Source organism: Flagellimonas baculiformis (assembly GCF_033441575.1).
Classification (GTDB): domain Bacteria; phylum Bacteroidota; class Bacteroidia; order Flavobacteriales; family Flavobacteriaceae; genus Flagellimonas; species Flagellimonas baculiformis.
Genome location: NZ_JAUZVW010000006.1, coordinates 1 through 57410, shown reverse-complemented (window position 1 = coordinate 57410; position 57410 = coordinate 1). Strand labels below are relative to the sequence as shown.

The following is a 57410-nucleotide window of genomic DNA, read 5'->3' as shown; positions in this document are numbered from 1 at the left end:
GAAGAACGAGACCATCGATTTCGTGGCGCAGAGCAATTCCTTTGTGCCCCACTTCCATGTGCCCCTGCAAAGCGGGAGCGATACTATTTTGCGGTTGATGCGAAGGAGGTATCTTTCCAATCTCTATGAGGATAGGGTGAAGCGCATCAAAAAAGCCATGCCACATGCCTGTATCGGGGTGGATGTGATCGTGGGCTTCCCTGGGGAGACCGACGAGCATTTCCTTGAAACCTATCATTTCCTGAACGAACTGGATATTTCCTACCTGCACGTTTTCACGTATTCCGAAAGGGACAACACCTTGGCGGCCGATATGGAACAGGTGGTTCCCAAAAACGTGAGGAACAAACGCAGTAAAATGCTCCGTGGCCTATCTGCCAAAAAGCGAAGGGCCTTCTACGAGAGCCAACTGGGCACTACCAGGACCGTATTGTTCGAAGGGGAGAACAAGATGGGCTATATCCATGGGTTTACCGAAAACTATGTGAAGGTAAAGGCCCCTTGGAACCCTGAACTGGTGAACACTTTGCACCAGGTGGAGCTTACCGAGATCGATGAGGATGGCCTGGTGCGCTTCGAATTTATTCCGGATACCATTTTGGCATAAAAAAAGCCTTCCGGAAGGGAGGGCTTTGGTTTTTTGGGATGGTTGTTGCGCATCAGATGCGGATTCCTACGGGCAACATTTCCTTATACTGTCTGTTCTTCCTCAAGAAACCTGCAATGTGCGGACTGGTCGGTACCACGCGAAGGTTTTTTTCCTGGATTTGGTGAAGAACGGCTTTGATGAAGTCCTCTTTGAACCCCTCTTGGTCAATTTCCTCAGGAATCACCAGCTTGGTCAAAAATACCTTGCGCTCCTGGGAAGAGTATTCAATTTTGGCTAAATGCCCATTGACCGTAGTTTCAAACTGGCGCAAGAAACTATTGTCGTTAATTTCCATTTCTGTCATATAGTACTGTTTTTAATGACTCTGTAAGATTTAAATCATCCAAAAGGATAAATTTGATCAATCCCCTAAAAAAAATAGTTCAATAAATTGGGGTCAGCTGCAAAAGGGATACAAAATTAGTCAAAAAATTGTTAATTTCCTAGTGGTTGACGATCTTTGGTGGAATATGCCCAATACAAAAACCCATGTGTACCTGATGCCTGGAATGGCGGCCGCACCATCTATATTTGAGGGCATCCATCTTTCTCCCAAAACTTTTGAGGTCCATTTGTTGGATTGGTCCATCCCGGAAAAAGGAATGTCCCTGGAAGCCTACGCGCAGCAAATGTGTACACGCATAAACCATGAAAACCCTGTATTATTGGGGGTCTCCTTCGGAGGGATGCTGGTGCAGGAGATGGCCAAGTTCATCGACCCAAAAAAGGTGATTGTGGTCTCCTCGGTAAAAAGCAGGACGGAGCTTCCCAAACGGATGCTCTTTGCCAAATATACCAGGGTGCACAAACTGCTCCCGACGGGATTGGTGACCAATGTGGAGCTTTTGGCCAAATATGCCTTTGGCGAAACGGTGGCCAAGCGTTTGCACCTCTACGAAAGATACCTTTCCATCCGGGACAAGCAGTATATCGATTGGTCCATTGACCAGATCGTGAATTGGGACCAGACTGTTCCGCCCCCCAATTTGGTCCATATCCATGGGGAGAAGGACAGCGTTTTTCCGTTGGCCAACATCAAGGAATGCGTAGTGGTCAAGAACGGTACCCACACCATGATCATACACCGGGCGAGGTGGTTCAATGAAAATCTCCCCACAATAATTTTAGGATAAGCACGTCTATATAGTATCTTTACGGTACCCTAAAAAAAATTTGGCTATGAAACACTTGAAGAACATATTGGCATTTATTGGATTGATCGCGGTGACCGGCACCTTTATTTTTGCGGTACAGTCGACCCCGGAACCTGTTGAGGAAAAAGCTCCCGAAACAGTGGTGGAAAACGACAAGAATGTGGCCCAGGGCTACAGGATTAGTGCCATAGAGATTCCCGAAGACCTCAATTTTGCGGGTGAAGCCGTTCCTTTGGACGACCCCGAGATCATGGAGCGTGTAGATCGTGAATTTTTGGTGAACACTTACTGGCAGTCCAACGCTTTGTTGTTGATGAAACGTGCCAACAAGTATTTTCCCATCATAGAGCCCATTTTGAAAAAGAACGGTATCCCGGACGATTTCAAATATTTGGCCGTGGCCGAGAGTGGTCTTCAGAATGTGGTGTCACCTGCGGGGGCGACCGGTTTTTGGCAGATCATGAAGGATACGGGAAGGGAATATGGCCTTGAGGTGAACGATAATGTGGACGAGCGCTACCATGTGGAGAAATCCACCCAAGTCGCTTGTGATTACCTTAAAAAGTGGAAGGAGCGATTTGGTAGTTGGACCCTGACAGCGGCGGCCTACAATGCAGGTCCTGCAGGCATCCAACGGTTTATGGGCATCCAGAAAGCAGGGGATTACTACGATTTGTTGTTGGGCGAGGAGACAGGCCGCTACGTGTTCCGAATCATGGCCATCAAAGAGATTATTTCCAACCCAGGTAAATATGGCTTTTTGGTGGAGGAAGAGGATCTATATACCAAAGTGCCCACCTTTACTGTGGAAGTGGACACGGCCGTGACCAGTTGGGCGGATTTTGCACAGCTCTACGAGATCAACTATAAGGTACTGAAAAGGCACAACCCTTGGTTGCGTGAGCCCCATTTGAACAACAGCTCCCGAAAAAAATATGTGATCGAAATCCCGAACAAGGGGTATTATCGCACATCGAGTGCGGGGAGGTAGATTCTTAGATGGGTTACTTTTTTCAGTACTTGAACAGAAAGTAAGGCGAAGGAAAATACTGTTCCACTTTCGGCAGGTGCACTGGTGAGATGTACCCCCAGTCCATGACACCATTGTCAATGGCTTCTTGGGTAAGAATTTGAAGATGCACGTGACAAAACCAGCCACCACTATCGCTTTCTTTGCCTATATGTGCAAACTTTTCGCCAGCCTTGACCAAATCACCAAGATGCACTAAGTGAGGAGTTTTTAAATGCCCATACAAAGAATAAAAGATTACGCTGTTAATATCATGTTTCAGAATGATGTAACCTCCATAATTACCAAGGGTGGTTTCTTTTCCAGTTTTGTAGACCTCGGCATCTAAAGGGGAAAACATGGGAGTGTTGTACGGTACAACAATATCCAAGCCGAGATGGTAATACCTTTGCTCTTCAATAATATTGGGGTAGGACCGTAGCAGACTTTTTCGCTCTTCCAAATACCTGCCAATGCCCCAGCCTAGGGAGGCATCCTTTAATTCATCAAAAATCATTTGGTTAAACTGATGGAAGTCCATCAGCGGGTACTCCAGTGTTTTTGGGTTGTTGGATGAAAAATCGAAGATGTGGGGCCTTCCTTTTAGTAAATCGCCAAATAGGGGTTGGATATGGATACTATTTAGTATGAGGGGGTAGTACATAGGGTTGGTATGTAAAATATCAATCTAACTAATGTAAGGATACATTGATTCACGGTTTATCGATTTGATGATTTTTCGCAAAATTTATAAAAACGAGACTATAACAACAGCTAATCATAGAAAATAGGTTGCAAAATCTTAATGAAATACAGGTTATTTTACCAGCTCAATTAAATTAGGGTAAAAACTATCTGTTTTTCCTTTAGATGTTTTAAGGGCAAAAATTATTGGGAATGAAATATTGAGAAGATAAAGACCGATAAAAATATATAGTAAAATAGGAAATGAACCAATCTGCATGATTTTAAGAATAGTGAATGCTGTAATGGTTAAAAAGGCCATTACAGACCAAACAATTTGAAAGTTTAGTAGGTTGGCTCCAATTTTTTTTAGGCCGATTACCTTGTCTTTTTTATTTATCCATAAGACAAGAGGAATGATTATATTCCCTATGGGAATAACTAAAAAAGACAATACAGATAGATGAAAGAAAATTAAATAATTGTTGTCGGTTTCTTTACCATAATCTAAAAGGTCCTCAGCACTTATATCAAGTGCTCCACTAATTAAATTCAATGTCCTTCCTCGCGGTTCACTCTCATTGTTTTCAATCCGTTGAATAGTTCTTAAATTGACTTTTGCATACTCGGCCAATTCCTCTTGGGATAAACCTTTTTTCTTCCTTATTTGTCGAATTTTATTTCCGATTTCATTCATAATTAATTTTGATTGAAATTTTCACAAAACTACTTATGACTATAAGGTGTTGATAACGGTTTCATTGCGGCATTTTTATGGCAATTTTGTCAATTTACTGATTTTCTGTAATATACAAATGAGCTAAAAATCATTTTTAATGATTTTTCCCATTTATTCTTTTGATGACTTTATGTCATAAAAATAAATGAAAAGCTATTAAATCTTCTTCATCTGCTGCTGCATCATCTTGATCTGCTCGGTCAGCATGTTGTTTTTGTCCAGTTTTTTGGCCTCTTGCAACAATTGAGTGGCCTCGCGCTTCCTGCGCTTCTGCATAGCGATCCCGGCAAGGCTCAATTTGGCCATGGCCACATCATAATCCATGGTAAGTCCCAGTTTTAGGGCCTTTTTGAAATATTTTTCCGCCTGGGTCAGGTTCTTTTGGGAGTAAATGATCCCATGGAGGTAGTTGAAGTAGCCCTGCTGCTTTTTGATGAGCGCTCCCTCAGGGTTCTTGATTTTGTCCAACCATTTTTGGGTGCCCTCCAAGTCCTGTTTGCGCATGCGCAGAAAGGCCAAGAGGATAAACTCGTTCCTGAAATACAGGAAAATGAACACCAGGGAGAACAGGATAAGGGCAATGCCATTGCCGATGTTGCCCTCCACGAACTGGTACACGGCATAAGCAATGATAAGACCTGCGATAACGAGTTTAATATTTTTGTTGAACATAGAGTTGGAGATTTTACCGAATGTTTTAGAGGTGGCAAAAGTACTAAAAACTAATTTAATTATTTTCTTTTGGGACTTGCCAAAGTAAAAAGTCTTCGTATATTTGCGCCCAGAATTTTTCGGGAAAACATTTCCCACGAACAAAATCCATAAAAAGTTCCGAAATGAAAAGAACGTATCAGCCGTCAAAAAGGAAGAGAAGAAACAAGCATGGTTTTAGGGAGCGCATGGCGACTGCCAATGGTAGAAAAGTTCTTGCGAGAAGAAGAGCCAAAGGAAGAAAGAGATTAACCGTTTCCTCTGAGCCAAGACATAAAAAATAATGATAGCATTTCAGATTTAAATTAAAGGTGTTACTTTTCTAGGTAACACCTTTTTTTTGACCTGAAAGCAAAAAACAAGCAATAACCCTACAAAAATGCCGAAAAGAAAAGATTTAAAATCCATTTTGATTATTGGTTCTGGCCCTATCATCATCGGTCAGGCCTGTGAGTTTGATTATTCTGGTTCCCAGGCACTTAGGTCGCTTCGTGAAGATGGCATCGAGACCATTCTGATCAATAGCAACCCCGCTACGATCATGACCGATCCCACCATGGCGGACCATGTCTATTTAAAGCCTTTGACCACCAAATCAATCGTTGAGATTTTAAAGAAACATCCCAATGTGGACGCTGTTCTGCCCACTATGGGCGGACAGACCGCACTGAACCTTTGCATCGAGGCCGACCAAAAAGGCATCTGGCAGGATTTTGGAGTAGAGATCATCGGGGTGGACATCGACGCCATCAACATTACCGAAGACCGCGAAAAGTTTAGGGAGCTCATGCTTAAAATTGGTATTGGGATGCCTCCGCAGGCTTCGGCCACTTCGTTCCTAAAAGGAAAGGAAATTGCCCAAGAGTTCGGTTTTCCTTTGGTGATCCGGGCTTCGTTCACCCTTGGTGGTGCCGGGGCAGGTATTGTGTACGATCCTGAGGATTTTGACGATATGTTGAGCCATGGTCTCGAAGTATCGCCCATCCACGAGGTGATGATCGACAAGGCCCTTATGGGTTGGAAAGAATACGAATTGGAGCTGCTTCGCGACAAGAATGACAACGTGGTCATCATATGTACCATTGAGAATATGGACCCGATGGGTATCCACACCGGGGATTCCATCACCGTGGCCCCAGCCATGACCCTTTCGGACAGGACGTTCCAACGGATGCGGGACATGGCCATCCACATGATGCGCAGTATCGGGGATTTTGCAGGAGGCTGTAACGTACAGTTTGCCGTTAGCCCCGATGAGAAAGAAGACATTATCGCCATCGAGATCAATCCAAGGGTGTCAAGGTCATCTGCTTTGGCGTCCAAAGCGACAGGTTACCCTATTGCAAAGATTGCCGCCAAACTGGCCATTGGTTATACCTTGGACGAATTGGATAACCAGATCACCAAGTCCACTTCGGCCCTGTTCGAGCCCACTTTGGATTATGTGATCGTGAAAATACCCCGTTGGAACTTTGATAAGTTTGAAGGATCGGACAGGACATTGGGACTGCAGATGAAATCCGTAGGGGAGGTCATGGGAATTGGCCGTTCGTTCCAGGAAGCATTGCACAAGGCCACACAATCTTTGGAAATCAAGCGGAATGGATTGGGTGCCGATGGCAAGGGGTACAAAGATTATGAGACCATCATCGAAAAACTACGTGTGCCCAGCTGGGACCGGGTTTTTGTGATCTATGATGCCATTCAGTTGGGAATTCCGTTGAAGAGGATTCAAGAGATCACCAAGATAGACATGTGGTTCCTGAAGCAATACGAGGAGCTCCATTTCTTGGAGATGGAAATTTCAAAATATACCATAGAAAGTCTGCCCAAGGCCCTATTGTTGGAAGCCAAGCAGAAAGGTTTTGCCGACCGGCAGATAGCCCATATGCTGGACTGTTGGGAAAGTGAGGTCCATAGCAAACGTATGGATATGGGCATCAACCGTGTCTATAAGTTGGTGGATACCTGCGCGGCGGAGTTCAAGGCCGTGACCCCGTATTATTACTCTACTTTTGAGGAGGAAATCGAAACGGCCGATGGTCATCGTTATGTCGCCAACGACAGCGTGGTGACGGACAAGAAAAAAGTGGTGGTGCTCGGTTCGGGACCCAACCGAATTGGACAGGGAATCGAGTTTGACTACTGCTGTGTCCATGGTGTTCTGGCAGCTGCCGAGTGCGGATATGAGACCATCATGATCAACTGTAACCCCGAAACAGTCTCCACGGATTTCGATACGGCGGACAAACTCTATTTTGAGCCTGTGTTCTGGGAGCACATCTACGACATCATCCTGCATGAAAAACCCGAAGGGGTGATTGTGCAGTTGGGTGGGCAGACCGCCTTGAAATTGGCCGAAAAACTGGACAAATACGGGATCAATATTATAGGAACCAGTTTCCAATCCCTGGATTTGGCAGAGGACAGGGGAAGTTTCTCCACCTTGCTGAAGGACAATGATATTCCCTACCCAAGGTTTGGAGTGGCCGAGACTGCCGATGAGGCCCTGGAACTGGCCGATCAACTCAACTTCCCATTATTGGTAAGACCATCCTACGTATTGGGCGGGCAAGGAATGAAGATTGTCATCAACAAAGAAGAACTGGAGGCCCATGTGGTGGACTTGTTGCGAAAGATACCCAACAACAAACTGCTTTTGGACCACTATTTGGATGGGGCGATAGAAGCAGAGGCCGATGCCATTTGTGATGGGGAAGATGTGTATATCATTGGGATCATGGAGCATATAGAACCTTGTGGGATTCACTCGGGCGATTCCAATGCCACTTTGCCACCGTTCAACCTTGGGGAATTTGTGATGCAACAGATCAAGGACCATACAAAGAAGATAGCGTTGGCCTTGAACACGGTCGGGTTGATCAATATCCAGTTTGCAATCAAGGACGATATTGTGTACATCATCGAGGCGAACCCTAGGGCGTCGCGTACCGTTCCCTTCATAGCAAAAGCCTATGGTGAACCTTATGTGAACTATGCCACCAAGGTGATGTTGGGCGAGAAAAAGGTGAAGGACTTCGTGTTCAACCCAAAATTGGAAGGATATGCCATCAAGCAACCGGTGTTCTCCTTCAATAAGTTCCCGAACGTGAACAAGAACCTAGGACCGGAGATGAAAAGTACCGGAGAGAGTATCCTATTCATCGAAAGTTTGAAGGATGATGAATTCTATAACCTCTACTCGCGAAGAAAGATGTATCTGAGCAAATAAAATGCGAGAGGGATAACTAAAAAAGCCGCTGAATTTCAGCGGCTTTTTTAGTTATTAATCCATTAACCTAAAGGATTCCGCCATCAAACTATAGGTTTTCGCATGTTCCTCTTTCTTGCTTTTGAGGGTCCAAGCCATAATCATATACACATTTTCCGGCCCTTCAACGAACGTCAGGAAATAGGAGATTTCCTCATCGACCCCATCCACATGGGCGTCCATTTCCACTTGCTCGGCATCAAGGCCGTTTATTTTCATCGACCTGGGCGAAGATTGGGTGTTGACCCGCATTCGTTCATTAAAAAGCTGCAACTGGATGTACCTGTAATTTTCTATCAGTGAAAGATTCTCGTCATAGCTGTCCAGTTCCTTGAAAAGATCCACAAACTCGTCCTTGGGCTCATCAATGACAATGGCGTAGGCCTCTTGGAACAGGTTTTGGTATTGAAGCGATGCCTCGTCGTTCAGGCCGGTGGTGCTCTTCATGAACCGAGGGATATCCATTTGGTAGCGCTCGTTTACTACAACCGTATTGAAATCTTCGGGTTGGGGCTCCGAGTTGGATTTTTTGGTCTTGAAATCGATGCAGGACGTGAACGATAGACCTACGAAGAACAACAGCGGAAGGACAAATTTTCTCATAAATAGGGTTTAGTGGTGCATTTGCATAGGAACGAATATAAGGTTTAATTGTTTTTGAAAGACAAAAGGCCCCGCTCGGGGCCTTTGCAACTTTGATTTGTAAACTTGATCAATTCTGCAAGGGTTTGTGTGTGCTGATCGCAATACGGTTCCAGGCATTGATGGCTATAATGGCCATGACAATCTGTGAGAAATAGTGTTCATCAAAGAGCTGTATGGCTTGCTCATAGGTTTTTTGGCTCAACCCCTTTTGGTGTACCAAGGTGATTTCTTCCGTCATTTTTAGAATGACCTGCTCCTCTTCGGAATAAAGCTCAGTGTCCCACCAGGCATCCAGCAGGAACAAACGTTCTGGGTTTTCACCCATTTTTAGGGCATCCTTGGTGTGCATGTTGATACAAAATGCACAACCGTTGAGTTGGGAGGCCCTGATCTTGATCAGCTCATAGTGGATTTTGTCCAGTTGGCCCTGTTGGATGTATTTTTCCAGTCCGAACATGGCCTTGAAAGCCAAAGGTTCCGCCGCATCGATTTGAATTCTTTTTTCCATCTTTAGATATGTTTTGAATTATTGATGCGAAGGTAGGCCAGGGGCCGTCCCTACAACTTAAACAGGTTTAAGAACGCCTTTTTGCGCGGATTTCGCTCACATATTCCGGGGTAAGCCCCAAAAAGGAAGCAATGAGGTATTGAGGCACCCGTTGGGCAAAATTGGGGAAGGACTCAGTGAAGTGAAAATAGATATCCTCTTTGGAAAAATCGAACAGGTATTTCATTTTGATAAGAGAAGCCCCGTATGCGGTCTGGTAGATCATACGGAAATAGCGTTCGAGTTGGGGGTATTTCTCCAATAACCGTTCCTGTTGGTCCAGACTGATGGAGAGCACTTCGCTTTTCTCCACGGCCTGGATGAAAAAGTCCGTGTTTTTCTTGTTCTGAAAAGCCAAAAGGTCCGTCAGCCACCAGTTTTCCAAGGCAAACTGTACTGTACGCTCCACGCCTTTTTCATTGACGAAGTACATGTGCATGCAACCTTTCAGGACCACATGGGCATGGGTGCATGGCCCGCCTGCATGCATCAAGATCTCCTTTTTGGCCAGCTGTTGTTCCTCAAAAAAAGAGAGTATGTCGCCGAACTCTTCTTCCGAAAGGGTCACATATTGCCCCAAGTGCCCGAAAAATGATTCAAGAGATGCTCTTTTCATGAAAATGGTCTTAAAAGCGTACAAGTTACGGAGGAAAATGGAAAATGGACTTGGATGTGGCATGTATCATCACTTTTGTTAAAACCATGACCATAATTTTACACTTAATGAAGGTATTGTTTGCATATACATATTTTCTAGCAAAAATGATTTGTGTTATACTGATTTTAACCATAATTAACACAGACTATTTGTTGGAGAAACTTCGGTGACCTAGTTTTGTTGTCCAAATGAAAAAGGCGTTCAGCACATATTTTATCCCTCTTTGTATCCTTTTGTTGGGAGGGTTCATCAATAGCTATGCGGATTCGCAGTACGATTCCGATGCGGAGAATGCCTGCTTCATTCAGTACGAACAAGACCAATGTCCAGCATCTTCCATAGGATTGCAACATTTGGAATTGGAGAAAAAGTATTATGCCGAGACCGAGGTAGGTGAAAAAGAGGAAAAAGACGAAGAAACTTCTTCATTTCATTCAGAGGTAAGACATGGCAGCTATTTGGCTGCCTTTTTTTATGCCCCGCTCGGGGAACAGTATTCCACTGAACTTGAGACAAATCCTAGGCATCTGGCCTTCGATTCCGGTGTTGTCGACCTTAAGCGGCACATCAGGTTCCAGGTTTTTAGAATTTAGTATTTCCACCTAAGGAAGGCAGTTTCGTATTCCATAGCTTTCCATCCCAGCCCTTTTTGGGCCATTTTCATTGACCGGGCAATCCCTTCACGACGATAGGAATTTCCCAAAGTACATCACACAAATCAATTTCTAAACCAGTAAAGACCATGAGGAAAGTTATCATCTTCCTTGGCATGCTTGTGTTGCTTTGCCATACAAGTTGCGAATCCAAAAAACACGAAAAAAAGGACGAGACCAAATACCTCGTCTCCAGCCCCATCTTAAAGGACACCTCCATCACCAAAGATTATGTCTGCCAAATCCATTCCATTAGGCATATTGAACTAAGGGCCTTGGAAAAGGGATATCTACAGCACATTTATGTGGATGAGGGCCAGTTTGTAAAAAAGGGCCAACAAATGTTCCACATCATGCCCAATGTCTATCAGGCCGACCTTCAAAAGGCCAAGGCAGAGGCCGAAGTTGCCGAGATCGAATACAAAAACACCCAACTGTTGGCAGATGGCAACGTGGTATCAGCAAATGAACTGGCCATGGCCAAGGCCGAATTTGACCGGGCCAAGGCCGAAGTGGCCCTCGCTCAGACCCATTTGGGCTTTACGGACATCCGTGCCCCATTTGACGGCATCATGCACCACTTGGAAGCCAGGGAAGGGAGCCTTTTGGATGAAGGGGAACTGTTGACCACCTTGTCCGACAACAGCAAAATGTGGGTCTATTTCAATGTGCCCGAGGCCGAATACCTGGATTACATCACCAGTGCCAAAAAAGACAAAAAGCAAGAGGTGGAACTTTTGATGGCGAACAACAAAAAGTTCAACCAGCCCGGGGTTGTGGAAACCATTGAGGGGGAATTCAACAACGAGACAGGGAACATTGCCTTCCGGGCCACTTTTGGCAACCCCGACGGCATTCTTCGCCATGGGGAAACTGGAAGCATCTTGATGACCGTTCCCTTGAAAAATGTCCTGCTCATCCCCCAAAAGGCCACTTTTGAGGTGTTGGACAAAAAATACGTGTTCGTTATCGACAAGGATGACAAAGTGCGCCAGCGCGAAGTAACGATTGGGGCTGAACTTCAACACCTGTTTGTAGTGGAAAAGGGATTGTCCAAGGATGACAAAGTCTTGTTGGAAGGCATCCGTATGGTAAAAAACGGCGAGAAGATCCACTATGTGTTCGAGAAACCGGAGAAGATCTTGACGAGCCTGGACCTGTACGCAGAGTAACAACCTAAAAATCTTCAGACAAGATGTTCAAAAAATTTATCCATAGGCCAGTATTGGCCATTGTGATCTCTGTGATCATTGTGTTCACGGGACTACTTGCCATCAAGCAGTTGCCCATCTCACAGTTTCCCCAGATCGCCCCAACCACTGTAAACATATTCATTGCCTATCCTGGTGCCAGTGCCGACGTATTGGTGAAATCAACCTTGATTCCTTTGGAAACGGCGATCAACGGGGTGCAGGGCATGCGTTATATCGCTTCCGATGCCACCAGTGCCGGGGAAGGAACCGTTCGTATCATTTTTGAACCGGGCACGGACCCTAACGAAGCGGTGGTGCGGGTCAAAACGCGGGTGGACCAGGTGATGCCCTTGTTGCCGGATCTGGTGCAGCGGGAAGGGGTGATCATTACCCCGGTAATTCCCAGTATGCTGATGTACGTAAACCTCTATAGCAAGGAGGACAATGCAGATGAGCTGTTCCTGTACAACTATGCCTATACCAAAATGATTCCTGAAATCCAAAGGATCAATGGTATAGCCACTGCCCAAATTTTGGGAAGCAGAAAGTTTGCTATGCGAATTTGGTTGAAACCGGATCGTATGCGGGCCTATAGTGTGTCTGCAGAGGAAATCTTGGAGGCGATGGAGGAACAGAGTATCATTGCCCGTCCCGGTAGATTGGGACAGAGTTCAGGTAAAAATGCCCAATCCTTGGAGTATGTGTTGGTCTACCAAGACCGATATAGTGAACCCGAGCAGTACAAGGATATTATTATTAAAGCCAATGAGGAAGGGGAAATCCTAAAATTGGGCGATTTGGCCGATGTGGAGCTCGGTAGCGAGTTTTTCGATATTTACTCCAATTTGGATGGAAGACCTTCTGCTTCCATTGTGTTAAAACAAACGTTTGGCAGCAATGGTAGTGAGGTGATCAAGGAGGTAAAAACAAAATTGAAAGAATTGGAAGCCGATCTACCTCCCGGCATGGACTATCAGATCAGTTATGACGTGTCCAATTTCTTGGACGCTTCGATAGATCAAGTGATCCATACACTACGCGATGCGTTCATTTTGGTGGCCATTGTGGTGTTCCTCTTCTTGGGGGATTGGCGCTCGACCCTCATCCCGATCATTGCGGTGCCCGTTTCCTTGATCGGTGCCTTCTTTGTGATGCAAATGTTCGGACTGTCCATCAACTTGATTACACTCTTTGCCTTGGTATTGGCCATTGGTATTGTGGTGGACAACGCCATTGTGGTCGTGGAAGCGGTACACGTGAAGATGCATGAAGAAAACCTCACGCCATACAAAGCGTCCTATGAAGTTTTGGGGGAAATTGGTGGAGCCATCATCGCCATTACTTTAGTAATGACCTCTGTATTTATCCCAATTTCGTTTATGACGGGACCTGTCGGGGTCTTCTACCGACAGTTCTCCATCACCATGGCAGGTTCCATTGTGATTTCGGCCATTGTGGCATTGACATTGACTCCGGTACTCTGTGCGATGATGTTGAAGAATACCCATGGTCAACCCAGAAAAAAATCCCCAGTGAACCGTTTCATCGATTGGTTCAATGGCAAGTTTGAAAAACTTACGGGAAGGTATGTAGGTGTTTTGAACAAGATCGTAAACCGCAGGGTGGTCACTTTTGGAATTCTGTTGGCGTTCTGCGCGGGAATCTTCTTTACAAATCAAGTGTTGCCTGCCGGATTTATCCCCAATGAGGACCAAGGGATGATCTACGCGATTATCCAGACCCCTCCCGGTGCTACCTTGGAGCGTACCAATGCCGTGGCACGAAAACTTCAGGAAATCTGCGAAGAAACCGAAGGTGTGGAATCCGTTTCATCCTTGGCCGGATATGAGATTATGACCGAGGGTAGGGGTTCCAACGCCGGTACCTGTCTCATCAACCTAAAACCGTGGTCCGAAAGGGAACATACCGTCCACGAGATCATGGAAGAATTAGAGGAAGAAACCAAAGACCTGGGAGCGGTCATAGAATACTTTGAGCCCCCCGCCGTTCCTGGGTTCGGTTCTTCCGGTGGTTTCGCCATGCGTTTGTTGGACAAGACCAATGGTACCGACTACCACGAGTTCGAAAGGGTGAACAATGACTTTATGGACGCCCTAAGGCAACGTAAGGAGTTGACGGGTCTGTTTACCTTCTATGCGGCCAATTATCCACAGTATGAGCTGAAAATCAATAATAAGGCAGCGATGCAGAAAGGTGTTTCCATAGGAAAAGCCATGGAAAACCTGAACATTCTCATCGGTAGTACCTATGAGCAAGGGTTCATCCGTTTTGGTCGATTCTTCAAGGTGTATACCCAGGCAGCGCCAGAATATCGCGCACTTCCATCCGATTTGGAGAAACTCTTTGTGAAGAACGAAGAGGGCGAAATGGTGCCTTATTCCGCTTTTATGGCCATGGAAAAACGTTTGGGTCCCAATGAGATCACCCGTTACAACCTCTACAACTCAGCCGCAATCAACGGTCTGCCCGCCAAGGGATATACGACGGGCGATGCCATCGATGCCATTAAGGAAGTAGCGGCGCAGACCCTGCCCCGTGGCTACGATATCGCCTGGGAGGGATTGTCGTTCGATGAGGCACAACGTGGTAATGAGTCGCTCTATATTTTCATCGTGGTATTGATTTTCGTGTATTTGGTACTGGCAGCGCAATACGAGAGCTTCTTGCTGCCCATGGCCGTAATCCTTTCCTTGCCCGTTGGTGTATTCGGTTCCTTCTTCCTGTTGAAGTTGATGGGATTGGCCAATGACGTGTATGCACAGATCGGGGTCATCATGCTGGTGGGACTTCTGGGTAAAAACGCGGTATTGATCGTGGAGTTTGCCGTTCAGAAACACCGACAGGGCGCCACGATCCTGGAAGCGGCCATTGAAGGTTCCAAGCAACGATTCCGCCCTATTTTGATGACATCCTTTGCCTTTATTGCCGGTTTGATACCATTGGTGGTGGCTTCGGGCGCTGGAGCCATCGGTAACCGTACCATTGGCGGTTCTGCCTTGGGAGGGATGCTCATCGGGACCATTTTCGGGGTGCTAGTGATTCCTGGATTGTATTTCATTTTCGCCAAGATGTCCGAAGGCAAGAGCCTTATCAAGGATGAGCATGACGAGCCCATTTCAGAAGAATTCTTCAAAGAGAATGAAAACGAAAGTAAGCTACGTACACGCTTGCGCGAGGTGAACAAACTGTTGAAAAGAATGACCACACGAAATGGAAACAAAAAGAAAAATGACAAAGATGAAGAACAGTAGATCTTTTTTAATCGCAATGATTTCGCTTGTGGCCTTTTATGCCTGTGTGCCCACCCGCGAGATCCGGGACGAGAATACAGCTGTTCCCGAGCAGTATCAAAACCAGTCCACGGACACAGTGAACTCGGGATTGGTGCAGTGGAAGGACTTTTTTAAAGACCCCAACCTGATTGCCTTGATCGATACGGCCTTGGTGAAGAACCAAGAGCTGAACATCATGCTGCAACAAGTGGATATGTCCAAAAACGTAATCCGGGCGAAGACCGGGGAATATTTGCCCTTTGTCAACTTTCAGGCCGGTGCCGAAGTGGAAAAAGTAGGGGAGTATACCCGCAATGGTGCCGTGGAGAAGAACCTTGAGGTGAAGGAAGGGGAAGAATTTCCCGAACCCCTGACCAATTATGGTCTGGGTGCCTTTGCCACTTGGGAACTTGATGTGTGGAAAAAACTTCGCAATGAAAAAAAGGCAGCCGTGTACGAATACCTTTCCAGTATGGAAGGTAAGAATTTTATGGTCACCAATTTGGTTGCGGAGATTGCGGATTCCTATTATGAGCTGATGGCGTTGGACAACCAATTGGCCATCATTGACCAAAACTTGGAAATCCAGCAGAATGCCCTCAACATGGTGAAACTTCAGAAACAGGCGGCACGTGCCACCGAATTGGCGGTGCAGCGTTTTCAGGCGGAAGTGTTGAAGAACCAAAGTCACAAGTACGAGATCCAGCAGGAAATCGTGGAGACCGAGAACAAACTTAATTTTTTGATTGGTAGGTCACCACAACACATCAATCGTACTTCGGATAATTTTATCGATACCCCGATCGATCATCTGTACGCGGGAGTTCCTTCGCAATTGTTGCAGAACCGTCCCGATGTGCGCCAAGCTGAGTTGGAATTGGCAGCCGCCAAATTGGACACCAAAGCGGCCAAGGCCAGTTTTTATCCACAGTTTACCATCAAAGCGGGGGTGGGGTTGGAAGCATTCGACACCAAATACCTGACCACCACGCCAGAATCCGTTCTGTATTCGGTGATGGGTGATATGGTGGCGCCCTTGATCAACCGAAATGCGATCAAGGCGCAGTATCTGAATGCGACGGACAGACAGTTGCAGGCGGTGTACGAGTATGAAAAAGCCATTTTGAACGCCTATATCGAAGTGGCCAATCAGTTGTCCAACATCGACAATTTGAAAAAGAGTTATGAACTGAAAGACGGTCAAGTACAGGCCCTGACCCAATCCATCGACCTTTCCACGCGTTTGTTCCAGTCCGCACGAGTGGAATATATCGAGGTGCTTTTGGCACAACGGGAGGCTTTGGAATCGAAGATGGAGCTTGTAGAGACCAAAAAAGACCAGCTGCTGGCCCAAGTAAAGATGTACCGGTCTTTGGGCGGCGGCTGGAATTGATGCCCCAAAACCAATGAGCCTACTGTGTTGGCTGTTGATTTACCCAAGTGAAAGTCCATTTACATTTGTAAATGGGCTTTTTTAATGTAGTCTCCGTGCTTTAAAGACTATTCGTCATTCAGGGAATCAATGCCCTGGTCCTTCAAGTGTTCAAGATGCCCTTTCATCGCATTGACCTGTTCTAGGGGGTGTCCTTGCCAGACGGTAACTTCACCCACCACTTTGAACGGATGGATGGAACGATATGATTTGGTAGGATTTCCAGGAAATTTCTGATCGGTCAAATCTGGGTCATCCTCAATTTCTCCAGTAGGTTCCACCAAATAGATACGTTGGCGACCATTGCCCGATGCAAGTTCGGCACCCCAGATAGCAGCATCCAAAGTGGAGGTCAGGAAGATGTATTTGGCATTTTTCCGTTGGCCGTAGTTGGAATTGTATCCAGGTTCGATGGTATCACCGATTTTAAGGTCTGCCTTTGTGCCGTGAAAGTATGTTTGGGCAAAAGGACTTTGAGCTGTACTTTGATTTTTTTCGTCTTGTCCCAATGTGTTGTGTTTTTATCTTTTTTGTAGGTTGAACACGGTTCCCGCAGGATCTTGGATCCAATGCATATTTTTGGGAATTTCCTCGATTTCGTCACACGTTTCCACTCCCTTCTGTTCCAGATAAGTTGTTGCTTCTTCCACATTGGGAACAGTAAGTTGCAACCAGGTTTCTGAGTGTGTATAGTTGTCCACACAGTCCAGCCATATGATATTATTGCCAAATTTCACCTCGTGTGTTCTTGAAACGGTGGGGTTGTCAATGGGTTTTTCTTCCACTTCCAATTTTAGAATGTCCTTGTAGAAAGCAACCGTTTTGTCATATTTACTTTTCGGGATTTTTATGGCAATATTGATTCCTGCTTCAAATTTTGGGGTCATGTTTATTATTTGATTTTTATAAGTTGTCAATTGGATAAGCTGATAGGCGTGATGCTCCGGGCGATTTTTTGAGAAAAAACCGTGCCTGCCTGCCCGCAGACAGGTGAGAACTATCATTTTAAGTCAAAACACCGCTGAATTATTCCTAGTCCCGATATTTTTCAAACCAAGCCAGCACACTGGCGATCTTCGCGATCAAATTGCTGGGTTTGTTGGCAATGCCGTGTGAAGCTCCGGGAATACGCACCATGGCCGTTTCCACGTTTTGCAGTTTCAGGGCGGCATAGAACTGCTCCGATTCCGCGATGGGGGTTCGGTAATCTTCTTCTCCCGTCAACAACATGGTGGGGGTGGTCACATTGCCCACATAGGTCAACGGAGAGCGGCGCATATAGTTTTCGGGATCTTCCCAAGGCTTTTTGCCGAACCAATATTTGGAGAAAAACTGGACCCCATCGGCATACAGCACAAAACTGGTCCAATTGATCACAGGTTTCGCTACAACGGCTGCCTTGAAGCGGTCTGTTTTGCCCACAATCCATGCCGTGAGCACGCCACCGCCGGAACCACCTGTCACAAATAAGTTGTTTTTGTCCACATAGCCTTTTTCCAAAAGGGCGTCCACCCCAGACATAAGGTCTTCGTAATCATGGTTGGGGTAATCGTGATGGATAAGGTTCCCGAATTCTTCCCCATAGCTGGTACTTCCCCGTGGATTGGTATAGAACACCACATACCCCGCTGCGGCATAAGCTTGTATTTCAGCAGAATACACTGCCCCATAACTGGTAAACGGTCCACCGTGGATTTCCAAGATCATAGGGTATTTTTTGGAGGGATCAAAATCGGGAGGTGTGACCACCCAACCTTGGATCTTGCGTTGGTCATAAGAGGACTCCCACCACATTTCTTCCACTTTGCCCAATTTCTTGAACGAAAACAGGTCATCGTTCAGTGCGGTGAGGCGCTTGCTGCCTTTGGTATCGGAAACGCCCAAATCGGAGGGATGGCTGGTATCGCCCAGGGTATAGGCAAACCTATTGTTGGATGATGCCGAAAAACTGGCAGCATTATACGGTCTGCCCAACGAAAGGCCCCCCAATCCGTCGGTAATGTCCTCCACTTTTCCAGAAAGGCTGATGGACGCCAATTTGCCCATTCCCTTGTCGGTATAGATGAAATGAAGACCGGTCCCTTTGCTGTTCCAGGCCATATCTTCCACATCGCGGTCAAAATCCCCCGAAACCAACTCGGAATTGGAACCATCGGTGTTCATGACATACAACCGGGTCACTTGGTATCCTTGCAAGCGGTCGTCATAACCCAGATATGCTATTTTGGAACCATCTGGGGACAACACGGGATTGCCATCGGGGCCATAACGGTCGGTCAAGGGAGTGGTTTTCCCATCCTTGACGTTGATGCTGTATATTTCACTATCGGCAGGCTCAAACTCCTCATCCTTGTGGAAATTGGCGCTGAAATACAGATGGTTGCCATCTTTGGACCAGATGGGGGCACCATGGTCAAACTCCGAAAAAGTCAACTGTTTGGGTGTGCCACCGCTGATGGGCAGGGTGAACAATTGGGTATTGCCCCCTTTGATGTATCCTTGTCCATCGCCACGGTAGTTCATCTTGTCAATGTATTTGGGTGGGTCGTTCCACTTGGCCCCTTCGGGTTTTGGGGGCATTTTGATGATGGATTTGTCCTCTAATGGTACAAACATGTTGAATGCCAAGTAAGTGTCGTCATGGGACCACGAAACTTGTCCCGGAGATTTTGGGGTATTGGTGAGGGCCATCGTTTCCTTGGTATCCAACCACATGAGATAGAGCTTCATCTTGTCATCCGCCATGTTGGATTTGAAGATGATCTTTTTGCCATCGTGTGACCATTTTGGTGCAAAATCATTTTGGTTTCCCGTGGTCAACGGACGATTGTTGGAACCGTCGAAATTCACGATCCAGAGGTTGGAGAGGTTTCGGTCGGTCATTACGTCCTTAAAGTTCCGAACATAAATGATTTTTGTTCCATCTGGGGAAATCTGTGGGTCGGAAACATACTCCATGTTGAAGATGTCCAGCAATTCCAAGTTCGATTGTACTTGACCAAACCCTAAAGGGTTTATGGCCACCAAAAGGAGCAAGGTGACGAGTGATTTTTTCATTAGGATGGGTTTAGAAAGTTTTGATTCCTAAAAATACGGAATAATTCTCCGCGAATGTCAGGTCGAGCGCAGTCGAGACCCAATAATTGGTAATTCTATCCAAATACTTCTCGATAGCTCCTTCGACTGCGTTCAGGATGACATCTCGAAGCGATAGTTTCCGTAAGTTGGTGTTATGGATTAGGGAAGATGAAATATAATTCGAAAGCAGTTTGATCAATACGTCGTGGTCATGCTGCTGTCCACACAGATGATAAAGTCCGCAATACCCTTGTTTTCGGCTTCCAATTGGTGCACATTGTCCTGCATCACAGTGGAAATGGTCCCGTACTGCAAATCGGGGCGGTCTTTTTTCAGGTACCAAACAATACCTTCATAGTCATTGCTGTGATAGGCTCCGTTGTAGTGGAGGAACAAACTGCCTTCCTTGTAATTTTTCAGGATGAAATGCGCCATGGTAGCATCTTTGATGGCCTGTGCCATCACTATGGAGGGTGTGGCATGGTCGCCCATCATGGCCAACATGTTCTTATATCCGGGCAGTTCCGGGTCGTAAGCGATCGGTAAGGGGGCTATCCACGACTTTTGCTCTTGGGTAAGCGTGTCCAACGCTTGGAAACCACCTCCTTTATAAACCAGACTGGCGTAGCGACGGGGCACATTGGAAGCCACAAAGGCCAATTTTTTGTCCTTGGCGAAATCCACTAAAGGAGCATAATCGGTTTTGTGGTTGTTCCACAGTCGGGCGGTGGAGTCCAAGGCCTTGTAATCGATACTGCCCGTCAAATAGGCGTCCAATTCATCCTGATTGTCGGCCTCGATCATTTCGGCACCGAGAATGAGCGGTCTTTTGGCATACAGGTCGGCAGTGAGCTCGTATTGCAACCAATGTGAAATGGGGTTGTTATGCAATTCCCCGAAGAGGACCATATCCTTTTCTTCCAAGCTTTTCACCATTTTTTCATAGGAAACCTTTTTGCCCTTGGCATTGTAGATGATATAGGGTGCTTTTTGGGCGAAACCAAAGGTTAGGTAAAGGGTGAAGATGAAAAGGAAGAGGAGTTTTTTCATTTAATTGTTGTTATTCAGTTGCTTAACTAAATTTTGATGCAGTAGCCATATTTCTTTTATAGGAACGGCCTTTCGGCTAAGTTCATTAATGTCATCATATTTAGTCCAGAGATAAGGGAAAAATGAGATTACTTTGTTACCATCTAAGGATTTGATATCGGTTTCCCATCCTTTCCACCTGACATTTGAGTAAAAATCAGATAAATTTCCGACAAATGTCCACCATATGAATTCAGAATATCCCATATTCATTGGCTCCCATTCAAGAGTGTCAGGGGCGAAATAGTAAATACTCCCAATATCCTCACCAAGGACACCTCCATTGATAGCAAAAAAACCACCAACAATATCATCGGCAATTAAATAGATTGTTGGATAATCACCAAAATTTTCTAATGTCTTCCCTTTATTCCACTCAGGAAGCGTCCTGTCCAATTTAAGATGGCCAGATCCTAAAATCCGTATCCAGCCGTTATCAACCAAAATACCTCCTGTTTCATAAACGATGGCACCCATTGGAGATCTAGTGGTTACTTGAGTTTGAAGAAGTGCATTTTTAGCCCTAATTGTATCTTTTTCAAGAATTTCGATTGGATTTGTCGCTTCATCTATCCATTCTTTCACTATATCCCAACCTGGCTCCTTTTTGTTTATTAGTTCTTCAAATGATTTTAAATCATTACTCTGACCATACAATATTCCTTTAAATAGTAAAATAAGAAGAACTGACTTTTTCAAATCTTAACTTTTCAATTTACTCCTCCCACTCCGTATGAAAAATCCCTTCGCGATCCACGCGCTCATAGGTGTGCGAGCCAAAATAGTCGCGTTGCGCCTGGATGAGGTTCAGCGGCAATCGGCTGCTGGTATAGGCATCAAAATAGGTGAGGGCATTGGAAAGTCCCGCCAAGGGAATTCCATTGATGGCTCCATAACTCACCAATTCTCTTGCGGCACCCACGGTTTCCTTTACTTTTTCCACAAAGGAAGGGGACAGCAATAGGTTTTCCAGCATCTCATTGGCTTGGTAGGCATCGGTGATGTCGGCCAACAAAGCGGCTCGGATGATGCAACCTGCCCTCCAGATCTTGGCGATCTCACCCAGTTCCAGTTCGTAACCATATTCCTTGGAGGCATCGGCCAATTGGTGCATGCCCTGCGCATAGGTGATGATAAAGGCAAAATACAATGCCTGTTCTGCTTTGGAAATAAAATCGGCTTTTTCCACCGCTTGGGGTGTTGGGCGATCATACAGATTGTCAGCGATTACACGTTCCTCTTTCAAGGCTGAAATTTCGCGCATGCTCACGGCCACATCGATGGTGGGGATGGGTATGCCTAGGTCCATGGCGTTTTGTGACGTCCATTTTCCGGTTCCCTTTTGTTTGGCCTTGTCCAAGATCTTGTCCACGAGTTCGCCATCGCCCAAATCGTCTTTTTGCTCAAAGATTTCAGAAGTGATCTCTACCAAAAAGGATTGCAATCGGCCTTGATTCCATCGTGCAAAGGTGTGGTGCAGTTCTGCATTGGAGAGTCCGCCTGCTTTTTTCAGCAGGTCATAGATTTCGGAAGTAAGCTGCATCAACCCGTATTCGATACCGTTATGCACCATTTTCACATAATTCCCGGCGGATTTTGGACCCAAATAGGCCACACAGGGCTCACCTTTGTATTTGGCGGAAACCGCCTCAAAAATAGGTTTTACGTGTTGGTAAGCCTCTTTGGAACCTCCAGGCATGATACTAGGGCCACGTCGGGCGCCTTTGGCTCCCCCAGATACCCCTGCACCAAAAAAGTTGATGCCTTTTTCCTTTAAATAGGATTCGCGTCGGTCCGTATCCGTAAAAAAGGAGTTTCCGCCATCGATAATGATGTCACCTTTGTCCAAATGGGGCAACAGACTTTCAATAACGATGTCCACCACTTTTCCGGCTGGTACCAAAAGCATGATTTTCCGGGGCGTGGTCAGGGCATTTACGAAGGTTTTTACATCGGAGGAGGCATTCACTTTATCCGTATTGCCTCCTTCTGTGATCAAAGCTGCCACTTTTTCCTCATCCAAATCGTTCCCAAAAGCGGTAAAACCATTGTCGGCCACATTCAGAATAAAATTGCGTCCCATTACCCCAAGGCCCACAAGGCCAAAATCATACGTATCTGCCATCTTGTTTATTTTTCGATTACCAGCGTTAATACAACGCTAAGTAAGCCATTACTTGAATTAGGAACCTAAAATAAACCTTATATTCGTCATGCTCAAAAAATAAACGGCTTCATTGGGATAACCATTGAAGGTGATTGGATCCAATCCACCAGAAACCAAAAAAAGATGATGAAAAAGACCGAAAACCAGATGCTCGTAATTTTTGGGGCATCGGGAGATCTCACTGCCAGAAAATTGATCCCAGCCCTGTTCAATCTGCATCTGGCCAAACAGTTGCCCAAGAATTTTGCGGTCTTGGGGGTGAGCCGAAGCGATATGACGAATGAGGCATTCCGCGAGCATGTCGTCTACAATAGCGATTACTTGAAGGATAAGTTGAAAAAACTTGATGAAGCAGAGATAAAGGCTTTTGCGGACAAACTTTACTATGAAGATCTTGGGAAAAGCTATGACGTGGATTATAAAGGCTTGCGCAAGCGGGTGGAGGAACTGAAGGCAGCCCATGATACTTCGGGCAATATCATTTATTACCTGTCCACTCCACCAACCCTTTATGAGACCATTGCCAGCAATTTGGCGGAAGCCGAGATGAACACACAGAACAACGGTTGGAAGCGGTTGATCGTGGAAAAACCATTTGGTTATAGTTTGGAAACGGCAAAGAACCTGAACAAGGGACTCCATCAATATTTTACTGAGCCGCAGATATACCGTATCGATCATTATTTGGGAAAGGAAACCGTGCAGAACTTGTTGGTGACCCGTTTTTCCAACAGTATTTTTGAACCCCTTTGGAACCGAAATTATATCCAACACGTCGAAATCACCAATGCCGAGAGCGTAGGGGTAGAAAAGCGGGGCGGATATTACGATAAATCAGGTGCGTTGCGCGATATGTTCCAGAACCACTTGTTGCAGATCGTTTCCTTGGTGGTGATGGAACCACCCATTGGCGATCAGCCCGAGGAAATCCGGAACGAAAAAGTAAAGGCCCTCAAGTCCCTTCGGGTGATGGAGGACGAACAGACCTTGTTTGACAATACCATCAGGGCACAGTATGTAAGTTCTGTGGTCAATGGAAAAAAAGTGAAGGGATATCGGGAAGAGGACGATGTGGATCCCGATTCCACCACGGAGACCTACGCTGCCATCAAGTTTTATGTGGACAATTGGCGTTGGCATGGGGTTCCATTTTATGTGCGCACCGCCAAGCGGATGCCCACCAAGGTCACGGAGATCGTTATCCATTTTAAACCGCCGCACCATCAGATCTTTAAGGATTCGGGGATGCACCGGGACAATAAATTGATCATACGGATCCAGCCTGATGAAGGCATCTTGATCAAATTTGGGGTGAAAGTACCCGGGCAGGGCTTCAAAGTGGAGCGTGCCAATCTGGATTTTTACTATTCCAATCTGGCCCAGACCTATGTCATGGAAGCCTATGAGCGTCTGTTGTTGGATGCCATGCAGGGCGATGCCACCTTATATGCCCGTGCCGATGAGGTGGAGGCTGCTTGGGAGTTTGTGGACCCCATTCTCAATTATTGGCAGAAAGGCAAGGATGTGAGGATGTACGGTTATGCCGCTGGGGTTTGGGGCCCCGAAAATGCAGATGACCTGTTCGAAGGGAATGGATTTTGGCGTAATCCGGGAGAGAACTTGGCCGATGATCCGGGGTATTGTGTGATTTGTTAGAAGTCGGAAGTCAGAAGTCGGAAGCCTGATGTTTGAACATCAATTCGTGAAGATTAGTGAAATTCGTGTCGGGAGACAGTTGTAGTAGGTAGAGTTGGAAGTCGGGTGTCAGTTCGAGATGTCATCCTGAGCGCAGTCGAAGGAAAAGTCGAGAATACAAAAATGTTTAGATGGAAATAAAAATATATAAGGACAAAAACGAAGTCGCAGAGCAGTTTTCAGTCTATTTTGTGGAAAAAGCGGCAGAACATGATGCATTTCACGTGGCACTTTCTGGTGGGAGTACCCCCAAGATCGTGTTCGATGTGTTGGCCAAAAACTTTGCGGACAAGGTGGACTGGACCAAAGTGCATTTTTATTGGGGAGATGAACGATGTGTGCCCCCTACGGATGATGAGAGCAATTACAAAATGACCGTGGAGCACCTTTTTTCCAAGATTGATGCGCCTCATGAAAATATCAACCGTATTTTGGGTGAAAAGGATCCTGAAGGTGAGGCCATTCGCTATGCCAATCTGCTTGAAATCGATTTAGATAGAGTGGAGGAGGTGCCCCAATTCGATTTGGTAATCTTGGGCATGGGTGATGATGGACACACGGCTTCCATTTTTCCCCATCAAATTGAACTTTGGGATGCCGCGGACCATTGTGTGGTGGCCACCCATCCCGATTCCGGACAGAAACGGGTATCCATCAATGGAAAAGTGATCAATACGGCCAAGGAAGTGGCCTTTTTGGTCACGGGCGCATCAAAAGCGGAAAAAGTGGAGGCCATCATTGAAAAAAAGAAAGGGTCAGAAGTGTATCCTGCATCGTTGGTACACCCGAGATCAGGAAAACTGGTTTGGTTCTTGGATGAGGAGGCCGCGGCCCAACTCAATCAAAATCCATCATAACATTTTCCCCTTGTAGGAATTCCAGAAAATCGTTCACCTTAAAATTGGCCGATTCGTACTTGCTGTCCCGTTGGAAGGCGGATTCTTTCCGTTCCTTACTTCGGGCAAAACGACGAATGTCCTGTTTGGTCTTCAAGATCAGGCCGGGAACGGTCTTGTTTTTGCCATCCTTTCCTTTGGCGACCATGGTAAAGTAGGAGGAATTGCAGTGTTTCACCTCTCCCGTGGTCACTTTTTCGGATTCCACACGCACCCCGACCACCATGGAGGTCTTGCCCGTGTAGTTGATGGAGGCCTTTAGCGTGACCAGTTCACCCACCTCGATGGGATTCAGGAAATCCACCCGGTTCACCGAAGCGGTAACGCAATAACTTTGGGAGTGCTTGGAGGCGCAGGCAAAGGCAATCTGGTCCATCAGGTTCAGGATGTGCCCCCCGTGCACCTTGCCCCCAAAATTGGAATGGGAGGGGAGCATCAGTTCGGTGATGGAGACCCTACTTTCCTTGGACGATTTAAATTTTTTCATACTAGTTTCTAAAAAGAGGCGACTTTTCTTCCTGTACCTCCGTGATAAAATATTTGGTGTCGCCCAACCAGAAAAAGGTGGCGTAACGTTCCTTGTAGGTGACCTTGATGTAATGGCCTTGGTATTCCTTCATTTTTTCGATGATCTCCTTTTCCTTGTCCTCCACAGAGAACGAAAATACATTGGTGCCACCCAATCCTTGACTGATCTGCCCTTCCCAGGTTTTGGCCATAACGCCACGCCGACTGAACTTGATAAGCTCCCCGGAGCGATATCCCTCACTGAACGGAACATAGTAAATAAAGGCAAAGTAAGCCGCTGTCCCCAATACAATGACAGCAATAAAGATGGTCAGGAATTTTTTCATGGTCAGTGTGTTTGATCTTCATCGTCCTCTTGGGCGCGTTTCAACAGTTTCTCGTCTATGCTTTTACTGGCTTTTGCGCCAAGTGATTTAAGGTTTTCTACCCTTTTTATCAAATTTCCTTTCCCCGTCAATTTTTTCATGGCACTTTGATAGGTGTTTTGGACCGTACCGATTTGATTGCCAACTTTCAACAGTTCATCGGTCAAATTGGTGAATGAATCATATAGATTGCCCGCCTGGGTAGCAATTTCAATGGCAAACCGTTTCTGCTTGTCATTCTTCCAAAGGTTGTCCACCAGTTTTAGGGCTGCCAAAAGCGTTGAAGGTGTGACGATTATGACATCTTTCACAAAAGCATCCTCATACAGGTTGGGCTCGAATGATGAGGCAATGGCAAAGGCAGGCTCCGTTGGAATGAACATGAAAACGGTGTCTGGACTTTCCTCGATCAACAATTGGTAGTTCTTTTTGCTCAGTTCGTCCACATGCCTTTTGATGGAATCGATATGTTGACGGAGGTACCGTTCCTTGAGCACCTCGTCCTCTTCGGAAACGTATTTTTCAAAACTTACGATGGACACTTTACTGTCAACGATCATCTTTTTGCCATCGGGCAGATGAATCAGGACATCTGTTTGGAGTCGTTTGCCTTCTTCATTTTTGAAACTGTCCTGTAGGGTGTACTCCCTGTCCTTGGTAAGTCCGGACTTCTCCAAGATTCTGGTCAGGATTACCTCTCCCCAGTTTCCTTGCATTTTGCTATCGCCTTTGAGGGCTTTGGTGAGGTTTTCGGCCTCTTGTGTTATTTTTAGGTTTTGCCGCTGTAAATCAAGTAGTTGTTGTTTCAAGGAAGCATGCAGACCAAAACTCTCCTTTTGATTTTCCTCTACCTTTTTCTCGAAGAGTTGGATCTTTTCCTGGAGCGGGTTTAGGATAAGTTTGATATTTTTTTGGTTCTGCTCCGTAAATTTCTCGCTCTTTTCCTCCAAGATCTTGTTGGCCAAATTTTCAAATTCCTTGGTGAACTTTTCCTGGAGCTTTTCCACTTCCTCTTTCTGTTCCCTATTCGTACGCTGAAGGTTCTCCAAATCGGCTTGGTAGCGTACCAATTGGTTGCCCAGTTGTTCCTTTTCCCGTTGCAGTTGTTTCTTTTCTTCGTCACCGAGCAGCAATTTGTCGTTCAGGGATTTGATGGAAGCATGCAACTGCTGTTCCCGTTCGCCCCATACGCTTTCGGTGGATTTGGTCTTCAGTTTTTGGATATACATGCCTCCGAAAAGCCCAAGGGCCAAAGTGATTATTCCGATGATGACGTAGATCAATTCTGTACTCATGTAATGGTTTCTGAAGGATAAAGATAACGGATCACGGGCATTATTTGGTGATTTTAAATGAACCGGTCTTCGCATCAAACTGTACCATTTCCATAGGAAATAAACGTTCAAAATGCTTTTGTTCAATCAGCTCACAAGGATCACCGAAGGGATTCGTATCTCCATCCAGAATCAGGATTTTGTCGCACAATTGGATGGCGAGGTCAATCTCATGGGTGGAAAAAAGGATGGTCTTTTGCTGGTCGTGGGCCAACTGTTGCAGCATTTTCAAGATCTGTACCTTATGATAGAGGTCCAAATGCGTGGTGGGCTCGTCCAAGATAATCACTGGGGTGTCTTGGGCCATGGCGCGTGCAATCAGCACCCGTTGCAATTGTCCATCGCTCAGTTCGTGACATTTTCGGTGCTTGAGTTCGTTCAATAAAAAGGCATCCAGACTGTCCTGTACCTGTTTTTGGTCCTCAGGGGACATGGTGCCCAACCAATTGGTATAGGGCTGTCTGCCCAAAGCAATGAGTTCCCCAACGGTAAGGTTTTTGGAAGCAGGTGGTTCGGTCAACACCACGCTCAATTTTTTCGAAAGGTCGGAAGGGGAGTGGCCTTCCACATTTTTTCCTTCCAATTGTATGCTTCCCGATAATTTGGGTTGGAACCTTCCCAAAGTACGGAGCAGCGTGGATTTCCCAATCCCATTGATGCCCACAATTCCGCACAATACCCCTGGTTCCAAGACAAAACTTATATTTTTGGCCACCATTTTTGAGCCATATCCGATGGACAAATTCTTGGTTGAAAGAATGGTCTTGCTTTTGTTTTCCATCAGAATAGCATTTTTCGTTTTCGGACCAAGAGCCATATCACCACGGGCGCACCCACCAAGGAGGTAATGGCGTTGATGGGCAATACATTGGCCGAATTGGGCCATTGCGCGATCATATCGCATAGCAGCATCAATATGGCTCCGTAGAGGAACACGGCCGGTACCAACACTTTGTGTTCCATGGTGTCAAATAGCTGTCGGGTGAGGTGAGGCACGGCCAACCCCACAAAGGCTATGGGTCCGGCAAAAGCCGTAATGCCACCTGCCAATAAACCGGTTGCGATGATGATGATGAACCGGGACCGTTTCAGGGAAACCCCCAAGCTTTGTGCATAGCGCTCCCCCAAAAGAAAGGCGTTCAATGGTTTCAATGAAATGATGCTGAGCAGGATGCCCATCAAAACGATGCCCGTCAACAAAAGGATTTGCTGTGTATTCAGGTTGCCCACACTTCCGAAGGACCAAAAAATGAACCGTTGGAGGTTTTCTGCACTGGAAAAATAGGCCAGGACACTCACGATTGCGGAGGTGATGCTGCCGAACATCAACCCAATGATCAAAAGGGCCATGGTGTCCTTCACCCGTTGCGCAACCACCATCACCACGGCCAATACCAAAAAACTGCCGATGCTGGCAGCAAGGGCCAAGGAAACATCGCCCAAAAAGGACAATGAACCCATTCCAACGAGCAATGAGGTTCCCATAAGCAAGAGTGCGGCCCCTAAACTGGCCCCAGAACTGATGCCCAGTACAAAAGGCCCTGCCAATGGGTTACGGAAGAGGGTCTGCATCAAAAGTCCGCTCAGTGAAAGCCCCCCGCCCACCAAAATGGAGGTGAACGCCTTGGGCACCCGAAAGTCCCAGATGATGTAGTTCCAGGTATCCACTTGGGCAGCGGTGCCCGAAAGAATGGAAACCACTTCGGAAAACGGAATGTTAACCGACCCAGAACTGATGTTCAGCAGCCATGCGAGTATCAAAGCAATGCCCAATAGGACAAAGGAAAGGCGATATGGTGCTGCTCCCTGCATTTACTGTAACGGCTTGATGAATCGGAGTTCATGATCGGGCAGCAACCCAGGGTGCAAAATGGTGATGAGGTCCTTTAGGACCAGATCGGGCCGTTGAGGGGCCAGTTCATAAAAAACAAGTCCTCCTTGGGCCCCTTTTTCAATGGCGTTGGAATAAATCTTCTTTTGGGTGAAGGCCTTAAACTGTTTATGGTGCACGTTCACACTTTCGAGTTCTTCATATGATGTTTGTGATGATGGATTGAGCCAAAAATCGGCCTGTTGGGCCTTTTCCAAAACCGATTCCAAACTCAGACCGATACTTCCCGTTTCTTTAGTGTCGGCCCAAAGATAGTTGGCATTGGCATCGTTCAGGAACTGGGCCATCCAGCTTTGTCCCCCGGCCACATACCAAACATCCTTGTAGAGCCCGCCGGTGAGCACGGTAGGCTTTTCTGTTGCTTTTTGGGCCAATTGTTTGGCCTGCTGATAGGATGTTTCGATTTCCTTGAAAATACGGTCCGCTTGCTGCTCCTTCTGAAAAAAAGGGGCAAAAAACTTGATCCATTCGGCTTTGCCCAGCGGCGTCTGTTCCACCCAATCTCCGTTATAAACTACGGCAATACCTGCATTTAGTAGCGTTTCGTAACCTTTGTTGGTGTCGTTTATCCCAAAGCCCATCACCACTTCGGGTTTCATGGCCAGGGCAATCTCGGTATTGATGCTTTCGTTCATGCCCAGCTCCTTGATCTGACCATTCTCCACCAGTTCCCTGGCTTTGGGCGATGAGATAAAATCTGTATTGGGAAAGCCGACCACCATATCCAGTTCGTCCAATGCTTCCAAGGAAGGGATATGGGTAGTGGAGGTGACTACCATTTTTTCCACGGGCGTACCCACTATGGCATCGTATGCATCCCTAGGAAAGGTCATGGCCGCCAATTTTTCCTTGGGGACCAGTGCGTAGGTGAACGACTGCTGTGCTCCGGGCCATGGGGCCGTGACCTCTATAATGGTGACATCATTGTCCGTATGTACGGTAAACCCTTTGGCATGCCTGATGTTTTGGTCTTGTTTGATAGGGGTTTCGGCTATGGGAACCTTCTTTTCGCCACACCCGATGAGGGTCAAAAAGGCGAGTATGCCTCCTATGTAAATTGATTTTTTCCGCATGACTCCAAAAGTAAGATTATTTGACTTTTGCAGAAAAAGAATGAACGGAATGATTACTTTCGCGCTGAATTTAGGTTCGTGCAGGACATTTTTCCTGTACGATTAAAAGGGAATCCGGTGCAAATCCGGAGCTGTTCCCGCAACTGTAAGTTTGTGCCCCATAAAGGCACCCCGAAGGGATGTTGTTTTCTTCGATACCACTGTCCACAAAACGGATGGGAAGGTAAAGCAACATAAAAACGAGCCAGGAGACCTGCCCAATTCAAACAAACAATGTTAAACTTTCGGGATAAAAGTTTACGTATGGAAACCATACTATGCTCCCGTTTATTCACGTAAACGAAATGAAAAAAAATCATTTTTGGTTATTGGCCGCCCTATTGGCGGGCAAGGGACTTCTTGCGCAAAACACACCGCAGGATTCCTTGAAAGTGCAACAACTGGACGAGGTTGTTGTGAGCGATTCAAAATTTGAACTGAAACGAGAAAATTCAGGAAAGACGGTAATCCAGATCACCGCAAAAGAACTGGAAAGCAGCCAAGGTAAGACGGTTGCCGAGATCATCAACACCAAGAGCGGTATTGAGATTGCCGGTAGCCGTGGCCGCGACGGGGATGTTTTGGGCGTTTATGCCCGTGGTGGCCGGGGAAAACAGGTCTTGGTGATCATCGATGGGGTGAGGGTGTCCGACCCCTCCACATTTTCGGCAGAGTACGACCTACGATTGCTTTCACCCACAAATATTGCGTCGATAGAGATCATCAAAGGGGCGGCAAGCACCTTGTACGGGACCAATGCAGCTACGGCCGTGATCAACATCACCACCAAAAGAAGTTCCCAAAAGGACATTTCTGGCAGTTTCAGCACCACTATCGGTACCAACCAGACCGCAGAGGACCAGAACTATGACCTGGGAAGCATCAGCAATGCGGTGAATGTGAATGGCACCTTGAACAAGTTCAATTATGCAGTAGATTTTTCCAATCGATACAAAAGTGGATTGTCCGCAGCGGTGACACCGGACAATGAAGAGGATGTGTTTTCACACTATAGTACCAATGTGAGGCTGGGCTATCAGTTATCCAAAGATTTTGAGGTGTCGGTCTATGGCAACCAGACCAAGTTCAGCAACGAATACGATGCATCGAACGCAGACGCCCCGAACATCGGGAGAAACGAACAGGAAAGGGTGGGGGTTTCCTCTTCCTTTGCGTATGGAAAAGGTTCTTTGCACCTCAATGCGGCTCTTACCGATTATGAGACCAACTCCCAGGACACCTATGGTGAAAGTGTTTCTGAGGGAAGCAATTGGGTGTTGGACCTCTATAACAAATATGTTTTCGGAGAGCAGTTGCATACCATACTTGGAGTGAATTACATCAAGGATGAAGCTGTCTTTTCTGAAGATGTGGATTTCACCATTGTGGATCCCTATGCGAATGTGGTCTATGTTTCCGATTTTGGGTTGAACCTGAATGCGGGAATTCGTTTGAACAACCATTCGGGGTATGGAAACCATGTGGTGTACAACGTCAATCCGTCCTATGTGTTCCAGACCTCGAACGGATATGTGAAATTGCTCGGTTCGTATGCCACTTCATACATTACGCCCAACCTGACCCAATTGTTTGGGGCATTTGGCGGAAATCCTGATCTGGAACCCGAGGAAAACAGGACCATAGAAGGAGGACTTGAATTCAAAGTGAACGACAGGTTGCGGCTCAGCACGCTTTATTTTGACCGAAACGAAAAGAATGCCATTGGGTATGATGTCAATTTTATGAGCATCAACATTGCTGATGAGATCGATGCGAATGGAGTGGAAGTGGAAGCCGTATGGTTTCCTTTTGATGCCCTGACCGTAGATGCCAACTATACGTTTACGGAACGCAAAGGGGACAACGCCATTCGTATTCCCAAGCACAAGGCCAATGTGAGCTTGGGATATCAATTGAGCGAGAAAACGAATGTATCGTTGAGCTATGCCTACACGGGGCAACGGTTTGATACCGACTTTGTAAGTTTTACGGATATTGAGTTGGATTCCTTCTCATTGGTAAACCTGTATCTGGGACACGAGTTGATTTCGAACAAACTCAATGTGTTTTTGGCAGCGGACAATTTATTGAACGAGGATTACACGGAAATCATTGGATTTACCACCCGGGGACGAAATTTTCGGGTAGGGATGAACCTTAACCTGTAAAAAGAAAAAGCGGCCTTTGGCCGCTTTTTTTTATTTGATTTGGATGTCCAAAGGTTTGTCCAGATACATATGGTCTTTCAAAGGAGTATGTAGTCTCGATGATGTAAAGGATTCGGCTGCCATTTCAACCGTAAAATCCATTTTGGCAGATCCTCCTGAAATTTCTTGTAGTGCACGTGCCAATAGCGGTTCGTTCACATCGCCCAACACTCCAAGGTTGGTCAAATCCTCGCTGAGGGCAATATCCGGAACCAATCCAGTGGTGTAATCGGAAAAACCATCGGCGTTTTCGTTACGTCCAACCAAAGGTTGGAGCCCCCAACTATTGTCAGGGTTGATTCGGTTCTCACGGCTACTGTTATAGATAAAGGCATTGTCTGGATCATCCACCAAAGTGATGGAAAATTCATTTTTTCCGCTAGTGGTCTCACCAATATGGATGACTTCCATATAGGGGGCCAATCCATTCATGACCAGTTCGCTGGCAGAGGCCGAATCCCCTGTGGCGATAACGAATACTCTGTTCAAGTTCAAGGTGTTGATGCTGCTTGCACCAGTGGTATTGGCAAAATAATCCGTAAGATCTTCCTCGTCGAACTCCGCCTGGATCTTATCGTTCCAACGTTGTTTGATATAAACATCGTTGGTGTCGGTGCCATAAATCATACTCGACAGCAAGCGGGAAGTATTCACGGAACCTCCAGGATTATAGCGCATGTCCAACACCAATTCGGTGGCTCCTTCTGCTTTAAATTGGGCAAAGGCCGCATTGAGCTGTTCGTCAAAGCTGCTCAGGAATCGGTTGTACATCAGATAGGCTACCTTGGTACCGTTCACATCCAATGTTTCAGCAATCAAAATGGGGTCTTCTACTTGATTCTCGATCTTGGTAAGCATAACTTCTTTGGAACTGTCGGAAATCGTATTATCAGATACTGTCGCCATTCCTAAGGTATAGTTGCTATTGTCACCAAAGAGCAGGTTTCGATAATTGCTAACGGTAAGTTGAACCCCATCAACCCTTGTAAAAAACTCACCTCTTTGGATATCCTTGGTAGCAGCATCCGAATCAGGCCAAATATATAGTACAAAACCAAACACATTGTCTGTATCCCCGATAAGTCCCAATCCAAATTCCAAACCATTGCTTTGGGATATGCCGGAAAGACTATTTACTAAATCATTGTAGTCTTCCTCTTCAAAACTGAAACGATCAATTGCAGCTTCATTGCCAACTATCCTTGTATGTTTGTTGCAGATACTGTAAAAAAAGTTTTCTGGATCTGTATTGGCCTCCAAAAAAGCGGTGTACTCTGCATCCGAAGAAAAGCGGTCATCTGCTAGGTCGGCCACGTCCCCTTGCCAAAAATACCATAGGTTCATGGCTTGCCACATAAAGTTCTGGGCAGCGACATCCGCGTCGGGATCAGGGTTGGGAGTAGGCCCGTTCTTGATTCCGTCATCATCACTACAGGCCGTAAAGGCCATGGTAACACCCAATAAAAGAAGAATATATTTTTTCATAGCTTAATTTTACAAAGTTCCTCAATTTTCATTCCAATTCGATACAGAGGTTAGAATAGGGGCTTGGAACGTATGTTGAAATATAAAGAATCACTATGCAAAATAGGCACATAAAAGGAGATTACAAATTTTTTGTAACAAATTTCGATATGCGTCGTCGTGATAATGTAGGTCGATAAGTAAGGCCCAAAACAACTGACAACCAAATGAAACAGACAGAATTTTTGAACGTGGTGATGCCCTTTAAGGACAAACTCTACCGACTGGCCAAACGCCTGTTGGTGTCCAGGGAGGAAGCGGAAGATGCCACACAGGAAATTTTGCTGAAGCTATGGGCCAAAAACGAGTCCATGGGAGAGTACAAAAATGTGGAGGCCTTTGCCATGACCATGACCAAGAACTTTTGTTTGGACCGATTGAAATCCAAACAGGCGGGCAACCTAAAGTTGGTGCACAGCAATTACAGCGACGAGAACATCTCGCTACAGCGCCAACTGGAAGCCGAGGACAGTGTGGGATGGATGGAGCGGATCATGAAGGAACTGCCCGAACAGCAAAAAATGGTGTTGCAGCTACGCGATGTGGAGCAATACGAATTTGAGGAAATATGTGACCTGTTGGACATGAAACCCACCGCGGTGCGGGTGGCGCTGTCCAGGGCAAGAAAAACAGTAAGGGAAGAATTGATAAAAAAACACAGCTATGGAATTGGATAACATAGAAAAATTAATGGAAAAGTATTTCGAGGCCACGACCACCGTAGCCGAGGAACGGAAACTTAGGGAATACTTCTCGCAGGATGATGTGGCCACACACTTGCAGCAGTACCGCCCCATGTTCAACTACTTTTCCAGTGCCAAGGAAGAAAAGTACACCAAGCAGGTACCATTAAAACCTAGAGTAAACTATTACAAGTGGCTATCCGTAGCAGCGGCAGTGGTTCTCACCTTTGGCATCTATTTTGGAAAACAATACCAGGATAGAAAACAACGGGAGCTTGAAGAGGCAGAGTATGCCTATCAAGAAACCAAAAAGGCCTTTGAACTCTTGGCCGAGAATTTTGGTAGGGGCACGGAAAAAGTGGCCTACCTAAAAGAGTTCGAAGAAGCAAAACAAAAAATTTACAACAACAATTAAAAAACGAAAAAGATGAAAAAGTATATTTTAATCGCAGTGGTGGCAATGTTGCCTTTGGCCGGGTTTTCACAATCCCTTTTTGACAAGTTCGAGGATATGGACGAAGTCACATCCGTAGTGGTGAACAAGAGCATGTTCAACCTGCTGGCCAAGATAGATGTGGAAGTGGACGATCCAGAGGCCAGGGACTTTATGGATATTGCCAGTAGCCTAAAAAGCCTCAAGGTGTTCACCACCGATAACAAAAGTATCGGTGCCGATATGAAATCCGCCGTGAACAGTTATTTGGGTTCCTCCAAAATGGAAGAGTTGATGCGAGTGAAGGACAAGGATGCCAACGTGAAGTTCTACATCAAGCAGGGTAGGGACGAGGACCATGTGAGCGAACTGTTGATGTTCATTACAGGAATGAAGGATGTGAAGGCCGATGGCCGTAACTTTGAGACGGTGATCCTATCACTGACGGGGGATATCGACCTCAACAAGATCAATTCATTGACCAAGAAGATGAACCTGCCCGAAGAATTGAACAAAGCAGGAAAGAACAACTAAGAAGTTTGTCAGCTGATAGTTATGGTCTGGAAGTGTAACAAAACACGAAATCCGACCACCAATAATTATCAGCTGACATGCTGATTTTAACGAATCAATCAAAAAAGAGTACAGATGAAATCTATTTTTAAAAGCATTTTGGCAGGAATGGCCATCGTTTTGGCCTCCTGTTCTTCGCAGCAGAGCCTACAGGAATATTATGTGGACAATTCCGAGAACCCCAATTTTCTGTCCATCGATGTTCCGGCCAGTATCCTTAAAATGGACGGCGTAGATCTGACACCCACGCAAAAGGAAGCAGTGGAGTCCTTGAGGAAGTTCAATCTGTTGGCCTTCAAAAAGAATTCCGAGAACGAGGCCGAATTCGAGATGGAGAAGAAAAAAGTAAAGGAAATCCTCAAAGGTGACCACTTTGTGGAACTGATGAAGATCAATTCCAAGTACGGCAAAGGAGTGATCAAATACCTTGGCGATGAAGATGCCATTGACGAAGTGATCATTTATGGGGACAGTGACGACAAGGGCTTTGCCCTAGTGCGCGTTTTGGGCAAGGACATGAACCCCGCCCACATCATGCAGTTGATGCAGGCCATCCAAAAATCAGAATACAAGGGTGAAGGTCTGGGCGAGATCGGCGATTTTCTGAAAGGTTAAGACCGACCATCATATAAATGGAACAAGGGCGACATTTGTCGCCCTTGTTTGTTTTACAGATATGGTTCATTATTTTAATAGGACAAAGAAGAAAATTTGCAAAGGACCCAATAAACAAAAAAAGGAAAACAGGGGTCAGTAATTTTTTTGGCAGGTAAACCATTAAACTGCCTTGTTTTATGGTAATTTTCTATAATTTCCAGCTATCCATAGGATATTTATTGATTGTATGAGGCCATTTGTCCACCTTGCTTGGCTTCTATAAGCTAGAACTGTAACAAAAGAGGAATCATGGTATCTTTAAAAGTGAACACTAACCAATGTATTGTGAGATTCACTATTCTACCTTTTTTGATGCTTTTCCAAGCAAACCTGATCATCGCCCAGACCTCACTCAAGAAAATCGACCTTGAAAATGGCCATTACAATGTAGGGTTTCGGCATTATACCACTTCGGACAGCACAAGGACATACAATAGAATATATGACTACACCAATTCCAAAATCGCAAGGCCAATTTTCGTGAGTATGTGGTACCCTTCCGGGCAAAATGTTGAAGGTCGGGAACCCTTTCAGGTTGTGGATTACTTCGAAATTCTGAAAGAAGAAGAAGAGTGGGAGCATTTGCCCAACGAGCAATTGTTGAACTGGTTCTATTATTCCAATACGCCTGAAAACCAAAAGCATCTTGAAGAAAAAGCGACGGCACATGCCAATGCGGAATTCGGAAAAGGCAAATTTCCATTGATTCTCTATGCGCCCAGTTACCAAGCATCATCCATCGAGAACTTTGCCCTTTGTGAATATTTGGCAAGTCACGGTTTTGTGGTCATGTCAAGCCCAAGTAAGGGAACCGAAACCCGCTGGTTTGGCAACAACAATGCGAAGGAAATGGAGACCCAAGCAAGGGACGTGGAGTTTTTGATGAAAGAAGCAGGGAAATTTCCAATGGTGAATCATGATAAAATGGCTGTTATGGGTTTCAGTTTTGGAGGATTGTCGAATATCATCGTGCAAAATCGGAATGACAACGTAAAAGCTATTGTCAGCCTTGATGGAACGGAGCGGTATCAATATGGACTGCTCAATCAATCCCCCTTTTTTGATGCCGGGAAAATAGATGTTCCCTACATTCATATGGCGCAGAAGGACATCCCTGAAATTGTCTTAAAGGAAGACAAGATAAACGCTGAACTGAACTTAAAATTCCAATTGTATGATAGTATTTCAAACAGTAAATCCTATCGATTGAAGTTCCATAATCTGACGCATAGCTATTTCAGCACGTTGGGCGTCCTTTTTGCCAATAGGGATCCTAGGCAGGACAAAAGCGATCCGGAAATCATGGAATCGTATAAATGGGCCGCGGTTTACGCATTGAATTTTTTAGAGGCCATTTTGAAGCAAGACAAAAAAGCATCGGATTTCATGGGAAATAGCCCTTCTGGCAATGGAATTGCAAGTAGGTTGGTGACCCAAACCATCAAACAACCGAAAATAAGGGAATTCAATTTTCAGGATTTCAATGATTTGGCTTCAAGTCAAAACTATGAAAACCTAACCCAGCTATACGATTCAATTGTAAAAAAACATTCTTCGTTTGAAATACCGGAAGGGGATTTGAACACCCTTGGACTACAACTTGTTTTCAATCCAAACAGGTCTTCCCAAGGAATCCATGTATTTAAATTGGCCACAACACTTTTCCCAAATTCTTTCAATCTATATGACAGTCTAGCGGAAGGGTATCTGTTCATGGGTGAAAAGGAAAAGGCCATTGAAAGTTTTGAAAAGTCGTTGGAATTGAATTCCCAAAATCAAAACGCCATTACCCGATTGGAACAACTGAAGAAATGAAACCTACTGGTTATATCCCCGTATAATTTGCCGGTGTGATCTGTTTCAATTCCGTTTTGATGGCATCCGAAACTTCCAACGTTTCAATGAAATCCGCTATGGATTTTTGGGTGATCTTCTCATTGGTCCGGGTCAGGCCCTTTAGGGCCTCGTACGGATTGGGATAGCCTTCCCTTCGCAAAATGGTCTGGATGGCCTCGGCGACCACGGCCCAGTTATCCTCCAAATCCTTTTCAAACTTTTCTTGGTTCAGGACCAGTTTGTTCAGCCCCTTCAAAGTGGATTGGAACCCGATCAGAGTGTGCGCAAAAGGAACACCCACATTTCGCAATACCGTGCTGTCCGTTAGGTCACGCTGCAATCTGGAAATGGGCAGTTTGGCCGATAAGTGTTCAAAAACAGCATTGGCGATACCAAGGTTGCCCTCCGAATTTTCAAAATCTATGGGGTTGACCTTGTGTGGCATGGCCGATGATCCCACTTCTCCTTTTTTGATCTTTTGCTTGAAATAATCCATGGACACATAGGTCCAGATGTCCCTGTCCAAATCAATCAAGATGGTGTTGATGCGCTTCAAACCGTCAAATAGGGCGGCCATATGGTCGTAGTGCTCAATCTGGGTGGTGGGGAACGAATGGTGGAGTCCCAGCTTTTCTTGGACAAACTGCTTTCCAAAAGCTTTCCAGTCATGGGTTGGGTATGCCACTTTGTGGGCATTGTAATTTCCGGTCGCGCCGCCAAATTTTGCTGCGCTCGGTATGTCGTTCAATAAATTGAACTGCTCCTTGAAACGTTCCACAAATACTTCGATTTCCTTGCCCAAACGGGTAGGGGAGGCCGGTTGACCGTGTGTTCGTGCCAGCATGGGGATGTTTTCCCATTCATTGGCCAGTTCCTTCAATTTTTCAAATACCTCCAAATAGGAAGGGACATAGACCTCGTTCATCGCTTCCTTGATGGACAGCGGAATGGCCGTATTGTTGATGTCCTGCGAAGTCAGTCCAAAATGGATGAACTCCTTGTATTTTTGGAGCCCCAGCGTATCAAACTTTTGTTTGATGAAATATTCCACGGCCTTCACGTCGTGGTTGGTGGTCTTTTCAATTTCCTTGATGCCCAGTGCATCTTCCGAAGAAAACCCCAAATAGATCTTTTGAAGATCGGGGAACAATGCTTTGTTGAAATCTGCCAATTGGGGCAGGGGAATTTCACAAAGGGCAATGAAATACTCAATCTCAACCTGAACGCGGTACTTGATCAGGGCCTCTTCGGAAAAGTAATCCCTTAGCGCCTTGGTTTTGTTTCCGTATCGGCCATCAATGGGTGAAATGGCATTTAGTTGGGTCAGTGACATGGTCAAGAAAATTTTGAAAGCAGCAAAGATACTTAATCTCACAAAGTTTAATGGCCTAATTGGGCCAACTTATCCAGGGTTTTTTTGGCCCGGTTCCGATATCCCGGAGTTCCATCGGCATAGGTGTCCTGCAAAACCTGTTTCAGTTCTGGGTGCACCCAATCAAATTTTTGCCCTAGGTAGAAGAGGCTGGTCATGGAGAACACCTTTGGTGCGATGTTCATGGGCCTGATGAGCCAATCAAAGCAAACGGTCATGATCTGCTCCAATTGAGTGTCGGTAATATGTTGGGTAAAATCAGGATCCTTCTTTTTGAAATAGGCCATACAGACCATTTCGCATACATGGGCCATGGGGCGGATGCAGGATTCGGTCCTCAGTTCGCCCAACCGACCCGCAAAATCATCAAAGAAGGGCAACAGGTACTCCAACTTTTTTCGCATCAAGTGGTCAAAGGTCCAACTGGCATTGAACGTACCCTCCCTGTCTTCCACAAATATGGCCTCAAAAAGGACATTGGTGAGTTCGGGCTGCTTTTCAAGCTCTCCCACCAATTGGTCTATTTGGGGTTTGGACAACCTTACAGAGTTCAGTGTCAGTAGCAGTTCCTTTTCAGTCACAAAAAAACTATATTTATGAAAACCTTTTCGTGATGAAAATAGTGAAAAAAATAGCACTCGTCCTATTGGTGGTCTTGGTAGGCATGCAATTTTACAGACCTGAAAAAAATCAAGTCGAAGGCGATTATGTCGTTGCTTTTGAAGCGGAGACCCAACCCAGTGCAGAGGTGAAGGAAATTTTACGATCGGCATGCTACGATTGCCACAGTGACCATACGGAATATCCTTGGTACAACAATGTGGCGCCGATTTCCTATTGGTTGGCCGATCACATCAAAGAAGGAAAGGAACATCTGAATTTTTCCGATTGGGAGAACTATACGGCCAAAAAGAAGGACCACAAATTGGAAGAAGTGGTGGAAGAGGTGAAAAAAGGGAGCATGCCCTTAAAAGAATACACGTGGACCCATGGCGATGCCCGATTGACCCAAGAGCAGATCATCGCCTTGGTGACCTGGGCCGATGGTGCTAGGGCCAAATACTGAAAAGCTCATCCGTGATTCCGTCACCACCATTTTTTTAAAAAAAAGAGAGGCATAATACCTCTCTTTTCTTGATGGTGAACATCCCAAGGTCAGATAACTTTCTTGACCTTGAAAAACACCCCTATCAACAGTGTCAGTATCGCTACGGTATAAAGGATTAGTTGATATGAAAGGACGTAGTAGTTATCGCTTAGCGCAACGACAAAACTCCCAAAGGATGTCGAGAACAAATAGCCTATCAATAACATCAATACTGAGGCTACGATTAAGATGTTAATTGGATTTTTCATGTCTATTGGAATTTTGTGTAATACTGATTTAAAAACAAAGCGTTGAAGTAGGTGAAGTCATCTTTTACAATGTCTTGAAAACTAACGTCCCCAATCTTGGTATTGAGAATGTCCTCACCTAATTTGACACAACCTTTCATGCAATTGGAAACAATTTGGTCAACCTGTTCAATATACTCATCATAATCGACATCGACAAGGTTTTCCAATCTACTTATATCGTAGGTTCGGTATTTGCCACTATTGGAAATCACCAGTTCTAGGACATAAGTAGAATAATAGTTGCCCAATATGCTGATGTTCAGACATAAAATATGCCTGATATTGTCACCTGAATGTAAAAGTAATTGAAAATTGTAACATCTATCTTCCCACGAAAATAGTGTGTTGTCCTCAAAAGTCAGTCCCATTTCCTTGGACATCCTTTTGGATACACAATCAATGCCATTGTCTTCACTTAAGTATTTTTGCGACTTTATCTTTTGGGACAATCTCGAATACTCTTCACTTTGAAGGTACTCGTCCCGTTGTTCGAACGCATCGATTCCTTTGGGATAATAGTGGTAAACAATATTTTTCAAATCGTTCACATCAGTCGCAATTTCCATACCCAATAAAGCTTACTTTATAGTTTGTTGGGGTACTGACGTAGGTACTAGGGTTGGTCTGCGCCCTTCCCCCAGGAACAAATCTAGGATAATTATACGTTATTCTTTGCTTAAAGTAGGTCAATACCGTGTTCGGGTCAGCTTTTTTATTTGCATATTGTTTGGCTGTTTCCCTCATGGATTGGTTCAATGCTGCTGCCGATACTTCTGCCAGCGAACCACTTGACAAATCACCTCCAAGTGTCAAGTTCATCGGGGCAGTGAACCTAACCCCATTGGTAATCTTGATTTGATGCTGGTTGTGGATATATGGATATTGTGGGCTTATAAGGATAATGTTGAAATAGATTCCCTTTACGACAGCTTCTTGGTTGTTCGTGCCGTCTGGCTGAAAGTTGAAACTTTCACAACTTGGTGGGTTTTCATTGATGTCCTCATACTCAAAGAAGTATTCTGGGTCAAGTATTGTGGTGTTGATGTTGACAACTGAAGTAGTCGTGGTAGTCGTTCCGCTTCCTGAGCCACCGCCCCCTCCACCAGAACCAGAACCTGAGCCACCACCAGAGCCTCCACCCGTGCCACCATCATCTGTCATCTTATCGGTACAGTAGGCTACAATATGTACACTGTTAATCCAACATGTGTACACACAGCCAATGGTGTAGGAGACTTCGTAAGAGCAATCCGTGGAACTTGCCATAGTGTTTACATCGTAGTGGATTATCTCCCCATTCGCAAAGGTTGTACTAAGCTCAGCAAATCCATACTCATCATATATGGTAATATCACCACTATAATTGGAATAACTCCTATCATCCACATTGGAGGAACGCCATTGTTCACTTGGAGTATACCTCACAATATTGGTAATCAAGGAGCCATCTTTCATTTCTTGAACCACCAAATTGTCAAAATATTCTTCCCCATCATCTTTCCCTGTTTCGGCCCCTTTGCCACTTCCATCGACAAGTAAGGTATAGGATGTACCGTTATCGTAGTTTCCTATAATTGCCTTTTCGACCTTGATTGATGATATGCTTATGTCATCCTTTGATTTATTCGTTGTCTGACTTGCATTAGTCAGGGCCATGTCTACCGATTCACGGATTCTCGCAGGTACTTCATCCAATCCGACAGTCAAAAAGTTTTGATTGTACCGGATTAGGTCATTGATTTCTTCATTCTCGACAATGGAGATTTGCTCATTCGAAACTTGGTTGTCTTGGGAACACCCATAATAAAGAATGATGGGAACTAGAAGTAAATATTTCCAAAAAGAAATTTTTTTCATGTTAAAACTGATTTTAATAATTAATGGTTAATGGTTCTAAAATAGAAAAACCCAAAAACATTTGAAAGATATATCCTATTTTTTTGAGTGAAAATATATACGTATAATTAATGCATAATATATGTAAAAACATCTCTTACGTGTTGTATGTGTCAGTTTTTCAACTGATTATAGGTAGATAGTATTGTAGGCATACACACGGCCAGTCGGACGAAATTTTTCTTTCCCGTAGTTCAACTGGCCCATTTCCCATAATACATTGCAATGCGTCCTTTAAATATGGAGTTGGGCAAGTGTCATTTATTTTCCAAGTAATAGGTCAACAAGACCGGGAACACCCTCCACGGCCGTTTTTGGGATAATGGTCAGGTTGCCAAAATCCGATGCACGCACTGTTGGTTTGGGATCTATAAAATAAATGGGTGTATGGCCGTTTACATAATGGATCAGGCTGGCAGCAGGATAGACTTGCATGGAAGTCCCGATGACGATCAGCACATCGGCCTGTTGAGTGATTTCGGCTGCCGTTTCGAGCAAGGGCACCATTTCCCCGAACCAGACAATATGGGGTCGTAGTTGATGCCCATTGGGGTCTAGATCGCCCAGAACAAGGTCTTTCCTCCATTCCAGAATGTGATTTTCATCCTTGGTGCTCCGCACCTTGAACAGTTCACCGTGCAGGTGCACCACATGGGAACTTCCCGCCTGCTCGTGGAGGTTGTCCACATTTTGGGTCACAATGCTCACATCAAATCGGTTTTCCAATTGCGCGAGGGACAGGTGTCCTTGATTGGGGCTTACTTGGAGCAATTGTCGCCTCCGTTGGTTATAGAACTCCAGCACCAACTCGGGGTTGCGGGCAAAACCTTCGGGCGAGGCCACTTCCATGACATCGTGCCCTTCCCAAAGTCCATTGGCATCCCTAAAGGTTTTCAATCCGCTTTCGGCGCTCATTCCGGCTCCGGTAAGTACAACTATTTTTGGTTTGGGCATTTGTTATGGTTTCTGGTTTTGACACGAATTTCACAAATTTTCACAGGTTTGGCAATAGAAAATTGTCCCCTTGAGGGGACTTTAGGGGTGTTTGTTGTGGAAATGATGACAATGGGAATGAATAAGTGCCTATGAAGGCCACAAGTTTTTAGGCTAGTTAGCGGCCCTTCTATAATAAATTGAAAGTCAAAAAATACCTATACCCACCTTGATTGATCATTATCCAAGCCCCCAATTTATCGGTTTCCGGCTCAAATAATAATGCTCCCAAGGGGGCTTCGGGGTCTTCTTTTCTGAAATATGCAAAAACGTTTGAATCTCTGGTATACATTTTTCCACCATCTATACTTTTCTTGGCCTTACTTTCATCAAATGGCTTATAAATTTCGTGGTCTTTGTAGAAACGCATGGGTTTTGCGTCCAAGTTTTCCAGTCCTATACTGTCCACTGTTTTCCTAAAATAATAGAAGATGGTATCGAAAACAGCCAATCTATTTTCTTTGCGTTCTGCAACGGTATCATTTAGGACATTGTCAAAATAGATGTATCTCTTGAACAAAGTATCTTTGGAAATTTCATTTTTTTTCTTTTGATAGACATATGTGGCAAGTTCTGTGAGTTTTGTGTATTGTGCCAATTCATTTTCTGACCAGTTTTTTGGGCCTTCACTTTGTCCATGTCCTATGTTCCATACCAATAGAATTAGTCCAATCCCTATTTTTTTCATCACAGTTCAATTAAAAAAGTGTATTGTTCTCCAAGATACTAAATCCATTTTATGGAAAAATAACCTCTCCAAATTTCCCTATCTTGGGCGGCATGTTCAATCACGACCTGTTCACCTATTTGGAAAGCTACCTAACCGAAGAGCGAAAACAACGTTTTTTGGAAGTGTTGCAACTCCGTACGAAATTCATCACTGTGGCCATTGAGGATGTGTACCAGATGCACAACACCAGTGCCATTATCCGCAGTTGCGATGTGTTCGGCGTACAGGAAGTCCATGTGGTGGAAGATCGTTTTGCCAAACGGTTGGACAAGAATATTGCCATGGGTGCCGAAAAGTGGGTGGATGTGTACCGATATGGAAATACAGGGGATTGTATTGCGCAACTCAAGGAGAACGGCTATCAGATCGTTGCCACCACCCCGCACGACAACTCGACGCTGCTTCCCGATTTTTTTCCCGAAAGCAAATCGGCCATTTTTTTTGGAACGGAAAAGGCAGGGCTCAGTGACGAGGTGATGCAGCAGGCGGATGTCTTTCTGAAAATCCCGATGGTTGGTTTCTCGGAAAGTCTGAACGTATCCGTTTCGGCGGCCATCATCATACAGGATCTGGCCCAAAAAGTAAGACAGTCTGGATTGGATTGGCAATTGTCTGAGGATGAGATTCTTGAAAAACGAATGGATTGGACCAAAAAATCCATCAACCATGTGAAGGGAATCATCAAAAGATACCTTTCCGAGTAAAGTTTTTTTGTATTTTTAGTTGTTAACCAATCACTTAAGCAAATGATGACAGCAGTTTACATTATTCTCGGAATTGTTTTGTTGATCTTGATTTTGGCAACAATCGCACCCAAAACCTATAATGTTTCCCGGTCCATAGAGATAAGCAGGCCAAAGGAGGTGGTATTTGCACATCTCAAATCCTTGAAAAAGCAAAATGACTGGTCCCCTTGGGCCAAAAGGGATCCCAATATGCAACAAAAGTTCACGGGAACCGATGGCGAAGTTGGGGCTATCAACTACTGGAACGGCAACAAGCAAGTAGGGGAAGGGGAGCAGGAAATCACAAAGATCGTGGAAGGAGAACGGGTGGAATCCGAGCTACGGTTCCTAAAACCCTTCAAATCCACTTCGGATGCCTATTTGGTGACCGAAAGTATCGGCAATGACAGAACCAAGGTCATTTGGGGCTTTTCCGGTCAGAATAAATTTCCGATGAACATTATGATGCTGTTCATGAACATGGACAAAGCAGTGGGAAAGGATTTTGAGGAAGGACTTTCAAACTTAAAGGCAATTTTGGAAAAATAACGCGTATGGATTACAATATGGTGGGCTGGTTCGAAATCCCTGTGGAGGATATGGAACGGGCCAAAACATTTTATGAAGCCGTTTTTCAGGTAGAGATAAGCGTGCAGGATTTTGGGGGCACCAAAATGGGCTGGTTCCCCATGGACCAGGAAAAACCTGGCGCCGCGGGATCACTTATCCAAAATAAGGATTGGTACAAACCTAGCGGGAGCGAGGGAACACTGCTCTATTTTAATAGTATGGACGTGCAGAACGAACTCGACCGCATTGAGCGGAACGGAGGGAAGATTATGCAACCCAAGACCCAAATCAGCAAGGAAATAGGTTTTATGGCCGTGTTTTTGGATACTGAGGGCAATCGGATAGCCTTGCATTCAAGGCAGTAAGGCCTATTCCACCAATTCCAAAAGGGCAATGTCAAAGTCATTCTCCAAAATCACCTTACCATTGTTGACAATGACTTCTGTTTCTGAATAGGTATCGTACAGTTTGGTGCCGTCCCCAAAAAAACCTTTCACCCAAAGGGATTTTTTGCCCTTGGGCAAATCCAGCCCTACGACCACTTTGTCCCTGAAATCGCCATCCACATAGGTCCTGGAGAACACATAGGGGGATATCCCCAGTCTTTTGTGCTTGCCGGCCCCTATTGCCGGATGGTTCCTTCGGAACTGCCCCAGTTTTTGCCAGTGTTTATGGATCTGTTGCACCTGGGGGAGGCTGTCCAGTTCTTCCCAGTTCATAAAGGAACGCAAAGTGGCATCGCCCTCGGCACCTTCAATGGTGAGGCTACGGGAGGTTTCGTCCCCATAGTACACTTGGGAGGCGCCAGGGGTCAAAAGTAGCACGTTGGCGGCACGAATGGCCTTTTTCCGTTCCTTGTCGTATGGTGCTCCATCGTCATGTGAGGTCAGGTAATTGAGCACGCTTTTGTCCTTCAATTTGGTATTGAGGATGTTGCTATATTTCTTAAAGATGGACTCGTAGTCGTTATCGGCATCGGTCTTCAGCTCAAAATTGATCAGACTTTTGAAGCCATAATCAAAAAAGTCCACCTTCTTGTCGCCAAAATCAAATTGGCGTCCACCCGAAATACCATAATTATAGACCTCGCCCACCATATAGAACGGATTGTCGTCCAACACTTTGCTCTCGTGTTTCTTTTTCCACATTTCGAAAGCGATATTGGCTTCCTTGTGCAGTTCGCCCCAAACATCTTCGTTCACATGCTTGACGGTGTCCACACGGAATCCATCCACGCCGAACTCGTTGATGTAATCGGTCAACCATTTGATGATGTAGTAGCGCGGAGCCCTAGGGTAGCCTGTGCGTTCAAAGAAAAGTTGCAGTTCATCCAATTCCTTGCTCAAACGGCCCTCTTCCTTCCATTTGGCCAAAAGCGCATCTGGGAGCTCCACAGCCTCGTTGGATTCGGTAAGGATATCCGGCAAGTTTTCCACTAGGGTACATGCCGTGGTATTTTCGTAGGTGGTGAACTCGCATTTGGGTCCGGTCCTTACCCAATCGTCCGGCCATACGGGGTCTTGTTCGGTAACGGGTCCGGTATGGTTCAGCACCACATCCAGCAGGATTCGGATGCCCTTTTTATGGGCGGCCTTCACCAGGTTGCCCAAATCTTGCTTGGTGCCAAAGTTCGGGTCTATGGCGGTCCAGTCCTTGGCCCAATAGCCATGGTAACCGTATGTTTTTCCAGTGCCTTCGTCCGTGGCCCCGTGGATCTGTTCCACAACGGGAGTGAACCAAATGGCGTTGATGCCCAGATCGGTGAAATAACCTTCTTCTATTTTTTGGGTGATGCCCTGCAGGTCACCGCCCATAAATCCCCTGAGCATGCCCGTCTCTTCCGTGCGGTCAAAATTGATGTCGTTTTCGGGATTTCCGTTGTTGAAACGGTCCGTCAGCAGAAAATAGACATTGGCGGCTTCCCAGACAAAAGGGACCTCTTTTTTGGGCGCCTCCTGTTGGACTACTTGTATTTTTTCAGGTTGTTTTTTAACCTCTTTACAGCCGATGAACAAGGGAATGGTGTACATGACGACAAGTAGCTTTTTCATGTATTGGGATTTTGTCTAAAGCTATAAAATGAATGTGGAAATATAAAATTTATTTATAGCCGGGCCCAAACCTGAAAAAGAACGCTTTTATTGTTTTCTGTTCAGTACTTTATATTCTTCGTAGCAACTGGAGATGGCATCCAAGATCTGGAGATCGTTGGCCGTGCTGATGAAAGATTTGGAATAATTGCAGTTGTTGAGGATATCCTCGATGTCCACTTTTTCCAATTGGAGGAGTTCAGTAAGGGTCTCCCGGTCAAATTTTGAGGCGAGCAGGTCCCTGATGTTGTCATCTTCCTTGATCTGGCGCAATTTGCGCATCTGTCGGGGCTGTTTGCCAAAAAGGTTACGCAGTAGGTCGGCGGGGTTCAAGATGGCCCCAAGGACCTTGGTCACCGCACTGGGGCTTTTGCTGCCTGCCTCATAACTGGTGTTGAGGCCCGAGATGCTGTACTGTGGCGCATTGTTGATGGGAAGGTTCTTCACATCGATTTCCAAATAGCCCGTGAGTTGATAGGGCCTTACGATGACCTCTTCCAGCGCGTATGCGAGTTCGGTCAGGGCTATTTTGGTGTCCCCGAATTTGAACATGTCGTTTGTGACCCTTACTTTTTGCGTCTTAAAACCCAAATAGGAGAGGTAAAGGGTATCATTCACCGCGGCCGGAATGGTAAACTTTCCGTTTTGGTTGGTGATGGTCCCTTTTACCTGGTTCAGGTTGATGACGTGCACACTTTCCAAAGGCATATCGCTCTGCGCATTGATGACCGTGGCGGTGAGTTCACCGACCTCTTGGTTTTCCATTTCATCTTGGGCAAAGCCATGAAGGGAAACAAGGGCGAAAAGTGTAAGTAATATTCTTCTCATGCAATTTTAGTAGGTATAAAAGTACTAAACAAAGAAAAAACTACAGTACCCCAGTAGCATTTAATATAGAATTAACTAATAGAAGCCAGTCCTTTTTTTGCCACCTTTTTTACTGAATCCGCCTTTTTTACCGCCTTTGAAGGATCGGTTGTCCCCACCTTTGCGATGGCCACGTTTCCTGTCACGCTTTTTGCCGCCTTTACCACCACCAGACCCCCCAGGGTTTTTGGAAACTTCCACGTTGATGAAGCGCCCATCCACCTTGAAGTCGGTGAAAGTCTGCAAAATGAAATCGGTCAATTGCGCATCGGAATTGAAAAAGGAGAAACTGTCCTTGGTATCCACGTTGAAAATGTCCTCTTTTTCAAGGTTCAATGTGTCCCGTAGGAAATCTTTCAGCGACATCCAGTCATAGCCGTCACGTTCACCAATGTTGATGAAGTAGCGCACGGAACCCTCTGATGGAATATCCCCACCTCTGTCCTCGCTACTGCCACGTTCACCCCTGTCGGAGTCGGAAGTGTTAAGGTCTTTGGTCTTGCTGTAGTAGTTGTAGAATTGGGTAAACTCTACCGAAACGATTTTTTTGATGAGCTCATCGCGGTCAATGCCTTCCAACACATCGTTGATGGCGGGAAGATAACTGTCGATTTCCTTGTTGACCTTGGTTTCCTTGATCTTGTTGGCCAAGTGGTACAACTGGATTTCACAGATTTCTATGCCCGAAGGAATTTTTTTGGCGATAAAGTCCTGCTTGATCTTACCTTCTATGGATTTGATCTTGCGGAGTTCCGAACGGGTAACGATGACCATGGAAATCCCTGACTTCCCGGCTCTACCGGTACGACCGCTACGGTGGGTGTACGTCTCTATTTCATCGGGCAATTGGTAATTGATCACGTGGGTCACATCGTCCACATCGATGCCTCGGGCCGCTACATCGGTGGCCACCAACATCTGCACTTGCTTTTTTCTGAAAGCATTCATGACCATGTCCCGTTGGTTCTGGCTCAGGTCGCCATGAAGCGCACCTGCGTTGTAACCATCCTCGATCAATTTTTCCGCTACGCGTTGGGTGTCCCGTTTGGTCCTACAAAAGACCACGGAGAAGATGCCTGGATTGGCATCGGCAAGGCGTTTCAGTGCCGAATATCGGTCACGGCCACCCACCACATAATATTCGTGCTGTACAGTGGCGGCTCCTGCATTTTTGGTGCCCACCGTGATTTCAACGGGCTGATGCATGAACTTTTTGGCAATGGAGGCCACTTCTTTGGGCATGGTAGCGGAAAACAACCATGTCAATTTTTCTTGGGGCGTATTGGAGAGGATGTCCTTGATGTCCTCATAAAAGCCCATGTTCAGCATTTCATCGGCTTCATCCAGAACGCAGTAATCGATTTTTGAAATATCGACCATGCCACGTCCGATCATGTCCTTCATACGGCCTGGGGTGGCGACTACAATCTGCGCGCCACGCTTTATTTGCTTGGCCTGCTCCGTGATGCTGGCGCCACCATAGATGGCCACGGTATTCAGTCCTTTTATGTATTTTGAATACAGTTTCAGTTCGTTGGTGATCTGCAAACAGAGTTCACGGGTAGGGGAAAGGATAAGTCCCTGTGTGGTCCTGCTCTCTGCATGGATCTTTTGGATCATGGGAAAACCAAAAGCAGCGGTCTTTCCTGTTCCTGTTTGTGCCAAGGCCACCAAATCGGTGTCCTGTGCCAATAAAACGGGGATTGATTTTTCCTGTACTTCGGAGGGGGATTCAAATCCAAGATCGGAAATAGCATCCAATAGGGGTTGATCTAACCCCAAGGCTTCAAATTTTGTCATAGTGGTATATACCTTAAAATCGCAAATATGTTGTGTTGCACCGAGCGATTTTTCTATAACCCTTTAAGCCCATCGCAACACCTTGCCCATACCGGCGGCGTTATTAAAGCGGCAAAGGTACATTAAATTTGGTCAGCTGTAGCTATGTGGCACTTTTTTTTAAAAATTCGACCAATTTCTGAATGGCCCTGCCCCTGTGGCTGATTTCGTTTTTGGTGGCTGAGGACAGTTCCCCAAAGGTTTTTTCGTATCCATTCGGCCTAAAAATGGGATCGTACCCAAAACCTCCGCTCCCTTGCTGGCTTTCGGTGATGGAACCTTCGACAATGCCTTCAAAAACAAAACTTTCCCCGTTGAGGTTCAGGTGTATAACGGTTTTGAAATGGGCGGAACGGTTGTCCTTTCCTTCCAACTTGGTCAATAACTTGGCCATGTTGTCCCCTGCATTTTTTTGCTCCCCGGCATATCTTGCCGAATACACGCCTGGTTCACCGTTGAGACTGTCCACCAATAGACCAGTATCGTCCGAAAAGCAGTCCAAACCATAGGTTTGGGTCACAAAATCGGCCTTGATCTTTGCATTTTCCTTCAAAGTCAACCCCGTTTCAGGGATTTCATCAAAGCAACCAATGTCCTTTAGCGATAAAAGTTCGAAGGATTCCGGTAAAAGTTGTTGGACTTCGTGCAGTTTATGGTCGTTGTGGGTGGCAAAAACAAGTTTCAAAACGTGGAGAGGTTCTATGTGAAGATCAAAAGTAGTAATTTCGAAACTTAAACACGTCGCATGAAATTGAAATTGCCACCGGCTTTGGTAATGTTGCTATTCGGGGGATTGATGCATGTTCTGGCTCAATTCCTGCCCGTTGGGGACTTTGATTTTTTTGGCAGGAGGGAGCTGGCTCTCTTCTTGGCGGGCTTGGGATTTTTGGTGATTTTCATTTCGGTGATACAGTTTTTAAAAGCCAAGACCACCACGGACCCATTGAGTCCCGGAAAGACCACCAAATTGATCACTTCCGGTATCTACAACTACACCCGAAACCCCATGTATCTGGGAATGTTGCTTTTTCTTTTGGCCTTTGGACTGAAATTGGGGAACGCCTTCAACACGCTTTTGGCCGCGGGTTTTGTGTCCTACATGAACCGTTTCCAGATCAAGGGGGAAGAAGAAGCATTGGCAAAAATGTTCGGTAAGGAATACAATATGTACTGCAAACTAACCAGACGGTGGTTTTGAGGTCTGAAGTGTCACGTTGAGCGTAGTCGAAACGTTGAAAGCATTTCGTGCCTATTCGTGAAATTCGTGTCGAAATAGACGAAAGAACATAGAGAAAAGACGAAAGACGTCCATCTCTGTCATTCTGAAAACATGGAGTGTTTGAAGAATCTGTAACCCAGAAAAGGATTCTTCGCTTCGCTCTGAATGACAAAGTATGTTTCAAATTTCTGACTTTCAATCACATATTGGAATTTGGAATTTCAGATTTGAAATCTTGTGCTTGAAACTTGCGTTTTGAACTTGAACTTCCACTTGATTTTGGGCCTAATTGCAAAAAGATGAATTTTGGGTGCCATTTGAAACAAAATGTAAGGGTTTTTTGATTTATCGACAATTCTGTAAGGTTTTTGGGCGGTCCAGATTTCAGGGATGGAATTAATCCTTAATTTTACGCCTTAATTTTTTTGATGGAATCCATGGTGCAAACGGGACGCAAATATGTTTTCGATTTTGACAGCACCCTCACAAGGGTGGAAGCGTTGGATGTTCTGGCGGAAATGACCCTTCAGGGAAACCCGAAAAGGGACGAAATCGTAAGAGAAATTCAAAGGATCACCAATTTGGGGATAGACGGTGACATTTCCTTCACCGAATCTTTGGAAAGGAGGATACGTCTGCTCAACGCGAACAAGAGCAATCTTCAGGACCTTGTTGCCGAACTTCGCCAAAAGATATCCAAATCCATTGCGGCCAATAAGGATTTTTTTCACGAATTTTCAGAAGATATCTATGTGATTTCCTGCGGATTCAAGGAATTCATAGATCCCATAGTCGAAGAATACAAGATTCCTTCGGACAGGGTGTATGCCAATACCTTCAAGTTTGATGAAGAAGGAAATATTGTTGGGTTTGATGAGACCAATGTGCTCGCTTCCCATAACGGAAAGATAGAATGTTTGAAAAACCTGGGTCTGGAAGGCGAGGTTCAGGTGATTGGGGACGGTTATAGCGATTATGTGATGCGCGAGGCCGGAATAGCCCATAAGTTTTTTGCCTACACTGAAAACGTGCACCGTGAAAAAGCGGCCAACAATGCCGATCATGTGGCACCTAACCTAGATGAATTTTTATTTGTGAACGATTTACCAAGAAACCTGTCCTATCCCAAGAACCGAATCAAGATCCTTTTGCTGGAAAATGTGCACACAGCAGCCTTTGAGAACCTATCCGAAGATGGGTTTTCCGTGGAACTGGTAAAGCACAGTCTCTCCGAGGACGAACTTGTGGAACGCATCAAAGGGGTGCATGTACTCGGTATCCGTTCCAAGACACAGGTTACCCAAAGGGTATTGGATGCTGCCAATAAACTGTTGGTGGTGGGCGCTTTCTGTATCGGGACCACACAAATCGATTTGGAATACAGCAAAAAGAAAGGGGTAGTGGTCTTCAATGCACCTTATAGCAATACAAGGTCTGTGGTGGAACTGGCCGTTGGTCAGATCATTATGCTCATGCGCAGCATCTTCCCGCGCAGTACCGAGATCCATAAAGGGGAGTGGAACAAAACCGCTTCCAATTCCAGGGAAGTCCGGGGCAAGAACCTAGGGATTGTTGGCTATGGCAACATCGGAAAGCAAATGTCCGTATTGGCAGAGGCCATCGGTATGCATGTGTACTACTACGATGTGAACGATCAATTGGCCCTGGGAAATGCCGTAAAATGCAACACCTTGGAAGACCTATTGTCCGTGTCCGATGTGGTCACGCTCCATGTGGATGACAATAAGGCCAACAAGAACTTTATAGGCGAACGCGAGATCAACCAAATGAAGGATGGTGCCATGCTCATTAACCTCTCCAGGGGCTTTGTGGTGGATATCGATGCACTGGCATCAGCGTTGAAGAGCGGAAAATTGGGTGGTGCAGCGGTGGATGTATATCCTTCCGAGCCAAGTGCCAATGGCGCTTTCGAAACGCCTTTGCAAGGCCTGTCCAATGTGATCCTCACGCCACACATTGGTGGTAGCACCGAGGAGGCACAGCGGGACATTGCCGATTTTGTACCCAGCAAGATCATGGACTATATCAACTCAGGGAACACGGTGGATGCCGTGAATTTCCCCAATATCAGGTTGCCCAAACAAAACAAGGCGCACCGTTTTCTGCACATTCACAAAAACGTGCCGGGCATCATGGCGAAGATCAACGAAGTGTTGGCCAAGTACGGACTCAACATCACCGGACAATATTTGTCCACAGATCCCGAAGTGGGTTATGTGATCACCGACCTGGACAGGGAGTATGACAAAGATGTGGTGAAGGAACTGAAGAACGTGGAAAACACGATCAAGTTCAGGGTACTTTATTAATAGACGCAGGACCGTTGCGCTTTAGGAGAAAAGAAAAAAGATACTTGTTGTTGCCAACTGGTTTTGGCTTTATTTTTTCCGTTCAATTTTTATCGGATTCTGTCGAGTGTCAAAAACGTCAATTATTTCAATTTGTTTTTCTTTCTCGTTTATCCAATAAATGATTTTATAGTTTTTAAAGACTAAATATCTGAATTCTTGTTTTCTGCTTTTCAAGAGTTCCTCGACTTGCCCTATTTTCGGTTGTTTTTTAATTTTAAGGGCTTCATTGTATATTCCGTCAATGAGTTTTTTAGCAATCCGGATTCCTGCTTTTTCCCGATAGTATTGAAAAATCTTTTGAAGTTCTCTTTGAGAAAAGTCAGTCCAATATAATTTTAATCCCATTGGTCAATCTTGGCTTTTAATTCATTCGTTTCTATTAATCGACCATTAACGGAGTCATCCATTGATTGGTCAATCCGAGAATTAAATTCCTTGATTGTCATTGGTTCAAACACTCGCTCCTCAGCAGCATTTCGCTCTTTTTTCAATATTTTTTCCAAACGGGAAATGGCTTCTTCACTTTGAAGTTTTAGAAATTCTTGTACAAATTCTATTTTTCGAGCTTCTAAGTTCATTGTATTCAGCTTTTTATCAAAGGTACTAAATTATCAATATACCCATCTATTTTAATGGAATCGGCATGGTACTTTATTGATAGACACAGAACCGCTTCGCTTTAAGAAACAGAAACAAGGACAATTGGTCTTGTCTCTTGATTCTTGTCTCTTTTCCACATTATTGGTGATGATACGGTTCGTTCCGTAGTATGGTGAACCCCCTGTACAATTGCTCCACCAAGAACAAGCGGACCATTTGGTGCGAAAAGGTCATTTTGGACAGACTGATTTTTCCATTACATTTTGCATACACCGCATCACTGAAACCATAAGGACCCCCAATGGCCAAGACCAAGTTTTTGAGGCCGCTGTTCATTTTCTTTTGAAGGAATTGGGCAAAATCCAAAGAAGTATATTGTTTCCCATTTTCATCCAACAGCACGAGGGTGTCGGTGGGCTGTAGCTGCGCCAAAATGAGTTCCCCTTCCTTTTCCTTTTGTTGGGTCTCCGAAAGGTTTTTACTGTTCTTGATGTCGGGCAGTACCACAAACTCGAACTTGATGTAATGTTTCAGCCGTTTTTCATAAAGGGCTATCAGTTGCTCCAGTTCAGACCTGTCTGTTTTTCCTATGGCTATCAATGTAATCTGCATGATCCAAAAGTAGCTCTTTATAGGGAAACAAAGTGGTTGGGGTGAAAAGTTCAAGTGCAGGTTTCAAGTGCAAGGGAAAATGGAATTGCGGGTTTTGGGTTTCAGGTTACGGATGTTTCAGAACGCAGTATGTAATTTTCAGTGATTTTTGTCATTCTGAGCGAAGCGAAGAATCTTTTTTCGTTGAGATTCTTCAAACACTATGTATTTTCAGAATGACAGGCATTCCGAATAACTCAGTAACTGAACCACCTAATAGATAAGCCATCCAGAACAACTGTCCCCTTGAGGGGACCATAGGGGTGTTTTTCAGGTGACACGAATTGCACAAATGTTCACGAACCAATGTTTGGACTTCGGACACCATTCGCCAAACTCCAAAAGAACAAATCCCCCCACCAATTGTTCATTCCCTTTGAGGGAGGTCAGTAGGGGCCAAACAAAAAACCACCGAAAGACCCAAGGGCCTCCCGGTGGTTCATAGGTTTGATGCTATACTCAATCACATACTTCCGAACTGCCAAAGGTGATGGTCCAGTTGTTGGGTGCACCGCTGAGGGCCGCGTAGGCAGCGAAGCCGCCGCCGTTCTCGCAGATGTTCACCCCTTCCGCGTTAAGCTCCACATTGGGCTGGACCTCCAAGTTGGCCCACCCGATCAGGGTATTGGAGAAGTTAAGGGCGGACATGCCGCTGTTGTCCAACATGGCGTACATGGCCTGTACATTGGAAATGTCCCAGTTCCCTAGGTTTTGGTCAAATGCCATGGCTCCATTAAACATGGCCTCCATATCGGTCACTTTGGAGGTGTTCCATCCGCTGATGTCACTGTTAAATTCAGTGGCCCCAAAGAACATATATGACATATCCGTCACGTTGGAAGTGTCCCATCCACTGATGTCCCCGTTGAAGGAGGTAGCTCCTAAGAACATCCCGGTCATATTGGTCACCTGGGAGAGGTCCGGGGTGTCCGTGGTGTTAAGGACCATATTTGAACAATAAGCGAAGGTGCCCTGCATACTCTCCCACTGGATGCTGCCCCATTGCTCCACGGAGAGCAGCTTGTCAAGGTTGGAATCTCCTTCAAAGATACCGAAGACGAGCCGTGGCAATTGCCCCTTGATGGCCACGGTATGGGTACCTGCACTGGTATAGGCGTGGGAGATTTCACCGGCCGTGGTGATCTGCTCCACGGTGCCGTCCCCCCAATCGATGGTAAAATCATAGGTATAATTGCCAGATAAGTAAAGAAAGATTTCCTCATTGGCAGCGGTGGTCTTCCAGGTGGTGACAAAGGAGGCGGGGTCCTCCGCAAGACCTTCGACCACGTTGGTGACCTTTATGGTCACGGTGGCGGTGGCGCTCTTGTCGCCGTCCCTGGCCTCCACGGTGATGCTGTGTTCGGTCTTGGCCTCGAAGTCCA

The 57410-nt window shown here is 45.5% G+C and carries 57 protein-coding genes and 1 riboswitch (1 of these 58 running past the window's edge); of the genes, 23 read left to right on the top strand and 34 right to left on the bottom strand.

Translation table 11 applies throughout. The features are described from left to right. On the top strand, positions 1 to 607 hold the final stretch of the coding sequence (mtaB, locus tag SD450_RS10215; RefSeq protein ID WP_318344367.1) for a tRNA (N(6)-L-threonylcarbamoyladenosine(37)-C(2))-methylthiotransferase MtaB. The gene continues 722 nt to the left of window position 1, outside the view; the window shows 607 of its 1329 coding nt (coding positions 723–1329); its start codon lies off the left edge, out of view; its stop codon occupies positions 605 to 607. A 52-nt stretch (positions 608 to 659) separates the two neighbouring features. Here mtaB and SD450_RS10210 read toward each other — a convergent pair whose 3' ends face one another. Continuing rightward, entirely contained in the window at positions 660 to 953 is a 294-nt protein-coding gene (locus SD450_RS10210) for a GNAT family N-acetyltransferase (RefSeq protein WP_318344366.1), read from the bottom strand. Positions 954 to 1119: 166 nt separating this feature from the next. Here SD450_RS10210 and SD450_RS10205 point away from each other — a divergent pair, with 166 nt between their 5' ends. Together SD450_RS10205 and SD450_RS10200 are read left to right on the top strand one after the other, a co-directional pair. Next, positions 1120 to 1782: an alpha/beta fold hydrolase gene (locus SD450_RS10205; RefSeq protein WP_318344365.1), complete on the top strand. Its 663-nt coding sequence runs from the start codon at positions 1120 to 1122 to the stop codon at positions 1780 to 1782. A 46-nt stretch (positions 1783 to 1828) separates the two neighbouring features. Beyond that, positions 1829 to 2794 (top strand): lytic transglycosylase domain-containing protein, encoded by a 966-nt coding sequence (locus tag SD450_RS10200; RefSeq protein WP_318344364.1) that lies wholly within the window; start codon positions 1829 to 1831, stop codon positions 2792 to 2794. Positions 2795 to 2816: 22 nt separating this feature from the next. Here the strand turns inward: SD450_RS10200 and SD450_RS10195 are convergent, their stop codons facing one another. From SD450_RS10195 to SD450_RS10185, 3 genes are all read right to left on the bottom strand, one after another. Further along, on the bottom strand, positions 2817 to 3476 hold the full coding sequence (locus tag SD450_RS10195; protein ID WP_318344363.1) for a peptidoglycan DD-metalloendopeptidase family protein: 660 nt from the start codon (positions 3474 to 3476) through the stop codon (positions 2817 to 2819). Positions 3477 to 3629: 153 nt separating this feature from the next. Next, entirely contained in the window at positions 3630 to 4193 is a 564-nt protein-coding gene (locus tag SD450_RS10190; RefSeq protein WP_318344362.1) for a helix-turn-helix domain-containing protein, read from the bottom strand. 198 nt (positions 4194 to 4391) lie between these two features. Then, entirely contained in the window at positions 4392 to 4907 is a 516-nt protein-coding gene (locus tag SD450_RS10185; protein ID WP_072882722.1) for a hypothetical protein, read from the bottom strand. A 164-nt stretch (positions 4908 to 5071) separates the two neighbouring features. Between SD450_RS10185 and rpmH the strand changes: the two genes are divergently transcribed. Together rpmH and carB are read left to right on the top strand one after the other, a co-directional pair. Beyond that, a complete protein-coding gene (rpmH, locus tag SD450_RS10180; protein WP_072882462.1) occupies positions 5072 to 5230 on the top strand; it encodes a 50S ribosomal protein L34 in 159 nt (52 codons plus the stop codon). A gap of 95 nt (positions 5231 to 5325) precedes the next feature. Further along, positions 5326 to 8178 carry a carbamoyl-phosphate synthase large subunit gene (gene carB / locus SD450_RS10175; RefSeq protein ID WP_318344361.1) on the top strand — a complete coding sequence of 951 codons (2853 nt, stop codon included), beginning with the start codon at positions 5326 to 5328 and terminating at the stop codon, positions 8176 to 8178. Between the two features lie 54 nt (positions 8179 to 8232). On the opposite strand, the gene SD450_RS10170 is transcribed toward carB, so the two are convergent. The 3 genes from SD450_RS10170 to SD450_RS10160 all read right to left on the bottom strand — a co-directional run bounded on the left by SD450_RS10170 (position 8233) and on the right by SD450_RS10160 (position 10025). After that, positions 8233 to 8820: a hypothetical protein gene (locus SD450_RS10170; protein WP_318344360.1), complete on the bottom strand. Its 588-nt coding sequence runs from the start codon at positions 8818 to 8820 to the stop codon at positions 8233 to 8235. Between the two features lie 109 nt (positions 8821 to 8929). Then, positions 8930 to 9370 carry a carboxymuconolactone decarboxylase family protein gene (locus SD450_RS10165; RefSeq protein WP_318344359.1) on the bottom strand — a complete coding sequence of 147 codons (441 nt, stop codon included), beginning with the start codon at positions 9368 to 9370 and terminating at the stop codon, positions 8930 to 8932. A gap of 67 nt (positions 9371 to 9437) precedes the next feature. Next, on the bottom strand, positions 9438 to 10025 hold the full coding sequence (locus SD450_RS10160; protein ID WP_318344358.1) for a Crp/Fnr family transcriptional regulator: 588 nt from the start codon (positions 10023 to 10025) through the stop codon (positions 9438 to 9440). A 230-nt stretch (positions 10026 to 10255) separates the two neighbouring features. On the opposite strand from SD450_RS10160, the gene SD450_RS10155 reads away from it, so the two are divergent. The 4 genes from SD450_RS10155 to SD450_RS10140 all read left to right on the top strand — a co-directional run bounded on the left by SD450_RS10155 (position 10256) and on the right by SD450_RS10140 (position 16599). Then, the gene (locus SD450_RS10155) at positions 10256 to 10660 is read left to right on the top strand and encodes a hypothetical protein (protein WP_318344357.1); all 405 of its coding nucleotides are present in this window, start codon (positions 10256 to 10258) and stop codon (positions 10658 to 10660) included. 149 nt (positions 10661 to 10809) lie between these two features. Further along, entirely contained in the window at positions 10810 to 11892 is a 1083-nt protein-coding gene (locus SD450_RS10150) for an efflux RND transporter periplasmic adaptor subunit (RefSeq protein ID WP_318344356.1), read from the top strand. A 23-nt stretch (positions 11893 to 11915) separates the two neighbouring features. Beyond that, positions 11916 to 15185: an efflux RND transporter permease subunit gene (locus SD450_RS10145; RefSeq protein WP_318344355.1), complete on the top strand. Its 3270-nt coding sequence runs from the start codon at positions 11916 to 11918 to the stop codon at positions 15183 to 15185. Continuing rightward, positions 15163 to 16599 (top strand): TolC family protein, encoded by a 1437-nt coding sequence (locus tag SD450_RS10140; RefSeq protein ID WP_404828240.1) that lies wholly within the window; start codon positions 15163 to 15165, stop codon positions 16597 to 16599. Before SD450_RS10145 ends, SD450_RS10140 begins: the two co-directional genes overlap by 23 nt. 107 nt (positions 16600 to 16706) lie before the next feature. Here SD450_RS10140 and arr read toward each other — a convergent pair whose 3' ends face one another. The 6 genes from arr to gndA form a co-directional block, all read right to left on the bottom strand. Further along, the gene (arr, locus tag SD450_RS10135; RefSeq protein WP_318344353.1) at positions 16707 to 17147 is read right to left on the bottom strand and encodes an NAD(+)--rifampin ADP-ribosyltransferase; all 441 of its coding nucleotides are present in this window, start codon (positions 17145 to 17147) and stop codon (positions 16707 to 16709) included. Positions 17148 to 17159: 12 nt separating this feature from the next. After that, entirely contained in the window at positions 17160 to 17525 is a 366-nt protein-coding gene (locus tag SD450_RS10130; protein ID WP_318344352.1) for a VOC family protein, read from the bottom strand. A gap of 145 nt (positions 17526 to 17670) precedes the next feature. Then, positions 17671 to 19695: a S9 family peptidase gene (locus tag SD450_RS10125; RefSeq protein WP_318344351.1), complete on the bottom strand. Its 2025-nt coding sequence runs from the start codon at positions 19693 to 19695 to the stop codon at positions 17671 to 17673. A gap of 216 nt (positions 19696 to 19911) precedes the next feature. Further along, positions 19912 to 20766, bottom strand: a complete 855-nt coding sequence (locus SD450_RS10120; RefSeq protein ID WP_318344350.1) for a ChaN family lipoprotein — start codon at positions 20764 to 20766, stop codon at positions 19912 to 19914. Continuing rightward, a complete protein-coding gene (locus SD450_RS10115) occupies positions 20767 to 21504 on the bottom strand; it encodes a DUF2625 domain-containing protein (protein ID WP_318344349.1) in 738 nt (245 codons plus the stop codon). 16 nt (positions 21505 to 21520) lie between these two features. Next, positions 21521 to 22930: an NADP-dependent phosphogluconate dehydrogenase gene (gene gndA / locus SD450_RS10110; RefSeq protein ID WP_318344348.1), complete on the bottom strand. Its 1410-nt coding sequence runs from the start codon at positions 22928 to 22930 to the stop codon at positions 21521 to 21523. A gap of 168 nt (positions 22931 to 23098) precedes the next feature. Between gndA and zwf the strand changes: the two genes are divergently transcribed. Next, a complete protein-coding gene (zwf, locus tag SD450_RS10105) occupies positions 23099 to 24628 on the top strand; it encodes a glucose-6-phosphate dehydrogenase (RefSeq protein ID WP_318344519.1) in 1530 nt (509 codons plus the stop codon). Between the two features lie 170 nt (positions 24629 to 24798). Beyond that, the gene (pgl, locus tag SD450_RS10100; protein WP_318344347.1) at positions 24799 to 25524 is read left to right on the top strand and encodes a 6-phosphogluconolactonase; all 726 of its coding nucleotides are present in this window, start codon (positions 24799 to 24801) and stop codon (positions 25522 to 25524) included. Here the strand turns inward: pgl and SD450_RS10095 are convergent. From SD450_RS10095 to SD450_RS10070, 6 genes are read right to left on the bottom strand one after another with little or no spacing between them, the layout of a single operon-like run. Then, entirely contained in the window at positions 25505 to 26050 is a 546-nt protein-coding gene (locus SD450_RS10095) for an acyl-CoA thioesterase (protein ID WP_318344346.1), read from the bottom strand. The genes pgl and SD450_RS10095 overlap by 20 nt on opposite strands. Before the next feature lies 1 nt (position 26051). Further along, a complete protein-coding gene (locus SD450_RS10090; protein WP_318344345.1) occupies positions 26052 to 26417 on the bottom strand; it encodes a 6-phosphogluconate dehydrogenase in 366 nt (121 codons plus the stop codon). A gap of 2 nt (positions 26418 to 26419) precedes the next feature. Continuing rightward, the gene (rmuC, locus tag SD450_RS10085; RefSeq protein ID WP_318344344.1) at positions 26420 to 27751 is read right to left on the bottom strand and encodes a DNA recombination protein RmuC; all 1332 of its coding nucleotides are present in this window, start codon (positions 27749 to 27751) and stop codon (positions 26420 to 26422) included. Between the two features lie 40 nt (positions 27752 to 27791). Then, the gene (locus SD450_RS10080; RefSeq protein ID WP_318344343.1) at positions 27792 to 28571 is read right to left on the bottom strand and encodes an ABC transporter ATP-binding protein; all 780 of its coding nucleotides are present in this window, start codon (positions 28569 to 28571) and stop codon (positions 27792 to 27794) included. Continuing rightward, the gene (locus SD450_RS10075; RefSeq protein ID WP_318344342.1) at positions 28571 to 29602 is read right to left on the bottom strand and encodes an iron ABC transporter permease; all 1032 of its coding nucleotides are present in this window, start codon (positions 29600 to 29602) and stop codon (positions 28571 to 28573) included. The genes SD450_RS10080 and SD450_RS10075 overlap by 1 nt, the downstream gene beginning before the upstream one ends. Beyond that, positions 29603 to 30754, bottom strand: a complete 1152-nt coding sequence (locus SD450_RS10070) for an ABC transporter substrate-binding protein (RefSeq protein ID WP_318344341.1) — start codon at positions 30752 to 30754, stop codon at positions 29603 to 29605. A gap of 55 nt (positions 30755 to 30809) precedes the next feature. Next, a riboswitch (cobalamin riboswitch) is annotated at positions 30810 to 31029 on the top strand. Between the two features lie 69 nt (positions 31030 to 31098). On the opposite strand from SD450_RS10070, the gene SD450_RS10065 reads away from it, so the two are divergent. Further along, positions 31099 to 32961 carry a TonB-dependent receptor plug domain-containing protein gene (locus tag SD450_RS10065; protein WP_318344340.1) on the top strand — a complete coding sequence of 621 codons (1863 nt, stop codon included), beginning with the start codon at positions 31099 to 31101 and terminating at the stop codon, positions 32959 to 32961. Positions 32962 to 32991: 30 nt separating this feature from the next. On the opposite strand, the gene SD450_RS10060 is transcribed toward SD450_RS10065, so the two are convergent. Further along, the gene (locus tag SD450_RS10060) at positions 32992 to 34485 is read right to left on the bottom strand and encodes a S41 family peptidase (RefSeq protein WP_318344339.1); all 1494 of its coding nucleotides are present in this window, start codon (positions 34483 to 34485) and stop codon (positions 32992 to 32994) included. 206 nt (positions 34486 to 34691) lie between these two features. On the opposite strand from SD450_RS10060, the gene SD450_RS10055 reads away from it, so the two are divergent. From SD450_RS10055 to SD450_RS10035, 5 genes are all read left to right on the top strand, one after another. Further along, positions 34692 to 35201: an RNA polymerase sigma factor gene (locus tag SD450_RS10055; protein WP_072882493.1), complete on the top strand. Its 510-nt coding sequence runs from the start codon at positions 34692 to 34694 to the stop codon at positions 35199 to 35201. After that, the gene (locus tag SD450_RS10050) at positions 35188 to 35622 is read left to right on the top strand and encodes a hypothetical protein (protein ID WP_318344338.1); all 435 of its coding nucleotides are present in this window, start codon (positions 35188 to 35190) and stop codon (positions 35620 to 35622) included. The genes SD450_RS10055 and SD450_RS10050 overlap by 14 nt, the downstream gene beginning before the upstream one ends. A gap of 12 nt (positions 35623 to 35634) precedes the next feature. Next, positions 35635 to 36174, top strand: coding sequence for a DUF4252 domain-containing protein (locus tag SD450_RS10045; protein WP_318344337.1), 540 nt, complete (start codon positions 35635 to 35637; stop codon positions 36172 to 36174). 114 nt (positions 36175 to 36288) lie between these two features. After that, positions 36289 to 36828, top strand: coding sequence for a DUF4252 domain-containing protein (locus SD450_RS10040; RefSeq protein ID WP_318344336.1), 540 nt, complete (start codon positions 36289 to 36291; stop codon positions 36826 to 36828). 354 nt (positions 36829 to 37182) lie between these two features. Next, on the top strand, positions 37183 to 38685 hold the full coding sequence (locus SD450_RS10035; RefSeq protein WP_318344335.1) for a dienelactone hydrolase family protein: 1503 nt from the start codon (positions 37183 to 37185) through the stop codon (positions 38683 to 38685). A 10-nt stretch (positions 38686 to 38695) separates the two neighbouring features. On the opposite strand, the gene purB is transcribed toward SD450_RS10035, so the two are convergent. Further along, positions 38696 to 40039: an adenylosuccinate lyase gene (gene purB, locus SD450_RS10030; protein WP_318344334.1), complete on the bottom strand. Its 1344-nt coding sequence runs from the start codon at positions 40037 to 40039 to the stop codon at positions 38696 to 38698. A gap of 47 nt (positions 40040 to 40086) precedes the next feature. Continuing rightward, complete coding sequence (locus SD450_RS10025) at positions 40087 to 40659, bottom strand: hypothetical protein (RefSeq protein WP_318344333.1); 573 nt, start codon at positions 40657 to 40659, stop codon at positions 40087 to 40089. A 32-nt stretch (positions 40660 to 40691) separates the two neighbouring features. On the opposite strand from SD450_RS10025, the gene SD450_RS10020 reads away from it, so the two are divergent. Beyond that, on the top strand, positions 40692 to 41144 hold the full coding sequence (locus SD450_RS10020) for a heme-binding domain-containing protein (protein WP_318344332.1): 453 nt from the start codon (positions 40692 to 40694) through the stop codon (positions 41142 to 41144). Positions 41145 to 41436: 292 nt separating this feature from the next. Here the strand turns inward: SD450_RS10020 and SD450_RS10015 are convergent, their stop codons facing one another. The 4 genes from SD450_RS10015 to SD450_RS10000 form a co-directional block, all read right to left on the bottom strand. Further along, positions 41437 to 42042, bottom strand: a complete 606-nt coding sequence (locus tag SD450_RS10015) for a hypothetical protein (RefSeq protein WP_318344331.1) — start codon at positions 42040 to 42042, stop codon at positions 41437 to 41439. Further along, on the bottom strand, positions 42026 to 43333 hold the full coding sequence (locus tag SD450_RS10010; protein ID WP_318344330.1) for a hypothetical protein: 1308 nt from the start codon (positions 43331 to 43333) through the stop codon (positions 42026 to 42028). Before SD450_RS10010 ends, SD450_RS10015 begins: the two co-directional genes overlap by 17 nt. 300 nt (positions 43334 to 43633) lie before the next feature. Beyond that, a complete protein-coding gene (locus SD450_RS10005) occupies positions 43634 to 44326 on the bottom strand; it encodes an SIR2 family NAD-dependent protein deacylase (protein ID WP_318344329.1) in 693 nt (230 codons plus the stop codon). 169 nt (positions 44327 to 44495) lie between these two features. Beyond that, on the bottom strand, positions 44496 to 45053 hold the full coding sequence (locus SD450_RS10000; RefSeq protein ID WP_318344328.1) for a hypothetical protein: 558 nt from the start codon (positions 45051 to 45053) through the stop codon (positions 44496 to 44498). Positions 45054 to 45145: 92 nt separating this feature from the next. Here SD450_RS10000 and SD450_RS09995 point away from each other — a divergent pair, with 92 nt between their 5' ends. The 3 genes from SD450_RS09995 to SD450_RS09985 are packed head-to-tail and all read left to right on the top strand — an operon-like array spanning position 45146 to position 46755. Continuing rightward, on the top strand, positions 45146 to 45799 hold the full coding sequence (locus tag SD450_RS09995; RefSeq protein ID WP_318344518.1) for a TrmH family RNA methyltransferase: 654 nt from the start codon (positions 45146 to 45148) through the stop codon (positions 45797 to 45799). 45 nt (positions 45800 to 45844) lie between these two features. Then, positions 45845 to 46369, top strand: a complete 525-nt coding sequence (locus tag SD450_RS09990) for an SRPBCC family protein (RefSeq protein WP_318344517.1) — start codon at positions 45845 to 45847, stop codon at positions 46367 to 46369. Positions 46370 to 46374: 5 nt separating this feature from the next. Then, on the top strand, positions 46375 to 46755 hold the full coding sequence (locus SD450_RS09985) for a VOC family protein (RefSeq protein ID WP_318344327.1): 381 nt from the start codon (positions 46375 to 46377) through the stop codon (positions 46753 to 46755). A gap of 3 nt (positions 46756 to 46758) precedes the next feature. On the opposite strand, the gene SD450_RS09980 is transcribed toward SD450_RS09985, so the two are convergent. The 4 genes from SD450_RS09980 to SD450_RS09965 form a co-directional block, all read right to left on the bottom strand. Continuing rightward, positions 46759 to 48441: an alpha-amylase family glycosyl hydrolase gene (locus SD450_RS09980; protein ID WP_318344326.1), complete on the bottom strand. Its 1683-nt coding sequence runs from the start codon at positions 48439 to 48441 to the stop codon at positions 46759 to 46761. A gap of 87 nt (positions 48442 to 48528) precedes the next feature. Beyond that, the gene (locus SD450_RS09975; protein ID WP_318344325.1) at positions 48529 to 49308 is read right to left on the bottom strand and encodes a carboxypeptidase-like regulatory domain-containing protein; all 780 of its coding nucleotides are present in this window, start codon (positions 49306 to 49308) and stop codon (positions 48529 to 48531) included. 75 nt (positions 49309 to 49383) lie between these two features. Beyond that, the gene (locus tag SD450_RS09970; protein ID WP_318344324.1) at positions 49384 to 51147 is read right to left on the bottom strand and encodes a DEAD/DEAH box helicase; all 1764 of its coding nucleotides are present in this window, start codon (positions 51145 to 51147) and stop codon (positions 49384 to 49386) included. A 142-nt stretch (positions 51148 to 51289) separates the two neighbouring features. Beyond that, a complete protein-coding gene (locus tag SD450_RS09965; RefSeq protein WP_318344323.1) occupies positions 51290 to 51871 on the bottom strand; it encodes a non-canonical purine NTP diphosphatase in 582 nt (193 codons plus the stop codon). Positions 51872 to 51931: 60 nt separating this feature from the next. On the opposite strand from SD450_RS09965, the gene SD450_RS09960 reads away from it, so the two are divergent. Together SD450_RS09960 and serA are read left to right on the top strand one after the other, a co-directional pair. Continuing rightward, complete coding sequence (locus SD450_RS09960; RefSeq protein ID WP_318344322.1) at positions 51932 to 52384, top strand: methyltransferase family protein; 453 nt, start codon at positions 51932 to 51934, stop codon at positions 52382 to 52384. A gap of 458 nt (positions 52385 to 52842) precedes the next feature. Then, on the top strand, positions 52843 to 54735 hold the full coding sequence (gene serA / locus SD450_RS09955; RefSeq protein WP_318344516.1) for a phosphoglycerate dehydrogenase: 1893 nt from the start codon (positions 52843 to 52845) through the stop codon (positions 54733 to 54735). A 69-nt stretch (positions 54736 to 54804) separates the two neighbouring features. Here the strand turns inward: serA and SD450_RS09950 are convergent, their stop codons facing one another. From SD450_RS09950 to SD450_RS09935, 4 genes are all read right to left on the bottom strand, one after another. Beyond that, the gene (locus SD450_RS09950; protein WP_318344321.1) at positions 54805 to 55122 is read right to left on the bottom strand and encodes a type II toxin-antitoxin system RelE/ParE family toxin; all 318 of its coding nucleotides are present in this window, start codon (positions 55120 to 55122) and stop codon (positions 54805 to 54807) included. Next, positions 55113 to 55355, bottom strand: a complete 243-nt coding sequence (locus SD450_RS09945; protein ID WP_318344320.1) for a hypothetical protein — start codon at positions 55353 to 55355, stop codon at positions 55113 to 55115. The genes SD450_RS09950 and SD450_RS09945 overlap by 10 nt, the downstream gene beginning before the upstream one ends. 160 nt (positions 55356 to 55515) lie before the next feature. Beyond that, positions 55516 to 55989: a 23S rRNA (pseudouridine(1915)-N(3))-methyltransferase RlmH gene (gene rlmH / locus SD450_RS09940; RefSeq protein ID WP_318344319.1), complete on the bottom strand. Its 474-nt coding sequence runs from the start codon at positions 55987 to 55989 to the stop codon at positions 55516 to 55518. Between the two features lie 498 nt (positions 55990 to 56487). Beyond that, the coding region (locus tag SD450_RS09935; RefSeq protein WP_318344318.1) for a BspA family leucine-rich repeat surface protein at positions 56488 to 57410 on the bottom strand (923 nt) is incomplete at its 5' end.

Excerpts from the sequence above, each read along its gene's own strand:
- SD450_RS10040 (WP_318344336.1), top strand. The coding sequence starts at position 36,289 with ATGAAATCTATTTTTAAAAGCATTTTGGCAGGAATGGCCATCGTTTTG.
- SD450_RS10095 (WP_318344346.1), bottom strand. The coding sequence starts at position 26,050 with ATGAAAAAATTTAAATCGTCCAAGGAAAGTAGGGTCTCCATCACCGAA.
- SD450_RS10065 (WP_318344340.1), top strand. The coding sequence starts at position 31,099 with ATGAAAAAAAATCATTTTTGGTTATTGGCCGCCCTATTGGCGGGCAAG.
- SD450_RS10190 (WP_318344362.1), bottom strand. The coding sequence starts at position 4,193 with ATGAATGAAATCGGAAATAAAATTCGACAAATAAGGAAGAAAAAAGGT.
- carB (WP_318344361.1), top strand. The coding sequence starts at position 5,326 with ATGCCGAAAAGAAAAGATTTAAAATCCATTTTGATTATTGGTTCTGGC.
- SD450_RS10055 (WP_072882493.1), top strand. The coding sequence starts at position 34,692 with ATGAAACAGACAGAATTTTTGAACGTGGTGATGCCCTTTAAGGACAAA.
- SD450_RS09945 (WP_318344320.1), bottom strand. The coding sequence starts at position 55,355 with ATGAACTTAGAAGCTCGAAAAATAGAATTTGTACAAGAATTTCTAAAA.
- SD450_RS10010 (WP_318344330.1), bottom strand. The coding sequence starts at position 43,333 with ATGAAAAAAATTTCTTTTTGGAAATATTTACTTCTAGTTCCCATCATT.
- gndA (WP_318344348.1), bottom strand. The coding sequence starts at position 22,930 with ATGGCAGATACGTATGATTTTGGCCTTGTGGGCCTTGGGGTAATGGGA.
- SD450_RS10150 (WP_318344356.1), top strand. The coding sequence starts at position 10,810 with ATGAGGAAAGTTATCATCTTCCTTGGCATGCTTGTGTTGCTTTGCCAT.
- SD450_RS10035 (WP_318344335.1), top strand. The coding sequence starts at position 37,183 with ATGCTTTTCCAAGCAAACCTGATCATCGCCCAGACCTCACTCAAGAAA.
- SD450_RS09950 (WP_318344321.1), bottom strand. The coding sequence starts at position 55,122 with ATGGGATTAAAATTATATTGGACTGACTTTTCTCAAAGAGAACTTCAA.
- SD450_RS10205 (WP_318344365.1), top strand. The coding sequence starts at position 1,120 with ATGCCCAATACAAAAACCCATGTGTACCTGATGCCTGGAATGGCGGCC.
- SD450_RS10140 (WP_404828240.1), top strand. The coding sequence starts at position 15,163 with ATGACAAAGATGAAGAACAGTAGATCTTTTTTAATCGCAATGATTTCG.
- SD450_RS10155 (WP_318344357.1), top strand. The coding sequence starts at position 10,256 with ATGAAAAAGGCGTTCAGCACATATTTTATCCCTCTTTGTATCCTTTTG.
- SD450_RS10145 (WP_318344355.1), top strand. The coding sequence starts at position 11,916 with ATGTTCAAAAAATTTATCCATAGGCCAGTATTGGCCATTGTGATCTCT.
- SD450_RS10000 (WP_318344328.1), bottom strand. The coding sequence starts at position 45,053 with ATGAAAAAAATAGGGATTGGACTAATTCTATTGGTATGGAACATAGGA.
- SD450_RS09960 (WP_318344322.1), top strand. The coding sequence starts at position 51,932 with ATGAAATTGAAATTGCCACCGGCTTTGGTAATGTTGCTATTCGGGGGA.
- SD450_RS09980 (WP_318344326.1), bottom strand. The coding sequence starts at position 48,441 with ATGAAAAAGCTACTTGTCGTCATGTACACCATTCCCTTGTTCATCGGC.
- SD450_RS10050 (WP_318344338.1), top strand. The coding sequence starts at position 35,188 with ATGGAATTGGATAACATAGAAAAATTAATGGAAAAGTATTTCGAGGCC.
- purB (WP_318344334.1), bottom strand. The coding sequence starts at position 40,039 with ATGTCACTGACCCAACTAAATGCCATTTCACCCATTGATGGCCGATAC.
- pgl (WP_318344347.1), top strand. The coding sequence starts at position 24,799 with ATGGAAATAAAAATATATAAGGACAAAAACGAAGTCGCAGAGCAGTTT.
- SD450_RS09975 (WP_318344325.1), bottom strand. The coding sequence starts at position 49,308 with ATGAGAAGAATATTACTTACACTTTTCGCCCTTGTTTCCCTTCATGGC.
- rpmH (WP_072882462.1), top strand. The coding sequence starts at position 5,072 with ATGAAAAGAACGTATCAGCCGTCAAAAAGGAAGAGAAGAAACAAGCAT.
- SD450_RS10185 (WP_072882722.1), bottom strand. The coding sequence starts at position 4,907 with ATGTTCAACAAAAATATTAAACTCGTTATCGCAGGTCTTATCATTGCT.
- SD450_RS10200 (WP_318344364.1), top strand. The coding sequence starts at position 1,829 with ATGAAACACTTGAAGAACATATTGGCATTTATTGGATTGATCGCGGTG.
- SD450_RS10120 (WP_318344350.1), bottom strand. The coding sequence starts at position 20,766 with ATGAAAAAACTCCTCTTCCTTTTCATCTTCACCCTTTACCTAACCTTT.
- SD450_RS10005 (WP_318344329.1), bottom strand. The coding sequence starts at position 44,326 with ATGCCCAAACCAAAAATAGTTGTACTTACCGGAGCCGGAATGAGCGCC.
- SD450_RS10195 (WP_318344363.1), bottom strand. The coding sequence starts at position 3,476 with ATGTACTACCCCCTCATACTAAATAGTATCCATATCCAACCCCTATTT.
- SD450_RS09995 (WP_318344518.1), top strand. The coding sequence starts at position 45,146 with ATGTTCAATCACGACCTGTTCACCTATTTGGAAAGCTACCTAACCGAA.
- rlmH (WP_318344319.1), bottom strand. The coding sequence starts at position 55,989 with ATGCAGATTACATTGATAGCCATAGGAAAAACAGACAGGTCTGAACTG.
- SD450_RS10070 (WP_318344341.1), bottom strand. The coding sequence starts at position 30,754 with ATGCGGAAAAAATCAATTTACATAGGAGGCATACTCGCCTTTTTGACC.
- SD450_RS10160 (WP_318344358.1), bottom strand. The coding sequence starts at position 10,025 with ATGAAAAGAGCATCTCTTGAATCATTTTTCGGGCACTTGGGGCAATAT.
- SD450_RS10075 (WP_318344342.1), bottom strand. The coding sequence starts at position 29,602 with ATGCAGGGAGCAGCACCATATCGCCTTTCCTTTGTCCTATTGGGCATT.
- serA (WP_318344516.1), top strand. The coding sequence starts at position 52,843 with ATGGTGCAAACGGGACGCAAATATGTTTTCGATTTTGACAGCACCCTC.
- SD450_RS09985 (WP_318344327.1), top strand. The coding sequence starts at position 46,375 with ATGGATTACAATATGGTGGGCTGGTTCGAAATCCCTGTGGAGGATATG.
- SD450_RS09990 (WP_318344517.1), top strand. The coding sequence starts at position 45,845 with ATGACAGCAGTTTACATTATTCTCGGAATTGTTTTGTTGATCTTGATT.
- SD450_RS10015 (WP_318344331.1), bottom strand. The coding sequence starts at position 42,042 with ATGGAAATTGCGACTGATGTGAACGATTTGAAAAATATTGTTTACCAC.
- SD450_RS10210 (WP_318344366.1), bottom strand. The coding sequence starts at position 953 with ATGACAGAAATGGAAATTAACGACAATAGTTTCTTGCGCCAGTTTGAA.
- SD450_RS10090 (WP_318344345.1), bottom strand. The coding sequence starts at position 26,417 with ATGAAAAAATTCCTGACCATCTTTATTGCTGTCATTGTATTGGGGACA.
- SD450_RS10060 (WP_318344339.1), bottom strand. The coding sequence starts at position 34,485 with ATGAAAAAATATATTCTTCTTTTATTGGGTGTTACCATGGCCTTTACG.
- SD450_RS09970 (WP_318344324.1), bottom strand. The coding sequence starts at position 51,147 with ATGACAAAATTTGAAGCCTTGGGGTTAGATCAACCCCTATTGGATGCT.
- SD450_RS10165 (WP_318344359.1), bottom strand. The coding sequence starts at position 9,370 with ATGGAAAAAAGAATTCAAATCGATGCGGCGGAACCTTTGGCTTTCAAG.
- SD450_RS10045 (WP_318344337.1), top strand. The coding sequence starts at position 35,635 with ATGAAAAAGTATATTTTAATCGCAGTGGTGGCAATGTTGCCTTTGGCC.
- SD450_RS10170 (WP_318344360.1), bottom strand. The coding sequence starts at position 8,820 with ATGAGAAAATTTGTCCTTCCGCTGTTGTTCTTCGTAGGTCTATCGTTC.
- rmuC (WP_318344344.1), bottom strand. The coding sequence starts at position 27,751 with ATGAGTACAGAATTGATCTACGTCATCATCGGAATAATCACTTTGGCC.
- zwf (WP_318344519.1), top strand. The coding sequence starts at position 23,099 with ATGAAAAAGACCGAAAACCAGATGCTCGTAATTTTTGGGGCATCGGGA.
- SD450_RS10020 (WP_318344332.1), top strand. The coding sequence starts at position 40,692 with ATGAAAATAGTGAAAAAAATAGCACTCGTCCTATTGGTGGTCTTGGTA.
- SD450_RS10080 (WP_318344343.1), bottom strand. The coding sequence starts at position 28,571 with ATGGAAAACAAAAGCAAGACCATTCTTTCAACCAAGAATTTGTCCATC.
- SD450_RS10125 (WP_318344351.1), bottom strand. The coding sequence starts at position 19,695 with ATGAAAAAATCACTCGTCACCTTGCTCCTTTTGGTGGCCATAAACCCT.
- SD450_RS10130 (WP_318344352.1), bottom strand. The coding sequence starts at position 17,525 with ATGACCCCAAAATTTGAAGCAGGAATCAATATTGCCATAAAAATCCCG.